Annotated in this window: 57 protein-coding genes and 1 other RNA gene (2 of these 58 only partly in view); 18 read left to right on the top strand and 40 right to left on the bottom strand. The window is 63.9% G+C overall.

Annotated features, from left to right (window positions below; all coding sequences use genetic code 11):
- Window positions 1-559: the 3' portion of an SCP2 domain-containing protein gene (locus KI611_RS21680; protein ID WP_226417724.1), read on the top strand. 14 nt of this gene lie to the left of the window's left edge; the window shows 559 of its 573 coding nt (coding positions 15-573); the start codon falls outside the window, past its left edge; its stop codon occupies window positions 557-559.
- Window positions 560-629: 70 nt separating this feature from the next.
- Here the strand turns inward: KI611_RS21680 and KI611_RS21675 are convergent, their stop codons facing one another.
- The 13 genes from KI611_RS21675 to mnmG form a co-directional block, all read right to left on the bottom strand.
- Complete coding sequence (locus tag KI611_RS21675) at window positions 630-1,055, bottom strand: F0F1 ATP synthase subunit epsilon (RefSeq protein WP_226417723.1); 426 nt, start codon at window positions 1,053-1,055, stop codon at window positions 630-632.
- 25 nt (window positions 1,056-1,080) lie between these two features.
- The gene (atpD, locus tag KI611_RS21670; protein ID WP_226417722.1) at window positions 1,081-2,484 is read right to left on the bottom strand and encodes a F0F1 ATP synthase subunit beta; all 1,404 of its coding nucleotides are present in this window, start codon (window positions 2,482-2,484) and stop codon (window positions 1,081-1,083) included.
- 37 nt (window positions 2,485-2,521) lie between these two features.
- Window positions 2,522-3,382 carry a F0F1 ATP synthase subunit gamma gene (gene atpG, locus KI611_RS21665; RefSeq protein WP_226417721.1) on the bottom strand — a complete coding sequence of 287 codons (861 nt, stop codon included), beginning with the start codon at window positions 3,380-3,382 and terminating at the stop codon, window positions 2,522-2,524.
- A 14-nt stretch (window positions 3,383-3,396) separates the two neighbouring features.
- The gene (gene atpA / locus KI611_RS21660) at window positions 3,397-4,935 is read right to left on the bottom strand and encodes a F0F1 ATP synthase subunit alpha (RefSeq protein ID WP_226417720.1); all 1,539 of its coding nucleotides are present in this window, start codon (window positions 4,933-4,935) and stop codon (window positions 3,397-3,399) included.
- 9 nt (window positions 4,936-4,944) lie between these two features.
- The gene (locus KI611_RS21655) at window positions 4,945-5,481 is read right to left on the bottom strand and encodes a F0F1 ATP synthase subunit delta (RefSeq protein WP_226417719.1); all 537 of its coding nucleotides are present in this window, start codon (window positions 5,479-5,481) and stop codon (window positions 4,945-4,947) included.
- Window positions 5,482-5,484: 3 nt separating this feature from the next.
- Window positions 5,485-5,955 (bottom strand): F0F1 ATP synthase subunit B, encoded by a 471-nt coding sequence (locus KI611_RS21650; protein ID WP_226417718.1) that lies wholly within the window; start codon window positions 5,953-5,955, stop codon window positions 5,485-5,487.
- A 37-nt stretch (window positions 5,956-5,992) separates the two neighbouring features.
- Window positions 5,993-6,256: a F0F1 ATP synthase subunit C gene (atpE, locus tag KI611_RS21645; protein ID WP_226403060.1), complete on the bottom strand. Its 264-nt coding sequence runs from the start codon at window positions 6,254-6,256 to the stop codon at window positions 5,993-5,995.
- A 69-nt stretch (window positions 6,257-6,325) separates the two neighbouring features.
- Window positions 6,326-7,126 carry a F0F1 ATP synthase subunit A gene (atpB, locus tag KI611_RS21640; protein ID WP_226417717.1) on the bottom strand — a complete coding sequence of 267 codons (801 nt, stop codon included), beginning with the start codon at window positions 7,124-7,126 and terminating at the stop codon, window positions 6,326-6,328.
- Window positions 7,127-7,142: 16 nt separating this feature from the next.
- Window positions 7,143-7,499: an ATP synthase subunit I gene (locus KI611_RS21635; protein ID WP_226417716.1), complete on the bottom strand. Its 357-nt coding sequence runs from the start codon at window positions 7,497-7,499 to the stop codon at window positions 7,143-7,145.
- A gap of 119 nt (window positions 7,500-7,618) precedes the next feature.
- Entirely contained in the window at window positions 7,619-8,473 is an 855-nt protein-coding gene (locus tag KI611_RS21630) for a ParB/RepB/Spo0J family partition protein (RefSeq protein WP_226417715.1), read from the bottom strand.
- The gene (locus KI611_RS21625) at window positions 8,470-9,231 is read right to left on the bottom strand and encodes a ParA family protein (protein ID WP_226417714.1); all 762 of its coding nucleotides are present in this window, start codon (window positions 9,229-9,231) and stop codon (window positions 8,470-8,472) included. Before KI611_RS21625 ends, KI611_RS21630 begins: the two co-directional genes overlap by 4 nt.
- The gene (gene rsmG, locus KI611_RS21620) at window positions 9,228-9,845 is read right to left on the bottom strand and encodes a 16S rRNA (guanine(527)-N(7))-methyltransferase RsmG (protein ID WP_226417713.1); all 618 of its coding nucleotides are present in this window, start codon (window positions 9,843-9,845) and stop codon (window positions 9,228-9,230) included. Before rsmG ends, KI611_RS21625 begins: the two co-directional genes overlap by 4 nt.
- A complete protein-coding gene (gene mnmG, locus KI611_RS21615; protein WP_226417712.1) occupies window positions 9,842-11,728 on the bottom strand; it encodes a tRNA uridine-5-carboxymethylaminomethyl(34) synthesis enzyme MnmG in 1,887 nt (628 codons plus the stop codon). The genes rsmG and mnmG overlap by 4 nt, the downstream gene beginning before the upstream one ends.
- 142 nt (window positions 11,729-11,870) lie before the next feature.
- On the opposite strand from mnmG, the gene KI611_RS21610 reads away from it, so the two are divergent.
- Both KI611_RS21610 and KI611_RS21605 read left to right on the top strand, forming a co-directional pair.
- Window positions 11,871-13,559 carry a response regulator gene (locus KI611_RS21610; RefSeq protein ID WP_226417711.1) on the top strand — a complete coding sequence of 563 codons (1,689 nt, stop codon included), beginning with the start codon at window positions 11,871-11,873 and terminating at the stop codon, window positions 13,557-13,559.
- Window positions 13,560-13,695: 136 nt separating this feature from the next.
- Window positions 13,696-15,774, top strand: a complete 2,079-nt coding sequence (locus tag KI611_RS21605; protein WP_226417710.1) for a DUF6600 domain-containing protein — start codon at window positions 13,696-13,698, stop codon at window positions 15,772-15,774.
- A 42-nt stretch (window positions 15,775-15,816) separates the two neighbouring features.
- On the opposite strand, the gene KI611_RS21600 is transcribed toward KI611_RS21605, so the two are convergent.
- From KI611_RS21600 to KI611_RS21580, 5 genes are all read right to left on the bottom strand, one after another.
- Window positions 15,817-16,575, bottom strand: coding sequence for an ABC transporter ATP-binding protein (locus tag KI611_RS21600; RefSeq protein WP_226417709.1), 759 nt, complete (start codon window positions 16,573-16,575; stop codon window positions 15,817-15,819).
- Window positions 16,576-16,577: 2 nt separating this feature from the next.
- The gene (locus KI611_RS21595) at window positions 16,578-18,338 is read right to left on the bottom strand and encodes an ABC transporter permease subunit (RefSeq protein ID WP_226417708.1); all 1,761 of its coding nucleotides are present in this window, start codon (window positions 18,336-18,338) and stop codon (window positions 16,578-16,580) included.
- Entirely contained in the window at window positions 18,335-19,375 is a 1,041-nt protein-coding gene (locus KI611_RS21590) for a branched-chain amino acid ABC transporter permease (protein ID WP_226417707.1), read from the bottom strand. Before KI611_RS21590 ends, KI611_RS21595 begins: the two co-directional genes overlap by 4 nt.
- Before the next feature lie 83 nt (window positions 19,376-19,458).
- The gene (locus KI611_RS21585; RefSeq protein ID WP_226417706.1) at window positions 19,459-20,598 is read right to left on the bottom strand and encodes an ABC transporter substrate-binding protein; all 1,140 of its coding nucleotides are present in this window, start codon (window positions 20,596-20,598) and stop codon (window positions 19,459-19,461) included.
- A 92-nt stretch (window positions 20,599-20,690) separates the two neighbouring features.
- Complete coding sequence (locus tag KI611_RS21580) at window positions 20,691-21,830, bottom strand: ABC transporter substrate-binding protein (protein ID WP_226417705.1); 1,140 nt, start codon at window positions 21,828-21,830, stop codon at window positions 20,691-20,693.
- 125 nt (window positions 21,831-21,955) lie between these two features.
- On the opposite strand from KI611_RS21580, the gene KI611_RS21575 reads away from it, so the two are divergent.
- On the top strand, window positions 21,956-22,552 hold the full coding sequence (locus tag KI611_RS21575; RefSeq protein WP_226417704.1) for a riboflavin synthase: 597 nt from the start codon (window positions 21,956-21,958) through the stop codon (window positions 22,550-22,552).
- Window positions 22,553-22,570: 18 nt separating this feature from the next.
- Window positions 22,571-22,895, top strand: a transfer-messenger RNA (tmRNA) gene (gene ssrA / locus KI611_RS21570).
- A gap of 13 nt (window positions 22,896-22,908) precedes the next feature.
- On the opposite strand, the gene KI611_RS21565 is transcribed toward ssrA, so the two are convergent.
- The 6 genes from KI611_RS21565 to KI611_RS21540 all read right to left on the bottom strand — a co-directional run bounded on the left by KI611_RS21565 (window position 22,909) and on the right by KI611_RS21540 (window position 30,241).
- Entirely contained in the window at window positions 22,909-23,592 is a 684-nt protein-coding gene (locus KI611_RS21565; protein ID WP_226417703.1) for an energy transducer TonB, read from the bottom strand.
- A gap of 4 nt (window positions 23,593-23,596) precedes the next feature.
- Window positions 23,597-24,061 carry a TlpA family protein disulfide reductase gene (locus tag KI611_RS21560; RefSeq protein WP_226417702.1) on the bottom strand — a complete coding sequence of 155 codons (465 nt, stop codon included), beginning with the start codon at window positions 24,059-24,061 and terminating at the stop codon, window positions 23,597-23,599.
- Entirely contained in the window at window positions 24,058-25,245 is a 1,188-nt protein-coding gene (locus tag KI611_RS21555) for a sialidase family protein (RefSeq protein ID WP_226417701.1), read from the bottom strand. The genes KI611_RS21560 and KI611_RS21555 overlap by 4 nt, the downstream gene beginning before the upstream one ends.
- Entirely contained in the window at window positions 25,239-27,275 is a 2,037-nt protein-coding gene (locus KI611_RS21550; RefSeq protein WP_226417700.1) for a TonB-dependent receptor, read from the bottom strand. Before KI611_RS21550 ends, KI611_RS21555 begins: the two co-directional genes overlap by 7 nt.
- Window positions 27,276-27,465: 190 nt before the next feature.
- On the bottom strand, window positions 27,466-28,053 hold the full coding sequence (locus KI611_RS21545; RefSeq protein ID WP_226417699.1) for a Crp/Fnr family transcriptional regulator: 588 nt from the start codon (window positions 28,051-28,053) through the stop codon (window positions 27,466-27,468).
- The gene (locus KI611_RS21540; protein ID WP_226417698.1) at window positions 28,028-30,241 is read right to left on the bottom strand and encodes a TonB-dependent receptor plug domain-containing protein; all 2,214 of its coding nucleotides are present in this window, start codon (window positions 30,239-30,241) and stop codon (window positions 28,028-28,030) included. Before KI611_RS21540 ends, KI611_RS21545 begins: the two co-directional genes overlap by 26 nt.
- 174 nt (window positions 30,242-30,415) lie before the next feature.
- On the opposite strand from KI611_RS21540, the gene KI611_RS21535 reads away from it, so the two are divergent.
- Window positions 30,416-31,003, top strand: a complete 588-nt coding sequence (locus tag KI611_RS21535; protein ID WP_226417697.1) for a tetratricopeptide repeat protein — start codon at window positions 30,416-30,418, stop codon at window positions 31,001-31,003.
- 77 nt (window positions 31,004-31,080) lie between these two features.
- On the opposite strand, the gene ptsP is transcribed toward KI611_RS21535, so the two are convergent.
- From ptsP to KI611_RS21510, 5 genes are all read right to left on the bottom strand, one after another.
- The gene (gene ptsP / locus KI611_RS21530; RefSeq protein ID WP_226417696.1) at window positions 31,081-32,823 is read right to left on the bottom strand and encodes a phosphoenolpyruvate--protein phosphotransferase; all 1,743 of its coding nucleotides are present in this window, start codon (window positions 32,821-32,823) and stop codon (window positions 31,081-31,083) included.
- A gap of 6 nt (window positions 32,824-32,829) precedes the next feature.
- Entirely contained in the window at window positions 32,830-33,099 is a 270-nt protein-coding gene (locus tag KI611_RS21525; protein WP_226417695.1) for an HPr family phosphocarrier protein, read from the bottom strand.
- Between the two features lie 2 nt (window positions 33,100-33,101).
- Window positions 33,102-33,491 carry a PTS sugar transporter subunit IIA gene (locus KI611_RS21520; protein ID WP_226417694.1) on the bottom strand — a complete coding sequence of 130 codons (390 nt, stop codon included), beginning with the start codon at window positions 33,489-33,491 and terminating at the stop codon, window positions 33,102-33,104.
- Between the two features lie 74 nt (window positions 33,492-33,565).
- Window positions 33,566-34,501 (bottom strand): DMT family transporter, encoded by a 936-nt coding sequence (locus tag KI611_RS21515; protein WP_226417693.1) that lies wholly within the window; start codon window positions 34,499-34,501, stop codon window positions 33,566-33,568.
- Window positions 34,498-34,644 (bottom strand): hypothetical protein, encoded by a 147-nt coding sequence (locus KI611_RS21510; RefSeq protein WP_226417692.1) that lies wholly within the window; start codon window positions 34,642-34,644, stop codon window positions 34,498-34,500. The genes KI611_RS21515 and KI611_RS21510 overlap by 4 nt, the downstream gene beginning before the upstream one ends.
- Before the next feature lie 55 nt (window positions 34,645-34,699).
- Between KI611_RS21510 and KI611_RS21505 the strand changes: the two genes are divergently transcribed.
- A complete protein-coding gene (locus KI611_RS21505; RefSeq protein ID WP_226417691.1) occupies window positions 34,700-35,632 on the top strand; it encodes a LysR family transcriptional regulator in 933 nt (310 codons plus the stop codon).
- Here the strand turns inward: KI611_RS21505 and KI611_RS21500 are convergent.
- The 9 genes from KI611_RS21500 to KI611_RS21460 all read right to left on the bottom strand — a co-directional run bounded on the left by KI611_RS21500 (window position 35,616) and on the right by KI611_RS21460 (window position 42,624).
- Window positions 35,616-36,182 carry a DUF3365 domain-containing protein gene (locus tag KI611_RS21500; protein WP_226417690.1) on the bottom strand — a complete coding sequence of 189 codons (567 nt, stop codon included), beginning with the start codon at window positions 36,180-36,182 and terminating at the stop codon, window positions 35,616-35,618. The two genes, KI611_RS21505 and KI611_RS21500, sit on opposite strands and share 17 nt — an antisense overlap.
- 55 nt (window positions 36,183-36,237) lie before the next feature.
- Window positions 36,238-37,152, bottom strand: coding sequence for a branched-chain amino acid transaminase (locus KI611_RS21495; RefSeq protein ID WP_226417689.1), 915 nt, complete (start codon window positions 37,150-37,152; stop codon window positions 36,238-36,240).
- Window positions 37,153-37,398: 246 nt separating this feature from the next.
- Entirely contained in the window at window positions 37,399-37,896 is a 498-nt protein-coding gene (locus KI611_RS21490) for a hypothetical protein (protein WP_226417688.1), read from the bottom strand.
- Between the two features lie 111 nt (window positions 37,897-38,007).
- Window positions 38,008-38,463: a periplasmic heavy metal sensor gene (locus tag KI611_RS21485; RefSeq protein WP_226417687.1), complete on the bottom strand. Its 456-nt coding sequence runs from the start codon at window positions 38,461-38,463 to the stop codon at window positions 38,008-38,010.
- The gene (locus KI611_RS21480) at window positions 38,460-38,924 is read right to left on the bottom strand and encodes an anti-sigma factor family protein (protein WP_226417686.1); all 465 of its coding nucleotides are present in this window, start codon (window positions 38,922-38,924) and stop codon (window positions 38,460-38,462) included. The genes KI611_RS21485 and KI611_RS21480 overlap by 4 nt, the downstream gene beginning before the upstream one ends.
- Window positions 38,917-39,498, bottom strand: coding sequence for an RNA polymerase sigma factor (locus KI611_RS21475; protein ID WP_226417685.1), 582 nt, complete (start codon window positions 39,496-39,498; stop codon window positions 38,917-38,919). Before KI611_RS21475 ends, KI611_RS21480 begins: the two co-directional genes overlap by 8 nt.
- Window positions 39,499-39,647: 149 nt before the next feature.
- On the bottom strand, window positions 39,648-40,595 hold the full coding sequence (locus KI611_RS21470; protein ID WP_226417684.1) for a hypothetical protein: 948 nt from the start codon (window positions 40,593-40,595) through the stop codon (window positions 39,648-39,650).
- 233 nt (window positions 40,596-40,828) lie between these two features.
- Window positions 40,829-41,698 carry a LysR substrate-binding domain-containing protein gene (locus KI611_RS21465; RefSeq protein WP_226417683.1) on the bottom strand — a complete coding sequence of 290 codons (870 nt, stop codon included), beginning with the start codon at window positions 41,696-41,698 and terminating at the stop codon, window positions 40,829-40,831.
- A 2-nt stretch (window positions 41,699-41,700) separates the two neighbouring features.
- The gene (locus tag KI611_RS21460; RefSeq protein WP_226417682.1) at window positions 41,701-42,624 is read right to left on the bottom strand and encodes a LysR substrate-binding domain-containing protein; all 924 of its coding nucleotides are present in this window, start codon (window positions 42,622-42,624) and stop codon (window positions 41,701-41,703) included.
- Between the two features lie 133 nt (window positions 42,625-42,757).
- Between KI611_RS21460 and KI611_RS21455 the strand changes: the two genes are divergently transcribed.
- Complete coding sequence (locus tag KI611_RS21455) at window positions 42,758-43,003, top strand: DUF2917 domain-containing protein (RefSeq protein WP_226417681.1); 246 nt, start codon at window positions 42,758-42,760, stop codon at window positions 43,001-43,003.
- Window positions 43,000-43,935 carry a serine aminopeptidase domain-containing protein gene (locus tag KI611_RS21450; protein WP_226417680.1) on the top strand — a complete coding sequence of 312 codons (936 nt, stop codon included), beginning with the start codon at window positions 43,000-43,002 and terminating at the stop codon, window positions 43,933-43,935. The genes KI611_RS21455 and KI611_RS21450 overlap by 4 nt, the downstream gene beginning before the upstream one ends.
- Before the next feature lie 13 nt (window positions 43,936-43,948).
- Here the strand turns inward: KI611_RS21450 and KI611_RS21445 are convergent, their stop codons facing one another.
- The gene (locus KI611_RS21445) at window positions 43,949-45,562 is read right to left on the bottom strand and encodes a helicase HerA-like domain-containing protein (protein WP_226417679.1); all 1,614 of its coding nucleotides are present in this window, start codon (window positions 45,560-45,562) and stop codon (window positions 43,949-43,951) included.
- Window positions 45,563-45,740: 178 nt separating this feature from the next.
- Between KI611_RS21445 and KI611_RS21440 the strand changes: the two genes are divergently transcribed.
- Genes KI611_RS21440 through ruvB form a run of 7 tightly spaced genes read left to right on the top strand, consistent with a single transcriptional unit; the run spans window position 45,741 to window position 51,078 of the window.
- Window positions 45,741-46,466, top strand: coding sequence for a YebC/PmpR family DNA-binding transcriptional regulator (locus KI611_RS21440; protein WP_226417678.1), 726 nt, complete (start codon window positions 45,741-45,743; stop codon window positions 46,464-46,466).
- Between the two features lie 27 nt (window positions 46,467-46,493).
- Window positions 46,494-46,940: a hypothetical protein gene (locus tag KI611_RS21435; protein WP_226417677.1), complete on the top strand. Its 447-nt coding sequence runs from the start codon at window positions 46,494-46,496 to the stop codon at window positions 46,938-46,940.
- A gap of 19 nt (window positions 46,941-46,959) precedes the next feature.
- Window positions 46,960-47,814: a DMT family transporter gene (locus KI611_RS21430; RefSeq protein ID WP_226417676.1), complete on the top strand. Its 855-nt coding sequence runs from the start codon at window positions 46,960-46,962 to the stop codon at window positions 47,812-47,814.
- The gene (gene ruvC, locus KI611_RS21425) at window positions 47,811-48,344 is read left to right on the top strand and encodes a crossover junction endodeoxyribonuclease RuvC (protein WP_226417675.1); all 534 of its coding nucleotides are present in this window, start codon (window positions 47,811-47,813) and stop codon (window positions 48,342-48,344) included. The genes KI611_RS21430 and ruvC overlap by 4 nt, the downstream gene beginning before the upstream one ends.
- Before the next feature lie 48 nt (window positions 48,345-48,392).
- A complete protein-coding gene (gene ruvA, locus KI611_RS21420) occupies window positions 48,393-48,971 on the top strand; it encodes a Holliday junction branch migration protein RuvA (RefSeq protein ID WP_226417674.1) in 579 nt (192 codons plus the stop codon).
- On the top strand, window positions 48,971-50,026 hold the full coding sequence (locus KI611_RS21415; RefSeq protein ID WP_226417673.1) for an AI-2E family transporter: 1,056 nt from the start codon (window positions 48,971-48,973) through the stop codon (window positions 50,024-50,026). The genes ruvA and KI611_RS21415 overlap by 1 nt, the downstream gene beginning before the upstream one ends.
- A complete protein-coding gene (ruvB, locus tag KI611_RS21410; protein WP_226417672.1) occupies window positions 50,023-51,078 on the top strand; it encodes a Holliday junction branch migration DNA helicase RuvB in 1,056 nt (351 codons plus the stop codon). Before KI611_RS21415 ends, ruvB begins: the two co-directional genes overlap by 4 nt.
- A 1-nt stretch (window position 51,079) precedes the next feature.
- Here the strand turns inward: ruvB and KI611_RS21405 are convergent, their stop codons facing one another.
- A complete protein-coding gene (locus tag KI611_RS21405) occupies window positions 51,080-52,564 on the bottom strand; it encodes a sensor domain-containing diguanylate cyclase (protein WP_226417671.1) in 1,485 nt (494 codons plus the stop codon).
- A gap of 178 nt (window positions 52,565-52,742) precedes the next feature.
- Between KI611_RS21405 and ybgC the strand changes: the two genes are divergently transcribed.
- Together ybgC and tolQ are read left to right on the top strand one after the other, a co-directional pair.
- On the top strand, window positions 52,743-53,186 hold the full coding sequence (gene ybgC / locus KI611_RS21400) for a tol-pal system-associated acyl-CoA thioesterase (protein WP_226417670.1): 444 nt from the start codon (window positions 52,743-52,745) through the stop codon (window positions 53,184-53,186).
- On the top strand, window positions 53,183-53,373 hold the start of the coding sequence (gene tolQ / locus KI611_RS21395) for a protein TolQ (protein WP_226417669.1). 487 nt of this gene lie beyond the right edge of the window; only the first 191 of its 678 coding nucleotides appear in the window; the start codon lies at window positions 53,183-53,185; its stop codon lies beyond the right edge, outside the window. Before ybgC ends, tolQ begins: the two co-directional genes overlap by 4 nt.

Below are 53,373 nucleotides of genomic sequence, written 5' to 3'. Positions count from 1 at the left end.
CAAGCTGATTTTCGCCGCCCTGAATCATCTCCTGCAAGGTGAAACCTGGGCGCAGGAGCGTTTGCGGCCGTTTGCCGGGGCCCAGGTATTGATCGAGGCCGGGCCGATTTCCTTTGATCTGGTGATCGACGAGCGGGGCTTTTTCCGTAGCTGCGGGGACCGCGCCAAGCAACCCGATGTCACGCTGACGCTGCCCGCCGATACGGCCGTCAAATTCATTGTCGATCGGCAGAATCTGTTCTCGACGGTCAAACTCTCGGGTTCTGCCGATATCGCCGAGAGTCTGGCGTTCGTTTTCCGTAACCTGCGCTGGGATGTCGAGAGCGACCTGGCCGGTCTGATTGGCGATATCCCGGCCCGTCGCCTGAGCATGCTTGGGGCGGGATTGGCCGGCCATTTTCAGGAGAGCGCCAAGCGGCTGGCGGAAAATGTCATCGAATATGCGACGGAAGATTCACTGCTGCTGGTCCCGAATCGCGATATCGACGCGTTTTGCTGCGAGGTCAATGAGTTACGCGATGGCCTAGCCCGACTCGAAAAGAAAATCGCCCGCCTCTGACCCTGGGCAGTAAATTCAGGACAAATAAAAAGGGCAGCCTAGGCTGCCCTTTTTGCTCCCGGAAGGGAAATTAGTGCGTGTGCTTGCGCAGACGCTGGATCGTTTGCAGCTGAGCGATGGCTTGAGCCAGCTCGGCTTCCGCAGTCGCGTAATCCATTTCGGCGTGCCGGTTGGCGAGAGCTTCCTCGGCATGCTTCTTGGCTTCCAGGGCCTTGGCTTCGTCCAGATCGTGAGCGCGAATCGCAGTATCAGCCAACACGGTAATCATGTCGGGTTGAACTTCGAGCATGCCACCCGATACATAAACCAGCTCAAACTCGCTTTGACCGAGCACCTTCAAACGGATGGTGCCTGGCTTGATGCGAGTCAGCAGCGGTGTATGCCGCGGCAGAATGCCGAGCTCACCGGCTTCACCAGGAAAGACGGCAAGTTCGACCACGCCCGAGAAGATCGACTCTTCGGCGCTGACGACATCACAATGAACAGAAATTGCCATGATTGGCTCCTATGCTGAAGACGCGTTATTGCAGCGTCTTGGCCTTTTCGATGACTTCCTCGATACCGCCGACCATGTAGAACGCTTGTTCCGGCAGGTGATCGTATTCGCCAGCGCAAATGCCCTTGAAGCCCTTGATCGTGTCCTTGAGGGAAACGTACTTGCCCGGCGAGCCGGTGAAGACTTCGGCAACGTGGAAAGGCTGGGACAGGAAGCGCTGAATCTTACGGGCACGGGAAACGGCCAGCTTGTCTTCCGGCGACAACTCGTCCATACCCAGAATCGCGATGATGTCGCGCAATTCCTTGTACTTCTGGAGCGTCATCTGGACGGCACGGGCTACCGCGTAGTGCTCTTCGCCGACAACTTGCGGGTCGAGCTGGCGGGACGTCGAGTCGAGCGGATCGACAGCCGGGTAGATACCCAGCGAGGCGATGTCACGCGACAGCACGACCGTCGAGTCCAAGTGCAGGAAGGTGGTTGCCGGGGACGGGTCGGTCAAGTCATCGGCAGGCACGTAAACGGCCTGGATGGAGGTGATCGAGCCAACCTTGGTCGAGGTGATACGCTCTTGCAGGCGGCCCATTTCTTCAGCCAGCGTCGGCTGATAGCCCACGGCGGAAGGCATCCGGCCGAGCAGTGCGGACACTTCGGTACCGGCCAGCGTGAAACGGTAGATGTTGTCGATGAACAGCAGGATGTCACGGCCATCGTCACGGAAACGCTCGGCCATGGTCAGACCGGTCAGCGCGACGCGCAGACGGTTGCCCGGGGGTTCGTTCATCTGACCGAACACCATCGCCACCTTGTCGAGAACGTTGGAGTCCTTCATTTCGTGGTAGAAGTCGTTACCTTCACGGGTACGCTCACCGACGCCGGCAAACACGGACAGACCCGAGTGTTGCTTGGCGATGTTGTTGATCAGCTCCATCATGTTCACGGTCTTGCCGACGCCGGCGCCACCGAATAGACCGACCTTGCCGCCCTTGGCGAACGGGCAGATCAGGTCGATAACCTTGATGCCGGTTTCCAGCAGGTCAACCGAAGAAGACAGTTCGTCGAATTTCGGTGCCAGAGCGTGAATCGGGCGAACTTCGTTGCCTTCGATCGGACCGGCTTCGTCGATCGGGCGACCCAGCACGTCCATGATGCGACCCAGCGTGCCCGGACCAACCGGTACGGAAATCGCCGCACCGGTGTTGTTGACCTTCATGCCGCGGCGCAGGCCGTCGGATGAACCCATGGCGATGGTACGGACAACGCCGTCACCCAGCTGTTGCTGAACTTCAAAGGTAAGGCCTTCTTCAGCCATACCATTTGCTTCGGCGGCATCCAGCTTGAGCGCGTCGTAGACTTTCGGCATCGCGTCGCGCGGGAAGTGGATGTCCACAACGGCGCCGATACACTGAACGATTGAACCTTGACTCATATTCAAATCCCCAAAAATAAAATGCTTCGCGTTTGCGTCAGACGGCGGCGGCGCCGCTCACGATTTCCGACAGTTCCTTGGTAATCGCAGCCTGACGGGTCTTGTTATAGACCAGCTTCAATTCACCGATAACGGTCTTCGCGTTATCCGAGGCGGACTTCATGGCGACCATCCGGGCGGACTGCTCGGAGGCCATATTTTCAGCCACTGCCTGATAAATCAAAGCTTCAACGTAACGGATCAGCAGATCGTCGATAACCGACTTGGCTTCCGGCTCATAGACATAATCCCACTTCGTCTTCGACGATCCGACTGCTTCGCCCGAAAGCGGCAGCAGTTGCTCGATCACCGGCTCCTGTTTCATCGTATTGACGAAGCGGTTGTAGCCGATGTAAAGCGCGTCGATTTCGCCCTTGATGTAGGCGTCGAGTTGGATCTTGACCGGCCCGATCAGCTTTTCCAGGTGAGGTGTGTCACCCAGGCCCGTTGCATGCGAAACGATCTTGGCGCCGGAGCGCTGCATGAAACCGAAGCCCTTGTTGCCGATGCAGGTTGCCTGAAACTTTTTGCCCTGAGCATCAAATTCCTTCATCTTGGTCACTGCCAGACGAAGGAGGTTTGAGTTCAGACCGCCGCACAAGCCCTTGTCGGATGTGATCAGAACCAGGCCAACGGTGGCCTGTTCGCGATTCACCAGGAAAGGATGCTTGTACTCGGTCAGAGCATGAGACAGGTTGCCTGCAACGCGCCGGATCTTCTCGCCGTAGGGTCGGGCAGCACGCATCCGGTCCTGCGCTTTGCGCATTTTGGATGCGGCCACCATTTCCATGGCCTTGGTGATCTTGCGCGTGTTTTCGACGCTCTTGATCTTGTTGCGAATTTCCTTGCCGCTAGCCATGGCTTTCTCCTAGATCAGACCCAGCTGCTCTTGAAAGCCTGGATACCGGCGGCGAGTGCCTTTTCGCTATCGGCGCTAAGGTCGGCGGTCGATTCCATGGTGTTCATGACATCGGCGCAGTTTGCCTTCAGGTAACCAATCATGGCCTTTTCGCATTCCAGAGCACGCTTGACTTCGACGTCGTCGAAATAACCCTTGTCTGCTGCGTACAGCGTGACGGCCATTTCGGAGATGCTCATCGGAGCGTACTGGGGCTGCTTCATCAGCTCGGTAACCAGACGGCCACGTTCCAGCTGCTTGCGGGTGGCTTCGTCGAGGTCGGAAGCAAACTGCGCGAAGGCAGCCAGTTCGCGGTACTGAGCCAGAGCCAGACGGACACCGCCGCCAAGTTTCTTGATCAGCTTGGTCTGGGCTGCGCCACCGACGCGGGACACCGAAATACCGGCGTTGATCGCAGGACGGATACCGGCGTTGAACAGGTCCGTTTCCAGGAAGATCTGGCCGTCGGTGATGGAAATCACGTTGGTCGGAACGAAGGCGGAAACGTCGCCGGCTTGCGTTTCGATAACCGGCAGTGCGGTCAACGAACCGGTCTTGCCCTTGATTTCACCATTGCTGAGCTTTTCGACCCAGGCTTCGGAAACACGAGCAGCGCGTTCCAGCAGACGTGAGTGGAGATAGAACACGTCGCCCGGGTATGCTTCACGGCCCGGCGGACGGCGCAGCAGCAGGGAAACCTGACGGTAGCCCCAGGCCTGCTTGGTCAAATCGTCATAAACGATCAGTGCATCTTGACCACGGTCGCGGAAATATTCGCCCATCGTGCAGCCGGAGTACGGTGCGATGTACTGCAGAGCGGCGGATTCGGATGCCGAGGCAGCAACGACGACGGTGTATTCCATCGCGCCGTTTTCTTCGAGCTTGCGCACGACGTTGGCGATGGTCGAAGCTTTTTGGCCGATAGCGACATAAACGCAGAAGAGGTTCTTGCCCTTCTGGTTGATGATGGCGTCGACCGCAACGGCGGTCTTGCCGGTCTGGCGGTCACCAATGATCAGTTCGCGCTGGCCACGGCCAACCGGCACCATGGCATCGACGCACTTCAGACCGGTTTGCACCGGCTGGGAAACCGACTTACGCCAAATAACGCCCGGTGCGACCTTTTCGATCTTGTCGGTCTGCTTGGCATTGATCGGACCCTTGCCGTCGATCGGCTGGCCGAGCGAGTTGACCACGCGGCCAAGCAACTCAGGACCAACGGGGACTTCCAGAATGCGACCGGTCGTCTTGACGATGTCGCCTTCGGAGATGTGTTCGTAGGGGCCAAGAACCACCGCGCCGACGGAATCACGCTCAAGGTTGAGCGCCATGCCGAAGGTGTTGCCGGGGAATTCCAGCATTTCGCCCTGCATAACGTCTTGCAGGCCGTGCACACGACAGATACCGTCAGTAACGGAAACTACCGTGCCCTGCGTGCGCACTTCCGATGCGCCTTGCAGGTTCTGGATCTTGCTCTTGATCAGTTCAGAAATTTCGGAAGGATTCAACTGCATGAAATTCTCCTAGTTGTTCAGCGCCGTAGCCATGGCGTCGAGCTTGCCGCGGACTGAAGCATCCAGCATCTGGTCGCCAACGATTACCTTGATGCCACCAATCAATGTCGGATCAACCGACACCGAGGTCTCGAGCCGGGACTTGAAGAAGGCTTCGAGTTGGGGCACCAGGGCTTTCACCTGGTTGTCATCGATCGGGAAAGCCGAAATCACCTCGGCTTGTTTGGTGCCTTCTTCGGCCTGCTTGTAGCTTGCGTACAAAGCGCCAATTTCCGGCAACAGTCCCAGACGGTCGTTTTTGGACAGCAGCTGGATGAAGTTCGCCAGCTCCGCATCTACCGCCGTACCGCAGGCAGACCGGAAGAGGTCGACCAGTTGCGAGGCCGCCACATTGGGATCTCCGATGGCCGAACGGACCTCGGGATTGCCGGCCAACAGAGCGAGCGTTGAAACCGGCTCGGCCCATTTGGCCAGATTGCCGCTTTCCTTGGCTGCCCGGAACAGGGCTTCGGCGTAAGGACGGGCGATAGTTACGGATTCAGCCATTGCTTACAGGTCCTGTTTCAGGGCGACCAGCATGTCAGCATGCGCGGACGCGTTGATTTCCTTGCGCAGGATCTTCTCGGCACCGACAACCGCCAGTTCGGCTACGCGCTCACGCAACTGCTGCTTGGCACGTTCGACTTCCTGGTCGATCTCGGCCTTGGCGCCGGCGACGACCTTGTCGGCCTCTACCTTGGCGTTGCCTTTGGCTTCTTCGACGATCTGCTGCGCACGCTTTTCGGCTTGAGCGACGAGATCCGCAGATTTCTCTTTGGCTTCACGCAGCGCATCGGCGGAACGTTTGGCGGCGAGCTCTTGTTCGTGCTTGCCACGTTCGGCCGCAGCCAGGCCATCAGCTATCTGTGCTTGACGCTCAGCCATCGCTTTTTGCAGCGGGGGCCAAACGTACTTCATCGTGATCCAGATGAAGAGTGCAAACCAGATTGCCTGGCCAATCAGTGTAGCGTTGATATTCACGCTAACCTCCTGGTTATTAGGGTTTCAGGGGCGCGGATTAGTGCGACAGCAGAGCCAGGAACGGATTTGCGAAGAGCAGGAACAGAGCGATACCAACACCGATCATGGTCACGGCGTCGAGCAGACCGGCGACGATGAACATCTTGACTTGCAGTGTGGGGATCATTTCCGGCTGGCGAGCAGCGCCTTCCAGGAAGCGGCCACCCAGGATACCAAAGCCGATGGCGGTACCCAGAGCGCCGGCGCCGATCAGGATGGCTACAGCGATAGCGGTGTTGGAGAGGACGGTTGCGAGTTCCATGTTTACTCCTCAGTAAGGTAGGTTATTGCGGGGTTAAAGTTAAAAACTACTAAAAACTGCTACTACGACTTAGTGCGATTCTGCGGCCATCGACATGTACACGATGGTCAGCATCATGAACACGAAGGCTTGCAGGGTAATGATCAGGATGTGGAACAGTTCCCAGGGCAGAGCCAGGGGGAGCTGGTACACACCGAGCAGGGCGATCAGGATGAAGACCATTTCACCGGCGTACATGTTGCCGAAGAGACGCAGGGACAGCGAGATCGGCCGGGCGATTTCTTCAACGACGCGGAACAGGAAGTTGATCGGCGCCAGCTTGAGGCCAAACGGGACCGCGAATACTTCGTGCATGAAATGGCTGAAACCCTTGACCTTCAGACCCATGAACAGCGAAATGAAGAACACGCTGATCGACATGCCGAAGGTCAGGTTGGGGTCGGTGGTCGGCACGAACTTGAAGGGCAGGTGATGGTTGCCGGTGGCTGCTTGCAGTGCGGTCGGCAGGAAGTCGACCGGAATCAAGTCCATGGCGTTCATGACGAACACCCAGACGAAAATGGTAATGGCCAGCGGGGTAACCAGGGCGCTCTTGCCGTGGAAGGTGTCGCGAACCTGTTGATCGACCAGGCCGACCACCATTTCGACGAAGTTCTGACCGCCTGACGGGATGCCAGCCGTGGCTTTGCTGGCCAGCATGGCCATCAAGCCGAAAACCACCAGACCCAGCAGGCCGGAAACCAGCAAGGTGTCCAAATGGAAAGTCCAGAAACCGGTACATACCCCATCAACTTTGGCGCTGTCTGCACAGACAGCGAGATTGGTCAGGTGGTGTTGAATATAACCAGCGGTGCCGCCTTCTGCGCTCATGTTTTCTCCAGTCAGCCTAGCGTTGCTTCAGCAGTGCCATCCAGTAGATGACGAAGGTTGATGCGTACCCAAGAAAAAGCGGCAGGACCGCGACTTCCTTGAATCCTATAAACACCAGCGCAAACCCAGCGAGAGTCAGGATGAACTTCAACCCCTCCCCACCGGCTTGCGCCCGATATGCCTTGATCGGGTCGCTTCCTGAACTCATCCGCAATGCTCTCAGAACGTATCCGAGATTCGCAATGAGTCCAATTGATCCCCCGATCAGAACAGAGACTGCCGCATTCCCATCGACAAACAGCACGGCAATGAGTGCCAATGCGATTGTCAATGCCGCTTGCCGGCTGAGTATCCAGCTTACTTGCGGGTGCAAGACATGCCTCGTCCAAAAACCTTGCGAGTGTAACGGACTCTTGTAGATGAGTCAATTTCCGCGGCGCACAAATTGAGGGTTTTCCCGCATGCCTGCTTGATTCTGAATAGAGGCATTGGTTACACGCGGAGCCGAAAAATCAGGCCATCCAACTGGTCGAGGCTGGCAAATTCGATGGTGACTTTGCCCGCCCCCTTTTTGCTGGAGCGGATGGCCACATTGGTGCCCAAGCCTTCGGAGAGTTCTTCCTGTAAACGGAGCAGATCGCGATCGACAGTTTTCTCGGCAGCCCGTTTCGGCGGGTTCAGCAGTTGCTGAACCAAGCGTTCGGTTTCGCGGACCGACAGTCCCTTCTGGATGATGCGCTGGGCGACGCCAACCTGCTGGCCGGTCGAGATGGGCAGCAGGGCACGGGCATGGCCCATGTCGATCTGGCCGTTGATCAGCATCTCCTGGACCGGTGCGGTCAGCTGCAGCAAGCGCAGCAGATTGGTGGCGGCCGGGCGTGAGCGGCCGACGGCGTCGGCGGCTTGCTGGTGGGTCAGGCCGAATTCGTCGATCAGGCGTTGCAGGCCCTGGGCTTCTTCGAGCGGATTCAGGTTCTCGCGCTGGATGTTCTCGATCAGCGCCATGGCCAGCGCCTGTTCGTCCGGGATGCTGCGGATCAGCACCGGGACTTCGTTCAGGCCGGCCAGTTGGGCGGCGCGCCAGCGGCGTTCGCCGGCGACGATTTCGTAGCGTTCGGCGCCTGGCGTGCCGTCAACGGCACGGACCAGGATCGGCTGCATGATGCCCTGTGACTTGATCGAGGTGGCAAGTTCGGCCAGCGACTCCTGATCCATATGGGTGCGCGGCTGGTATTTGCCGGGGCGCAGGCGTTCGACCGGCAGGTTGCGCTGTTCGTCGCCCTGCGGTTTGTCGCTGCCGGACAGCAGGGCGTCGAGGCCGCGGCCGAGTCCTTTCATCTTGATCATGGGGCGACCCTTTCGAGGATTTCTTTGGCGAGGGCGCTGTAAGCCTGGGCGCCCCGGGAGTTTTTGTCGAAGGCGATGACCGGCTTGCCGTAGGACGGCGCTTCGGCGAGCCGGACATTGCGCGGCACGATGGTCTTGTACACCTTGTTGCCGAAATGGCTTTCCAGCTCGTTGGAAACCTGCTGGGTCAGCGTGCTTTGCGGGTTGTACATGGTGCGCAGCAGGCCTTCGATTTCGAGGCGCGAGTTCAAGTGGGTGCGCACCTTGCGCAGCGTTTCAACAAGATCGGACAGACCTTCCAGCGCGTAGTACTCGCACTGCATCGGGATCAGCACCGAGTCGGCGGCGACCAGGCCATTGACGGTCAGCATGTTGAGGGCCGGCGGGCAGTCGATGAGGATGAAGTCGTAAGTGGCGTGGCCGGCCTGCAGGGCGTTTTTCAGACGGTATTCGCGCTCGCTCAATTCGATCAGTTCGACTTCGGCGCCGGCCAGTTCGCGGTTGGCGGGCAGCACGTCGAAGCCGAAATCGGTCCGCAGGCAGACTTCGGCCAGCGTCGCGGCGCCGATCAGCAATTGATAGACGGTGGGTAGCGCTTCCTTCTTGGTGATGCCGGCCCCGGTCGTCGCATTGCCCTGCGGATCGAGGTCGATCATCAGGACGCGCTGGCCTTCGGCGGCGAGCGAGGCGGCCAGATTGACCGCTGTCGTCGTTTTGCCGACGCCGCCTTTCTGGTTGGTAATGGCGAGTACTTTCATGACCCGGCTTTCAAAATGATCAAATGTCGTTCGGCAGCGAGCCCCGGCACGGCAAGCGGAATGATCGCTTCAACCACGATGTCGGCGGGGAGTGTCTTCAGTTCGTCGTCCGGCCGGACGCCCTTCATGGCCAGCCAGCGGCCGCCCGGGGCGAGCAGGTGGCGGGTCAGGCGGATGAACAGGGCGATTTCGGCAAAGGCCCGCGAGCTGATCTGGGCGTAATGGCCGCTCATTTCCTCGACCCGGGCATGGTGCACCGTAGCATTCTTCAGGCCCAGTTCGATCGCGGCCTGCTGCAGGAAGGTGGTTTTCTTCTGCACGGTATCGACCATGCTGACCGACAGTTCCGGGCGGGCGATGGCCAGCGGAATGCCGGGCAGACCGCCGCCGCTGCCGACATCGAGCAGCGGCCCGCTGCCGATATGTGGCAGGATGGCTAGCGAATCGAGCAGGTGGTGCGAAATCGCCTGTTCCGGGTCGCGCAGTGCGGTCAGGTTGTAGGTCTTGTTCCACTTGAGCAGTAGATCGCGAAAAGCCAGCAGTTTTTGCTGCGCTTCCGTCGGCAGGGCGATGCCCAGTTCGGCGAGGCCGGCCGCCAGCGTGATCGAACTCATGCGGCGTGGCCGAGATTGAAGCGTTTCAGATGGATCAGCAGCAGCGATATGGCGGCAGGCGTAATGCCCTGAATGCGCGAGGCCTGGCCGATGGTCTGCGGCTTGTGCTGGGCCAGCTTCTGCTTGACCTCGTTGGACAGGCCGGCGACCTTCGTGTAGTCCAGTTCGACCGGCAGGAGCGTATTCTCGTAGGAGCCGGAACGCGCCACTTCCTCGGCCTGGCGGTCGATGTAGCCCTGATACTTGGCGGAGATTTCGAGCTGCTCGATGACCATCGCGTCGCTCTCTCCTGCGCCGGCCCCCGGCAGGGTCAGCAATTCGCGGTAGGCGATTTCCGGGCGACGGAGCAGTTCGAACAGGTTGTACTCATGGTCGATGGCCTTGCCCAGCACGCGGATGGCGTCTTCGGCCGGCAGCATTTTCGGATTGACCCAGGTCGATTTGAGGCGCTCCTGCTCGGCGGCGATGGCGTCGCGCTTCTGGCTGAAGGCCGCCCAGCGCTGGTCGTCGATCAAACCGAGGGCCCGGCCCTGTTCGGTCAGGCGCAGGTCGGCATTGTCTTCGCGCAGGCTGAGGCGGTATTCGGCGCGGCTGGTGAACATCCGGTAAGGATCGGCCACGCCGCGGGTAATCAGGTCGTCGACCATGACCCCGAGGTAGGCTTCGTTGCGCTTCGGACACCAGCCGGCCTCGCCACGGCTATGAAGGACGGCGTTGATGCCGGCCAGCAGGCCCTGCGCGGCGGCCTCTTCGTAGCCGGTGGTGCCGTTGATCTGGCCGGCGAAGAACAGGCCGTGGATGGCTTTGCTCTCCAGCGTGTCCTTCAGGCCGCGCGGGTCGTAGAAGTCGTATTCGATGGCGTAGCCGGGGCGCAGGATGTGGCAGTTTTCCAGGCCGCGGATCGAGCGGACCAGGGCCAACTGAATATCGAAGGGCAGGCTGGTGGACACGCCGTTCGGATAGATCTCGTGCGTCGTCAGGCCTTCCGGTTCGAGGAAGACGTTGTGGCTGTTCTTGTCGGCGAAGCGGTGGATCTTGTCCTCGATCGACGGGCAATAGCGCGGTCCGACGCCTTCGATGACGCCGGTGTACATCGGTGAGCGGTCGAGGCCGCTGCGGATGATGTCGTGCGTCTTCTCGTTGGTCTCGGTGATCCAGCACGGCAGCTGGCGCGGGTGCTGCGTCGCGTTGCCGAGGAAGGAGAAGACCGGCAGCGGATCGTCCGAGTGCTGCTCTTCCATCACCGAGAAATCGATGGTTTTGCCGTCGAGACGCGGCGGCGTGCCGGTCTTCAGGCGGCCTTGCGGCAGATGCAGTTCCTTCAGGCGGGCGGCCAGCGAAACGGAGGGCGGATCGCCCATGCGGCCGCCGGTGTAATTCTCGAGGCCGACGTGGATCTTGCCGTTGAGGAAGGTGCCGGCGGTCAACACCACGGCATCGGCCATGAAACGGATGCCGATCTGGGTGACGGCACCGACCACCTTGTCGCCCTCGACGATCAGGTCGTCGCAAGCCTCGGCGAAGATCGTCAGGTTGGGCTGGTTCTCCAGGCGGGACCGGATCGCCTGCTTGTACAGCACGCGGTCGGCCTGGGCGCGGGTGGCGCGGACCGCTGGCCCTTTCGAGGCATTGAGGATGCGGAATTGGATGCCGGCTTCGTCGGTCGCCGCGGCCATCGCGCCGCCCAACGCATCGACCTCGCGCACCAAATGGCCCTTGCCGATGCCGCCGATCGACGGATTGCAGCTCATCGCCCCCAGCGTGTCGAGGTTGTGGGTCAGCAACAGCGTCTGCGCACCCGCCCGCGCCGCGGCCAGCGCGGCCTCGGTGCCGGCATGGCCGCCGCCGACAACGATGACGTCAAATCGGGTGGGGTAGAGCATGGTGGAGGCTTTGTTGCAGCGCAGTATCGGGAGCCGGATTTTACGTCAGGCCGCTGAAAAATCACAGGTTTTTACCGGCGCCTTGCCCTGTATGGCGAACTCAAGTAAGTTCCCGAAGATGAGCACGAGCCAAGCAAAGGGCATGAACCCTCTGGATAACGATGAGATGCTGCTGGTTTTGCAGCAGACTCTTACCAAAAAGCGGGTATTGATCGTCGACCGGCATCCGCCGGCCCGTGAGGCGCTGCGCCTGATGCTCGGCGCCCTGGGCGTAATCGCGGTGCATGGCGCCGGCAATTCGGCCGAAGTGATTCGTCAGGTCAAGGGCAACCGCTTCGACATCATCCTCTCCGATTTCGTTCTCGACGATGGGCGCGATGGCCAACAACTGCTGGAAGAGTTGCGCCATGCCCACCTGATTCCGCTGGCGACGGTCTATCTGATCATCACCAGCGAGCGCGGCTACTCCAACGTTGTGGCGTTGGCCGAACTGGCCCCCGACGATTACCTGATCAAGCCGTTTACCGCCGACCAGTTGCAGGCCCGGCTGATCAAGGCGATCTACAAGAAACACGTGCTGCGCAAGATCTACGAACAGATCGAGCGCGGCGCCCTGCATGAGGCGATCGCCGCCTGTGACCGGGTGATCCAGCAACAGCCGGTGTATATGTACGATGCCTTGCGCTTCAAGGGCGAGTTGCTGCATACGCTGGGTCGGACCAGTGAGGCGGAAGAGGTCTTCCGCCGGGTGCTCGAAGGGCGCGTCGTGCCCTGGGCCAAGATGGGTCTGGCCACGGCGCTGCGTGATCGCGGCGCGCTCGATGAAGCCGAGCAACTGGCCGAGCAGGTAACCCAGGAAGCGCCGGAATTCCTCTCGGCTTTCGATTTCCTCGCCTCGGTACACGAAGCCAAGGGGAAATTGCAGGCGGCCCAGCAGTCCCTGCAGCGGGCGGCCGATGCGTCGCCGCACAATACCGTGCGCCAGCGTCTGGTCGGCGACGTGGCGGCCCGGAACAAGGATCTGGCGGCGGCCGAGAAAGCCTACGGCAAGGTCATCGAGCGCAACAAGGGGTCCAGCCTGCGCACCGTCGATGATTTCGCCAATTTGTCGCGGGTGCTGGTCGAGCGCGGCAATGTCGAGGGATCGCGCAAGATTGCCAGCGAAATGAAGCGCGAATGGCGTGGCGAAAAGCAGGCGGAAATGGCGGCGCTGGTGACCGAAAGCCTGTGCCTCGATTTCGAGGGCGCGACCGAGAAGGCCAAGCAACTGGTCGACCAGGCACTGGCCTTGCAGCAACAGATCCAGGTTGAAGGCGAGGCGAAAGGCCGGCACGTTTCGCAACGTCTGGCCATCGATCTGGCGCACGCCTGTTACGCCACCGGCAAACAGGACGAGGCCGGAAAAATCATGCGCCAGGTTGCCGCGGAAAATCATGAAGATCCGCACCTGATCGACCACATCACCCAGGTCTTCGAGAAAACCGGCCAGCCCGATGCGGGCAAGGCCTTGCTCGATCAGGTCGGCAAGGAAATCATCGAGCTCAACAACAAGGGGGTGCTGGCCGCCCGCAACGGCGATCTGGAAGGCGCCGTACAGTTGTTGATCCAGGCCGCCGAGCAGGTGCCCAATCTGCAGTTTCTGGTCAATGCCGCCAAGGCCATCTACACGCTGATGGACAGCAAGGGCTGGGATGCCGAACTGGCGGCCCGGGCGCTGGACTACCTGATGCGCGCCCAGCGCAAGGACCGCAAGAGCCCGAAAGTCGCTTCGGCGCGCGAACTCTACGTCACCGTCGCCAAGAAACACGGAATCGCGACCGACCCCCTCTGAGCCGGCGCCTGACCGGGCGGCAACATTTCGAAACGTCTTGCTACGGCAAAGGGCTGCATCCTTTTGCCCGCTGCTGCGTTAATCGGACATCGGTCGGCTGTCCTGTGGCCGCCGAACGGTTTTACGGGAGTCAACGATGAACAATCTCTTACGCCTTGCCGGTGCCGCACTGAGCCTGGTGCTCGCCTTGTCTTCCGGGGCGGCGCTGGCCGATCCGCCGGCCCGGGTCGGCCGCCTCGCCTACCTCGAAAACGGTGTTGATCTGGCGGTCAACCGCGACGAGCAAGGCGCTCCGGCGACCCTCAACTGGCCGATCAGCAGCGGCGCCATTCTCGACACCGATCGCCGCGGTCGGGCCGAGGTCTGGGTCGCGTCCTCGGCCTTCCGGCTGGCCGGCAACAGTCGCGTCGAATTCGTTCTGGTCGACGACCGGCAGGTGACCCTCGATGTGACGGAAGGCAGTCTGGCCGTCAGCATCCTCGATCGCGATCAGGTAAACGACGTGACAGTGCACACGCCGGACGGCAGCATTCGCTTCGTCACCCCCGGGCGCTACCGGATTGACGTGCTGGACGATCGTAGCGAGTTGAGCGTGCAGGCCGGGCAGGCCAATATCGATTATCGCGGGCGGCTGACGCCGGTCGCCGCCGGACAGCGGGCCAGTCTGGCCGGGGCCGGCCAGGTCCGGCTCGAGGCTGATCTTGATCCCGACGCTTTCGACAATTGGGTTGCCGAGCGCGAGAACGCGACGATGGCCCGGGTCGCACGGCGCCATGTTGCGCCGCAGATGACCGGCTATCAGGATCTCGACGCCTATGGCGACTGGCAGCCGGCGGCGGAGTACGGCAGTGTCTGGTATCCGCGTTCCGTCGCCGCCGACTGGGCGCCCTATCGTTTCGGCCGCTGGGCCTGGGTGGCGCCCTGGGGCTGGACCTGGATCGATCAGTCGCCATGGGGTTTTGCGCCGTTTCACTACGGGCGCTGGGTGATTATCGGCGGCCGTTGGGGCTGGGTGCCGGGCAGCCATGTCGCCCGCCCGGTCTATGCGCCGGCGCTGGTCGGCTGGATCGGCAATCCCGGCTGGAACGTCAGTTTCAGTTTCGGCTCGGCCCCGGCCGTCGGCTGGTTTCCGCTTGCCCCGCGCGAAGTCTATGTCCCGGCTTACCTCTACAGCCCGACCTATATCCGGCAGATCAACATCAACCACGTCCGCGAGGTGAGCCGCATCGAACGCGCCGAACGTTCGGGGGCGCACGAAACCTTTGTTCATCGCGCGCTGCCGCGGGCGGTGACGGTTGTCCCGGCCAATTTGATGCGCGAAGGACGGTCGATTGGCGCCAACGAAATTCGCCGTCCCGAACGTAACGATCTCAGCCGTGCTCCGCAGGCCAAGGCTGCGCCCAGTGCCGAATGGTTGAAGCCCGCCCCGGCCGCCGTCCGGCCACGTCCCGACGAGCGTCGCGAATCGCCGAACTGGCGCGGCGAACGCCGCGATGCCGAGCGGCAGGTTGCCCCGATCAACAACGAACGCCCGATGCGCCGGGAAAATGCGCCAGTACCGGCTCGGCCGCCGGAAACGCCGAACCCGGCCCCGGCTGTTCGAGCACCGCTGCCGCAGGTCGCCCCGCCATCGGCCTCGGAGCAAGCCCGCGAGCCGCGACGCGAGATGCGCGATGCGCCACGGATGGAGCGTGGCGTGCCAAGGGAAAATGCATCGCCGGCCGTTCGTCCGCCGGAAATGCCGAGCGCCCCACCGGCCGTTCGGGCGCCACTGCCGCAGGTCGCCCCGCCGCCGGCCTCGGAGCAGCCTCGCGAGCCGCGGCGCGAAATGCGCGATGCGCCGCGCATGGAGCGGGGCGTACCAAGGGAAAATGTGCCGCCGGTCGTCCGTCTGCCGGAAATGCCGAGCGCCCCACCGGCCGTGCGGGCGCCGCTACCGCAGGTCGCCCCGCCATCGGTTTCAGAGCAACCCCGCGAAATGCGCCGCGAGATGCGCGACGCGCCACGCATGGAACGTGTAGCGCCGCGGGAAAGTGCGCCAGCGATGGTCCGTCCGCCGGAAATGCCGGCGCCGGCCCCGGTGGTGCGCATGCCACCGCCCGCTCCGGTCGCTCCCCAGGCGGCGCCGGTGCCGCCGCCGCAGGAGCAGCGCGGCAACCGTGAGCGTGAGAAGCCCCGGCGTGGCGAGCGCGACGACGAACGCGGGCCGCGTTAATCCGTCGGCTGGCAGCCGGGCAGCGACCCGGCTGACCGCGTCCTAGTGCTTGTGGCCGAGGCCGAGGTAGGACTCGATGACGCGCGGGTCGGCGGCGAGCTCCTGGCTTGGGCCGGCCAACGAGACTTCGCCGGTTTCCAGCACGTAGCCGTAATCGGAGATCTGTAGCGCGGCGCGGGCGTTCTGCTCGATCAGCAGGATGGCGACGCCGGTTTCCTTGAGTGCCGCGATGATGCGAAAGATTTCCTTGATGATCAGCGGCGCCAGGCCGAGGCTCGGTTCGTCGAGCATCAGCAGCTTCGGCTTGGCCATCAGGGCGCGGCCCATCGCCAGCATCTGGCGTTCGCCGCCGGACAGCGTGCCGGCCAGCTGGTCGCGGCGCTCTTCGAGGCGCGGGAACAGCTCGAAAACTTCGTCCATGGTGTCCATCTGGTCGCGGTGGCCGCTGCGGTAGCGGTCGAAGGCGCCGAGCAGCAGGTTGTCTTCGACGCTCATTTCGGCGAACAGCTCGCGCTTTTCCGGGACCAGCGTCATGCCATGGCCGACCAGAGCTTCCACCTCGTCCTCCGGGCGGCGCGGGTGCCCCATGTAGATGATCTCGCCTTGCGCCGGCAGCAGGCCCATCAGGGCGGTCAGCAAGGTGGTCTTGCCGGCCCCGTTCGGGCCGATCACGCTGACGATTTCGCCGCGCCGGATGGTCAGGCTGATGCCGTGCAGCGCCTCGACCTTGCCGTAGGAAACGCGCAGATCCTTGACGTCGAGAATCACTTCGTGGTCGTGCAGGTGGCTATGTTTGCTCATGATCACTCGACTCCGCCGAGGTAGGCTTCGAGAACCCGTGGATCGCGCTGGACTTCCTCGGGTTGTCCTTCGGCGATCTTCTTGCCGAATTCCATGACGACGACGCGGTCGGCCAGGCCCATGACAAAATCCATGTCGTGTTCGACCAGTAGGATGCCCATGCCTTCGCTGCGCAGTCGGCGCAACAGGTCGGCGAGGGCCACCTTTTCACGGTAACGCAGGCCGGCGGCCGGTTCGTCGAGCAGCAACAGGACTGGTTCGGAGCACAGCGCCCGGGCAATTTCGACAATGCGCTGCTGGCCGAGGGCCAGGCTGCCGGCCGGCTCGAACATGTGTTCGGCAAGGCCGACCCGTTCGATCTGGCGAGCCGCTTCGGCGAGCAGGCGGTTTTCTTCGTGGCGATCGAGGCGCAGGGCGGCCGCCAGGACGCCTTTGCTGCCGCGCAGATGGCCGCCGATGGCGACGTTTTCGAGCACCGTCATCTGGCCGAGCAGGCGAACGTGCTGGAAAGTCCGGCTCATGCCGAGCCGGGCGATGTCGCGCGAGATCATCGCGGCGATCGGCTTGCCCTGGAAGGCAATGCTGCCTTCGCTGGCCGGGCTGACGCCGGAAACGCAGTTGAACATGGTGCTCTTGCCGGCGCCGTTCGGGCCGATCAGGGCCATGATTTCACCGGCCTTGACGGTCAGCGACAGCTGGTCGTTGGCGACCAGGCCGCCGAAGCGCTTGCTGACATTCTCGGCGGAAAGCAGCAGGCGACCGCTTTCCGTTGCCGGCCGTTTCGCCAGAGCGGCGGCCTGCGGCACCCGCCGGCTTTCCTTGCGTTCCGGCAACAGCTTGAGGATGACCGGCCACAGCCCGTCGCGCGCTTTCTGCAGGATCAGGATCATCGCGATGCCGAAGACGATGATTTCGAAATTGCCGCTCTGGCCGAGAATCTGCGGCAGCCAGTCCTGCAGCCATTGCTTGAGGATGGTGATCAGCCCGGCCCCGAGGACGGCACCCCAGACGTAGCCGGCCCCGCCGACGACGGCCATGAACAGGTACTCGATACCCTGGTTGAGGGCGAATGGCGTCGGGCTGACGAAACGCTGCAGGTGGGCGTACAGCCAGCCGGAAGCGCTGGCCAGCAGCGCGGCGATCAGGAAGATGACGATCTTGGTGCGTGGCGTGTTGATGCCCATCGCCTCGGCCATCACCGCGCCGCCCTTGAGGGCGCGGATGGCCCGGCCGACGCGCGAATCGAGCAGATTGCTCAGGCTGAGGATGGCGAGCAGGACGACCAGCCAGATCAGATAGTAGAACTCGCGCCCGGATTTCAATTCCCAGCCGAACAGCGAAATGTTGGGAATGCCGGTGATGCCGGTGTGGCCGCCGAGAAATTCGACATTGCCGAACAGGTAATAGAGGCTGATGCCCCAGGCGATGGTACCGAGGGGCAGGTAATGGCCGCCCATGCGCAGCGTGATGAAGCCGATGAAGAGCGCCACCGAAGCGGTCAGGGCCAGGCCGATGAGCAGCGTCAGCCAGGGCGACAGGCCGTAAACCGTGGTCAGCCAGGCCGTCGTGTAGGCGCCGAGGCCGACAAAGGCGGCCTGGCCGAACGAAGTCAGGCCGCCGACGCCGGTCAGCAGCACCAGGCCGACGGCGACGATGGTGTACAGGCCGATGTAGTTGAGCAGGGTGACGGTGAATTCGGGCAGCACCAGCGGGCCGACGACCAGCGCGGCAATGAACAGGGCGAGGGGAAGATGACGCTTCATTCTTCTTCCTCCTCGATGTGGCGCGAGGTCAGCGAGCGCCAGAGCAGCACCGGGATGATCAGCGTGAACACGATGACTTCCTTGAAGGCACTGGCGTAGAAGGACGAATAGGATTCAAGCAGGCCGACCAGAATGGCGCCGAGGGCGGCGATCGGATAGGAGGCGAGGCCGCCGATGATGGCGCCGACGAAGCCCTTGAGGCCGATCAGGAAGCCGGAATCGTAATAAATGGTGGTCAGCGGCGCGATCAGGATGCCGGAAACGGCGCCGATCGCCGCCGCCAGCGTAAAGCACAGTTTGCCGGCGAGGATCGGCGGGATGCCCATCAGGCGGGCGCCGGTCCGGTTCATCGCGGTGGCGCGCAGGGCCTTGCCGTAGATGGTGCGTTCGAAGAAGAAATAGAGGGCGATGATCAGCACGGTCGAGGCCACCACAACCAGGATGGTTTGGCCTTGCAGTGGCGCCCCGCCGAGTTCGAAGCTGAGGTCGGTGAAGGCCGGGGTGCGCGAGCCTTCGGCCCCGAAGAAGAGCAGGCCGAGGCCGGTCAGGGCGAGGTGCAGGGCGATCGAGACGATGAGCAGGACGAGTACCGGGGCGTTGGCCAGTGGCTGGAAGGCGATGCGGTAGAGCATCGGCCCCATCGGCACGACCAGCAGGATGGAGATGACGACCTGAACGGCGAGCGGCAACTGGGTCGGCGGCACGGCGAAAAGACCGGCGGCGGCGAGCAGTGGGCCGCCGATATTGAAGATCAGCAGCGGCGGTAGCTTGGCGTAGCGGCCTTCACGCACCAGGCGGATGCCGTCGAGCACGGCCACCGTGGTGCCCAGGCCGAGCAGCAGCCAGATGGTTCCCGGCACCTGGCCGGCCTGCAGCGAGGCCAGGGTCAGCGCGCCGAAGGCGACGAACTCGCCCTGCGGGATGAAGATCACGCGGGTGACCGCGAAAACCAGCACCAGAGCGAGGGCCAGCAAGGCATAGACGGCACCATTGGTGATGCCGTCCTGGCCGAGAAGAAGGAAGATTTGGAGATCCATAGTTACCCAAAACGGCAACTGGCCCGCAACCGTGCCTGGGCACGGCAGGGGCCAGCTGTTATGCCGGCACGCCGACGGCTAGATTATTTGACGAGCTTCCAGGTGTTGTTTTCGATGGTTGCCATAACGCGGGCGCGCTGATCGAAACCCTGGTGGTCGTTTGCGGTGATGTTGAAAACGCCGTGCGCGCCGGCCAGATTCTTGGTCCCTTCGAGCGCATCGCGCAGAGCGCGGCGGAATTCGACGGTGCCCGGCTTGCCGGCCTTCAAGGCCTGCGGAATGGCATTCTGCAGCAGCACGCCGGCATCCCAGGCGTGGCCGCCGAAGGAGCTGACGCTGCCCTTGCCGTGGGCGGCTTCGTACTTGCCGACATATTCCAGCGCCGATTTCTTGACCGGATTGTCGTTCGGCAGTTGCGCCGCAACCATCATCGGACCGACCGGCAGGAAGGCGCCTTCGACATCCTTGCCACCGACGCGCAGGAAGTCGTTGTTGGCGACGCCGTGCGTCTGGTAGACCAGGCCCTTGTAGCCCTTTTCCTTCAGCGATTTCTGCGGCAGCGCGGCCGGCGTGCCGGCACTGCCGACCAGCACGGCATCCGGCTTGGCGGCGATGATCTTCAGCGTCTGGCCGGTCACCGAAGTGTCGTTGCGCTGGTAGCGTTCGCTGGCGACGATCTTCAGCTTGCGGGCTTCGGCGATCTTGGCGAACTCCTTGTACCAGCCTTCGCCGTAGGCATCGGCAAAGCCGATGAAGGCGACGGTCTGGACGTTGCGGTCGGTCATGTGCTGGACGATGGCGGTCGCCATGTGGGCATCGTTCTGAGCCGTCTTGAAGACCCAGCGCCGCTTGGCATCCACCGGCTCGACGACGATGGCGGAACCGGCCATCGAAATCAGCGGTGTTTCGTTATCGACGGCGACATCCATCATGGCCAGGGAGTTCGGCGTGGTGGTCGAACCGATCATCACGTCGACCTTGTTTTCGCTGATCAGCTTCTTGATGTTCTTGGTCGCTGCCGTCGGGTCGGTGGCATCGTCGAGCACGATGTAATTGATCTTCTGGCCGCCGATGCTGGTCGGCAGCAGGGCGATGGTGTTCTTTTCCGGAATGCCGAGCGAAGCGGCCGGGCCGGTGGCCGAAACCGAAACCCCGACATTGACGTCGGCCAGGGCGGCGGTGGACAAAGCAGCGAGAACGGCGACAGTCAGTTTCTTTAGCATGGTCTTATTCCGAAAGGAGTAACGCGAAATTTTAGCACGCCGTGTCTGGCCGGCATTGGCCGGACGCAGCGTGCCAGCTGTTGCCGGGTGATTCAGCGGGCCAGTTTCCAGGCGCCCTGCTGCACGGTGACCATGACCCGGGCCCGCTGATCGAGGCCGAGGTGGTCGCTGGCGCTCATGTTGAAGACGCCGTGGGCACCGGCGACATTCTTCGTCGCTTCCAGCGCATCGCGCAGCGCCAGACGGAATTCACGGCTGCCCGGTTGCGCTGTCTTCAGGGCCTGCGGCGCGGCGGCGGCCAACAGCTGGCCGGCATCCCAGGCGTAGCCGCCGAAGGCATTGACGCTGCCCTTGCCGTGGGCGGCTTCGTAGCGGGTGACGTATTCGGTCGCCGATTTCTTCACCGGATTGTCGGCCGGCAACTGCCCGGCGACCAGTACCGGGCCGGTTGGCAGCACGGTGCCTTCGCAATCCTTGCCGCAGACGCGCAGGAAGTCGTTGTTGGCGACGCCGTGCGTCTGGTAAATGATGCCCTTGTAGCCCTTTTCCTTCAGCGATTTCTGCGGCAGCGCGGCCGGCGTGCCGGCGCCGCCGATCAGTACGGCATCCGGCTTGGCGGAAAGGATCTTGAGGATCTGGCCGGTTACCGTGGTATCGGTGCGATTGAAGCGCTCGTTGCCGACCAGCGCGATCTTGCGCACTTCGGCCAGCTTGGAGAACTCGTTCCACCAACCTTCGCCGTAGGCGTCGGAAAAACCGATGTAGGCCACGGTTTTGACGTTGTTGTTGGTCATGTGCTCGATGATCGCGGTCGACATCTGGGCATCGTTCTGCGGTGTCTTGAAGACCCATTTACGCTTGTCGTCCATCGGCTCGACGATGCGCGCCGAGGCGGCCAGGGCGATCATCGGCGTCTCGCCCTCGGCGGCAACGCCGACCATGGCCAGCGAATTGGGTGTCGTCGTCGAGCCGATGATCAGGTCGACCTTGTTTTCGCTGATCAGCTTCTTGGTGTTCTTGACCGCCGTGGTGGTGTCGGATGCGTCGTCGAGCACGAGGTAATTGACCTTCTGCCCGGCGATGCTTTTCGGCAACAGGTCGATGGTGTTCTTTTCCGGTATGCCGAGCGAGGCGGCCGGGCCGGTGGCCGACAGCGTGACGCCGACGTTGATGTCGGCCAGCGCAGTGGCGGCGATGGTTGAGAGCAGTGCGGCGAGTAGCGTTTTGTTCAACTTTGTCTCCCTTTGATGAATCGATTACGCAAAGGTGAAACCCTATTGGCAACGAGCCATTCTGGCAAGTCGTCCGGTCAAGCGGCCGTGCTAAAGTTTGCCCCTTTACGCAAACGGGTTCTGCCATGTTCTCTGGGATCATCGCGGCGGTTGGCCGCATCACTCACCTCACCGCCCGCGAAGTCGGCTTCCGTCTGCATGTCGAGGCCGGCACGCTTGGCCTCGACGATGTCGCGCTGGGCGACTCGATCGCCCACAACGGGGTCTGCCTGACCGTGGTGGCCAAGGACGCCAACCAATTCATGGTCGATGTCTCGCCCGAAACGCTGTCGTGCACCGTCGGTCTCGACGCGCCCGGCCCGGTCAATCTGGAAAAGGCGTTGCGTCTGGCCGATCGGCTGGGCGGCCATCTGGTTTCCGGCCACGTCGATGGAGTCGGCGAAGTGCTGCGTTTCGAGCCGGTCGGTGACAACCGGATGCTGGAAATCCTCGCCCCGAAGGAAATCGCCCGCTACATCGCGCGCAAGGGATCGGTCACCGTCAATGGCGTCAGCCTGACCACCAACGAGGTCAGCGGCCAGGTGTTTACCATCAACCTGATCCCGCACACGCTGGAAAATACGACGCTGAACAATCTCCAGCCGGGCAGCCGGGTGAATCTCGAAGTCGATCTGATCGCCCGCTACTGCGAGCGCCTGCTCAGTGCCGAACGGGAACTCTGAGGCGATTGAAAAATTGCTCCGGGGTCGGCTCTTGTAAATCGCCCCCCCCGCCCCCATAATTCGAAGCATGGTTGTAATTCCGGCAATCTGGAGGCGTTCTGGACAGGGGTTCGATTCCCCTCACCTCCACCTAAGGGCATTCCGGTGTCTTTAGATGGGGGTGTACTGGCTTCGACAGGGCGGGCAAAGGTGCGCAGGCAACTCGTCAGGCGATCGACGTTAATGAAGCAAATTCTCAAACGCCAACGATGAGCGTTTCGCTGTAGCTGCATAAGCTTTCAGCCGGGGCTGCTGGAGCCTTGTTACCAAAGATAGCCGGCGGGGACTTCGGTCCCCGTCGTCACGTCCGGCCTGCCTCAACCATCCAGCCGAAAGACAATGGGAATGATCACCGAGGCTTCGATCGCCTCGTCGCCCCGTTTCGCCGGAATGAAGCGCCAGCGCGCGACAACCTGTTTGGCGGCTTCGTCGAGCCGCTCGAAATTGCTGCTTTTTTCAAAATCGATCGTCGCCGGCTGACCATCCCGGCTGACCCGCACCCTGAGCAACACCTTGCCTTCCTCGCCGAGGCGCCGGGAGAGTGGCGGGTATTTCGGTTCGGGATTGTGCAGATAGGCGGCGTCGAAACGGGCCGGGGTGACCGTGACCGGTGCCGCGCTGGCCGTCGGGGCAGCGGCCGGGGGAGCCGGCGGGGCGGCGCTCGGGGCCGGTACCGAAAAGGTCGGGGATGGCACGGCCTGCTCGGCGCGCATGGCGAGTAACGGACGCGGGGTCGGCTGCGGCCGCTCACGCTGCCGGCTGACCGTTGGCTGGGCAACCGGAACTGGCTTCTGGGCGGGCGTTGGGGCCTGCTGCGGCGGCGCCGGCTCGAGCAGGCGAACTGCGATGGTGGCGGGTGGCGGAATTTCCAGCTGGTCGATGGCGAGCTTCAGCGGATAGAACAGGATCAGCCCGTGCAGCAGCGCGGCCGCGAGGAAAAAATGGCCGCTCCGCCGCCATTCGGGTGGGCCTGATTCGAGGGAAAGGCGATTGCTGACCATAGCGTTATTTTACGTGTTCGCCGACCCAGTGTTCGAGTTGCTCAACCGGGATGACTCCGGAGCTGGCAGTGCGCTGGTGGTTGCGGTCGAAAAAATAGGTGCGCGGCAGTTCGCCGAACCAGCGGCGGTCGATCTGGTAGCGCAGCTTTTCCGGCTGCGGGTCGGCGAAAACCCATTGCGCCTGCTTGCCGAGACCGTAGCCGAGGGCGAGCTTTTCCAGTTGCGCGGCCTCGTCCGGGGTGTCGGTGGCGAGCAGGACGATGTTCAGGCGCGGATGTCGGCGGGCTAGTTTGGCCAAGGTCTTCAGTTCGCCCGGGCAATGGATGCAGGTGGCGGACCAAAGGGCCAGGATGAACGGCTTTCCGGCCTGTTCGGCCTGGATTTGTTGCAGGCTGCCCGGCACGAAGGGCCGGATCTCGGCATGGCTGCTTGCCGAAAACAGCAGGAGGAGCAGGGCGAGCGTTTTCATGTGCCGAGGCGGACGATCTTCAGGCCGTTGTCGGCGGTATTCCAGATCAGCCAGATTGCGCCGCGGCCGTTGATCAGCAGCGGGTCGTCGGCGGCGCCGGCGGTGGCGGCGAGGCGCATCGGCTTGCTCCAGGTCTGGCCGCGGTCGGCGGAATGGATGGCGACGATGCGGTTTTCGCGCCCGTCGAATTCGCGCCAGACCAGATCGATGCCGCTGCCGGCCGTGGCGACGGCCGGATGGCCGGCTTGGGCATCGAGGTCGCCAAAGGACAGCGGAACGCTCATCCGCTCGCCGTCGATGCGCCGGTAATGCAGGCCGGGCGATTTGGCGGCGCCGGTGAACCAGGCGATGTGCCGGCCGCCCTGCTCATCGACGGCCAAGCTGCCGCCGTGATGCGGGCAGGCGTCAATGGCCCAGCCGTCGGTCGAGGCGCGCTGCAAGGGTTCGCCGAGGCGGGCGATGGCGAAATCGCGTTCGTTGCGGCCGAAAATGTGCCGCCAGAAGGCCAGCGGCGTGCCATCGCGGTCGGCGGCCAGGCCGATCCGGCAGCATTCGCAGGAATGGTCGGCGAGCTTGCGGTTGGCGGCAAAACTGCGTCCGCCGTCGGTCGACTGGGCGGTGTAGATCGCGGCGCCGCGGTAGGCCGGCTGGCCGTCGCCGTCGCGCTTGTCGATCCAGGCCATGGTGACGCCGTGCTCGTTGGCGAGCATGGCATTGAAGCGGTGGGTGATGGCTTGCCGATTGTCGTTGATGGTCAGCGGCTCGGCGAAGGTCGCGCCGCCATCGGCCGAGGCGGCAAAGCGGATGTGGCCGGCGAAGGCTTGCGGCAGAGGCTGGGTCCAGCTCAGATAGACCCGCTGATCGACCACGGCGATCGCCGGGCGGGCTTCGCCATCGGCGGAAATCAGCTCCGGCTCGCGGTTGACCGTAACCGCCGGCGAAAAATGCTGGCCGGCGTCATCCGAATGGCTGACCTGCAATTGTTTGCCGACCGTGCGCGCCAGCCACAGCCGGCCATTGGCATCGAAAGTGGCGGCCACTGCCAGGCGCGGGGCGCTCTCCAGGCGCTCCTGCCACATCCGGGAAAAATCCGGTTTGCCTGCCGCATGGCCGGCCGGTTCATGGGCGGCGGCCCTGGTGGCGATCAGGCAGCCGGCCAGCAGCGTGACAATGGCGCCTACCATTTGGCCTGGACCCCGACGGTGAGGGTGCGCGGCAGGCCGGGGGCGAAGGTCTCGAACCCCGAGGTGACGCTGGTACTTTCGGCGTAGCGCTTGTCGGCCAGGTTATGGACGTTGGCGAAGAGGTTCATGTCGCGGGCCAGCGGATACTGGCCGCGCAGGTTCAGCAGATCGTGTCCCGGGTACTTGGCGGTGTTGGCCTGATCCGACCACCAGCTGCCGAAATGCATCCATTCCAGTTGGGCCAGGCCGCTTTTCGCCTCGCCGTAGCTCAGGCGGGTGTTGGCGACGACGCGCGGGGCGATTTCCATTTCCCTGCCGCTGTAGTCGGTGCTGCCGATTTTCCATGTCTCGTAGGTGTGCTTGGCGTAGGAGAAGGCGCTGTCGAACCGCCACAAGGAGGCCAGCTGGGCGCCGAGGCCGACTTCGACGCCGCGGTGCAGGGTCTTGCCGGCGTTGGTCGCGGTCGTGACATTGCTGAGCGGATCCTTGTAACTGAGGATGTCGTCCTTCTTGGTCATGTGATAGGCCGAAATCTCGTAATTTACCGTACTGCCGAGCTTGCCGCGCAAGCCGATTTCGTAGCTGTCGACCTTGATCGGCTTGAGTTGCTGGGCGGCGTCGGCGGCAGCCCGCGCCAGGCTCGCCGAGGTGGCCGCGGCGGGCCGGAAGAGCTGGCCTTCGGACGGGGTACGGAAGGCGTGGTTGTAGGCGACAAAGCCGTTCAGTGAGTCGGTGAAGGCATAGGTCGCCCCGAGCTTCGGGCTGAGATGCTGGAAATCGATGTTGGTATCGCCGACCTGACCGTAGTAACGGCCGCCGGCGAGGACCGGCGCGCTCGCCATGCGATTGCTGTACTGGTAGCTGACCGCGTCGTAACGCAGGCCGGCGGTGACCCGAAGCTTCTGCAGCGGTGAAATCTCGCCATGCACATAGGGCGAAATGCCGCGATAGGTGACGTCGTAATCGTAGACCCGGGCGCCGATGCGGTAAGCGGTATAGATCGCCCTATAACCGCTGCCTGCCTGGGTGGTGGTGATGGCGTCTTCGACGCGGCTGCCCGGGCTGTTGTCGATATCGACGCCGACGATCAGGCGCGTGCGCAGCGGAGCGAAATCCTGGCGGTATTTGATCTGGGCGCCGAGCGACTGGTTTTCGCTGGTGTAGCGCGTCGGGTCGTAGGCCAGCGACCAGTTGGCCAGCAAATCCATCGAGTTGTAGCGGTAATAGGGGGTGATGCTCAACAGCGAATCGCCGGATTCCTTCTCGTAGGCGGTCGACAGGCGAACGGCCTGGACCTTGCGCAGCGAGATCGGCGTGTAGTTGGTGCGCGGGTTGTTTTCGTAGTCGTTTTTGGAAATGGCCGAACTGCCGGCGGTTTCCTGGTCGATGTTGGAAAAGGTGGCGACTGTTTTCAGCACGGCATCGTTGCCGATCGCGCTATCCCAGCGCAGCGTGCCGCTCTGCCGGTCGTAGGCGGTGCTGTCGCGCCAGCCGTCGGTATGGCTGAGATTGAGATCGGCGCGGAAGGCGTGGTCGCCGAAGGCATTGCCGCCGGTGATCATCGCCCGTTTCCAGCCGTAGGAGCCGGCCTCGAGGGAGCCGTCGATTTCCGGCCCGGTCGGCGGCCGGCGGGTCAGTACGTTGATCACGCCGCCGATTGCGTCGGAGCCGTAGAGCGCACTGCCCGGCCCCTTGTTGATCTCGATGCCGCCGGCCATCGGCAGATTCACCTCGTACAAGGCATTGTGATTGAAGAAGCCGGTGGACCGGGTCGGGATGCCGTCCTCCAGATAGAGGTACACCGGGCTGGTGGTCAGCGGCTGGCGGATCGCCGTCTGGTGGCCTTCGCCGCCGGTCACATTGACCCAGACGCCGGGCACCTGGCTCATGATTTCCGACGGGTGGGTCGGGCGCACTTCGCGCAGGGTCTTGTCCTTGATCACCCCGATGCTCGCCGGGGTTTCGGCAACCAGTTGTCCTTCGCGGGTGGCGGTCACGGTGACCTCGCCGAGCGCCTGATCGGCGGCCATGCTAGTGGCGGGGAAAAAAACTGCGCAAAGAGCGATCGCCAACGGTGAAGGTGCCACTTGCTTCATCATGAAATCCTAATTGATTTGTGTCAAAAATACTTAATAAACATATATTTAGGATTGGATGATACGGGCCGTTGCCGGCGCCCGGGGTGCGGCAAATTGTCGCGCCCCGGCGGTTTATGTCGAATCAATAGGCCAGGCTGGCCGGATTGAGCTGAAAACCCCGGGTTGCATGGACCCCTTCGATCTTCACCGGGGCCAGCAGCTGCGAGCGTTCGAGGGTTTTGATGATGCGCGAGATGGTTTCAAAGCGCAGATCGGTGATGTCGGCAATATCCTGCCGGGACGGCAGGACGACTCGCCCGGCGCCATCGGCCAGCAGGCGGATCAGGCCGATGACCCGGTCGGTGGCCTGGCCGCCGCGCAGGGCGACGATATCGGCGGCCCGCCGTTGTGCCGTGGCGAGCGATGCGAGCAGCGACTCGCCAGCCTTGGCGGACTCTCCCTCTGGCCAGGGGGCCAGTTCGCACTGGGTGAGCGCCGTGGCGCTGAAGGTGTAGGCGCCGAAGAGCAGGGTTTCGCAGCCGATAATGTCGCCGGCGATGGCCAGGCTGGCAAAGCTCGCGCCTCGCGGGCCGGGCATGTCGAGCCTGACCACGCCGCTGCGCAGGCGCCACGCCAGGCCGTCGTTACCGGCCTGGCAAATCGCCTCGCCGATTCCCGCCGACCTGGCGAAGGCTGCCTGGCGCCTAGAACTTGATATTGATGCCGGCATAGAGCGAGCGTCCCATGCCGGGAACGGTGATGCCGTAGGGAGCGCCGGCGCCGTTCAGCGACATGGTTCGGCCCTGGCCGGTGTAGGCGCCGCCGAGCGGCAGCGCGTATTGCTTGTCCAGCGCATTTTCCAGGCCGATATCGAAGCGGAGGTTCTTCCACTCGTAGCTGCTGCGCAGGTTGAGCAGGCCGTAGCCGGCCGTCTTCATCTCGTTGCGGACTGCCGAGACGTCGTCCTTGGCGCTGACCAGCACCTCCTCGATGGTGTTGGTCCAGTTGCCGAGGCGATGGTCGAGAGCCAGGCGGGCATTGAGCGGCATGATGTTGTAGAGATTGTTGCCGGTACTGCGGTTCTTGCCGTGCGTATAGCCGATGACGCCGCGCGCCGTGAAGCCGCCAAGCCCATCGATCCTGCCGAGCGCTGCAAAGCCGGAGAGGTCGAGGCCGTACAGGCGGGCATCCTGGTTGGCCAGGGTCAGGTAGTTGAACTGGCCGGCGACCCAGGTTTTGCCGATGGCCTGGGTGGCATCGATGTAGTTGTCGACCAGGCTGTAATAGGGCGTCAGCTTGACGCCCCAGTTGGTCCGGGCGGCATCGTGCCAGTCGGCACTGACGCTGACGGTGTGCGCCACTTCCGGTTTGAGGTCGACGTTGCCGACATAGCCGTTGCCGTCGTTGACCCAGTTGTTCATGGTCATCCCCATGCCGTTGCCCGACCACGTATAGCGTTCGTAGAGACTCGGCGAGCGGGTCTTGCGGGAATAGCCGCCCTCATAGGTCTGGCTGGCATCCGGCGTGTAGCGCGCGAGCAGCGTCAGGTCCAGGTTGTGATCGGTGCGCGAGCGGTCCCGATTGTTGAAGGTATTGGCGTTGTAGGGGGGCGTACTGGTGTCGTAGGTCGTCTTGTAGCCGGCGACCCGACCGGCGTCCATGGTGACCTGGCTGCCGCGTACGCCGATCAGCGTCATCCATTGCGGCGTCCAGCGGCCTTCCCATTCGCCAAAGAGGTCGAAGCGGTCGCGCTGGCCGTTGTTGATATTGACGAAGGTGTTCGGGGACATGCCGCCGGTGCCGACCGGCGGCCACCAGTCGTCCAGGCGGTAGCGCTGGTATTCGCTGCCGACCCGCAGCAGGTCGCGCTCGGAAAGGTTGATCTCGGCCTTGACCAGGGCCCCCGTATTCTTGCCCTCGGTATTCATCGGCATGCCCAGGGTGTAGAAATATTTGTCCTCGGCAAAATCCATCTTGTGCCGGGTTCGTTCGTGATAGACGCGCGATTCAAGCGTGCCCCAGGCATATTGTCCGGTATAGCCGAGATTGACCTGGGTGCTCTTGTTGTCGGTCATGTCCATGTGCTGGTTCGGGAATCCCTGGTAAGGGATGTGCTGGTAGCCGAGTTTCAGATCGAACAGGTGGTTGTCGAGCCGGTAAGCGACGCCCAGCTGTTGGTTTTGGGTCTTGTAGGCCGTCGAGGCCACCTCGTCGCCGGCAATCCAGCGCGATCCTTTGCTCGTGCCGGTCGCCAGAACGCCCGGCTTGAACTCCTTGGCCGACTTGTAGTTGTCGGATTGGGCGGTCGAGGCGCTGTAGCGGATGCTGAGATTTTCCGTGGCAATGGTGGCCGAGGCATTGACGCCCCAGGCATCGCCGTTCGAGCGATAGAAACTGCCCAGCTCGCCGCCGGTCAGCAGTCCCTCGCCGGCCTTGGCGAAGCGCGGGGCTGGCGAATTGACGATGATCGCCCCGCCGATGCTGTCGCCGCCGACGCTGACCGGAGTGATGCCGGCGTATACCTTGAGGCTGTCGACATTGCTCGGATCGATGTAGGACAGCGCCGGGTTCATGTGATTGGCGCAGGCCGAGATCAGATCCATGCCATCGACCTTGATGCGCAGACGGTCATCGGCCAGGCCGTGGATCGCCGGCAGTCCGGAAACGCCGCCGGCGCCATGGATGCTGACGCCGGGAATGTCCTTCAGCAGGCTGGCCGTATCGCTCGTCGCCGGCCGCTGCGGCGCAATTTGCCGGTTGTTGATGGCGTCGGCCGTGGGTAGTTCGCGGATCTTGCTCGCGCTGACGACGACATCGTCGAGAACCGTCGCGCTCTGCGCCGCGGCGCTTTGCCAGACGGCAGTTGTCGAAAAGGCGACAGCCATTGCGGCGGTCAGCGGACGAATACGGTTCCCCATGAAGTTCTCCCTGAATTATTGGTATTTAAGCGGGGTCAGATTGTCCGGGAGTAAGGGCAGGGCGGGAATGCGGCAAATTGTCGCGCGGCAATTTGCCTAGTTCCAAAGGGCGGGGTCGCGGTCTAGCATGTTTCCTCCCAATTCCACCGCTGCAACGTTCAGGAAGTTCGCCCAATGACCTCGCTCCTTGCCCGTTTTTGTCTCGCTGTCGTTTGTTCCCTGACCTGTCTCGCCGCCCATGCGGGAAATGTCGACGCCGATCTGCGGCAGGCGGCAAAACTGCACAAGGGGGGCGAGACGGTGCCCGCGGTGGCGATCTGGAAAGCCTGGGCCGAACAGGGAAATGTCGATGCCGCCTATAACCTGGCGGTGATTCACCAGCACGGCGACGGCGTGCCGACCGACTATGCCGAGGCCTTGCGCTGGTACCGCGTGGCCGCCGAGCGGGGCGACAAGGCATCGCAGTTCCAGATCGGCCTGATGTACCAGGTCGGTCAGGGCGTTGCCGCCGATCAGGAGGAAGCGCATCGCTGGTTCACGATGAATCGCCGGCATCATCTGCACCATGAGCACCAACCGCAGATGGTCGCCTGGCGCCAGCAGGCGCTCGCCCTGATCGAAGAGCGCGACCGTCGGGAGCAGGTGGCGGCAGCGCGGAACGGTTCGGCCCAGGTGCTGGCCGATCTCAAACGGCGAGCCGGGATCAGCGACGAGCGGCCGACGGCGACGGTTGCCTTGGCTAGCCAGACCAGCCTGCGCTGAGTTTTTCCGCGGCCCGGCTACGGCCGGGCCAATACCCGGCGAGGCCGGGAGCCAGCCCCGCCGGGGCTGGCCTTGAATCAGGCGTTCAGTTTTTCCAGCGCTTCGCGCAGCTTGCCCGGTTCTTCGAGGCGCAGCATGCGCCGGACGTTGGGGGCGAGTTCGCTGACATCGGCCTTCAGGACACGGTTCTTCACCTTGAGGATCTGCGACGGGTGCATCGAGAAGATGCGCAGACCCATGCCGAGGAAGAGTCGGGTCAGCTTCGGATCGCCGGCCATTTCACCGCAGACCGAAACCGGGATGCCGACCTTTTCGGCGCTCGCCATGGTGTGCGCCAGCAGCATCAGGACGGCCGGGTGCAGCGGGTCGTAGAGTGCGGCGACCTGCTCGTCGGAGCGATCGATGGCCAGCGTGTACTGGATCAGGTCGTTGGTGCCGATCGACAGGAAATTCAGCCGGCGCAGGAAGAGGCCGATGGCCAGCGCGGCCGCCGGAATTTCGATCATGCCGCCGACCTCGATGTTTTCGTCGAAGCTGATCTTCTCGCCGCGCAGGCTCGATTTCGCCTGTTCCAGCGCGGCCAGCGTCTGGTCGATTTCGTGGGCGTGGGCGAGCATCGGAATCAGTAACTTGATCGGCCCGTGTTTCGAGGCGCGCAGGATGGCGCGCAACTGGGTCTGGAACATCTGCGGTTCGGCCAGCGATAGCCGGATGGCGCGGCGGCCGAGCGCCGGGTTGGTCTTGACCCGGTCGCCGAAACTGGAGTCCGGGCGCAGATCCTTGTCGTTGCCGAGGTCGAAGGTGCGGATGGTGACCGGCCGGCCGGCCATGCCCTTGACCACTTTGCGGTAGGCCTCGTACTGCTCCTGTTCGTCGGGCATGTCGCCGCGGTCGAGGAAGAGGAACTCGGTGCGGAACAGGCCGATGCCTTCGGCGCCGCCCTCCAGGGCTTCCGGGATGTCGCCGGGCAGTTCGATGTTGGCGTACAAGTGCACTTCAACGCCGTCGATCGTCTGCGATTTTGCCGTCTTCAAGCGCTTCAGCTTCGATTCTTCCAGCTCGATCTGGTTCTTGCGCAGCTGGTATTCCTCGAGCACGCGCGGGTCCGGATTGACGATGACGACGCCCCGCTGGCCGTCGACGATCAGCTGTTCGCCATCGCGAATCAGCGAGCGGGCATTCTCCATCCCGACTACCGACGGGATCGCCATGCTGCGGGCGAGAATCGCCGTGTGCGAGGTGGCGCCGCCGACGTCGGTGATGAAGGAGGCGAAGCGGTGTTCCTTGAAGGTGATGACGTCGGCCGGCGACAGGTCGTGGGCGACGACGATCAGCGTTTCTTCCTTGAGGCCCTTGCCGGCTTTCATCACGGCGCGGCTGGGGTGGCCGAGCAGCTCCTTGATGACGCGCTCGACGACCTGACGGACATCGAGCTTGCGTTCGCGCAGGTAGGGGTCGTCGAATTGTTCGAACTGGCGGACCAGGTGTTCCATCTGCTGGACCAGCGCCCATTCGGCATTGCAGCGTCGTTCGCGGATGATCTCGCGCGGCTTGTCCACCAGTTCCGGATCTTCGAGGAACATGGTGTGGATGTCGATGAAGGCGGCAAGCTCGGCCGGCGCATGCTCGGTCGTGCCCTTCATCGCCTCCAGTTCATCCTTGACCGCCTTGACGGCGGCCTCGAAGCGGGCGATTTCCTTGTCGACCATGCGCGGTGCGACGGTCAGGTGCGAAACCTCGAGCGTCGCGTGCGACATCAGCAAGGCCCGCCCGATGGCGATGCCGCCGGAGACGCCGAGACCGTGCAGGGCGAAGCTCATGGTGGTTTACTCCCCTTCGCCGAAGTAGTCGGCAATCAAGGCGAGCAGCGCATCCATCGCCTCCGCTTCGTCGGCCCCGTCGGTTTCGATGCTGACCGTGGCGCCCTTGCCGGCCGCCAGCATCATCACGCCCATGATGCTCTTGGCGTTGATGCGGCGGGCGCCCTTGGACATCCAGATTTCGGATTTGTATTTTCCGGCGAGCTGGGTCAGCTTGGCGGAGGCCCGCGCATGCAGGCCCAGTTTGTTGATGATTTCAGTGTCTCTGGTCAGCATGGTCAATGTTCCAGCATGTTGAAAATGCCGTCGCGGGCGCCATCCCTGGCTCGCTGCAGCAGGATTTCCATACCCTTTTCGCGATACGTCAGGGCGCGTACGAGCATCGGCAGATTGACGCCGGTGAGGCCTTCGATATGGCCGGGTTCGAGCAGTTTGAGGGCGAGATTGGCCGGGCTGGCGCCGAAGATGTCGGTGAGGACCAGCGCCCCTTTGCCGTTATCGACCTGGGCCAGCATCTGGCGGGCGAGCGGCAACAGGTCGAGCGGGTCGTCCTGCGGTGCCACGCCAAGCTGCATCAGCTGTGCCGGGCGCTTGTTCAGCACATGGCAGGCGTTCTGCACCAGCGCCTCGCCGTAGCTGCCATGGGTGATTAATAGGATTCCGATCATGCGCCGGATTCTAACCCGAAGCCGCCGGCGATATCGTGGTGCGCGGCCGATGATCCGGCCGCCGGCCCTACCGTTTAGCGCCGGACGACGAGCAGGACGCCGAGGATGACGAAAGCCGAGCCGCCGAGCTGCCAGACGGAAACGCTTTCATCGAGCAACAGCCAGCCGAGCAGGATGGTGGCGAGCGGACCGATCATGCCGACCATCGAGGCGCGGCCGGCGCCGATCGCCTTGATCGCGGCCGATTGCATGAATACCGGAATGACCGTCGAGATCAGCGCCATGCCGGCGGCCAGCGCATAGATCGGCCAGGGCTGGCGAAAGACTTCGTCCCACGGCCGGGCCACCAGGTAATGCAGAAAGGTCGCGGCGGTGGCGACGGCCATGGCCAGCGCGGTGAACCGGCCGCTACCGAGACGGGCGATCAGCTGCCCGCCGCCTGACAGATAGACGGCGTAGGACAGGCTCGAGGCGAAAACCAGGGCCGCCCCCGTCCACACCGTGCGGGTATCGGCCGCCAGGTTGAGGTCGTGGGCGAAAGCGGCGGCAATCCCGGCGTAGGTCAGAACCAGCGCGAGAATTTCGCGCCCGGTCAGCCGTTTGGCAAAAAACACCACGCCGAGCAGCACGGTCAGGGTCGGGTAGGTAAACAGGATCAGCCGCTCAAGGCCGGCCGAAATGAACATCAGGCCCCAGAAGTCGAAAAGGCTGGCGCCGTAGTAGCCGGCCAGCCCGACGACGATCAGTGCCGCCCACTGGCGGCCGCTCAGCGCGCCCGCGCTCTTCGTTTGCAGCGCCGCAATGCCGAAGGCCGGGGCGGCAAAAGCCATGCGCAGGGCGAGCAGGGTAATGGCATCGACATGGGTCAGGCCGTCGACCGCCGGCGGAACCAGGTAGGCCAGCTTGACGAAGATGGCCTTGGCCGAGAAACCGAAGGCCGCGCCGATGGCGAGCCAGAAGCCGAGGCGGTAGTTACGGTTTTCGGTCGTCGTCAGGGGCGAGCGGTTCATGGGTTCAAAACTATCTTGATGAAAATGACTTTGGGTTCGGCTGGCAGCGTTCGATTTTGCGAAACGTTTTCCGGTTGAGGCTGGTTGCCGATCAACCGCTGCCATCCGTCGGCAAGGCCGAGTGCTGATGCCTTGGCTGCCATTGAATACGCCGCCGGAAGGCTTGGCAATTGGTATTATTGAAAGCCAGCATTCGTTATGGACGAAACCATGGTCTACGATCTTCCCGATTTGCGGCTGGTCGCGGCGATCGCCGACAGCGGCAGCCTGACCCGCGGCGCGGCGCAGATCCATCTGGCGCCATCTTCGGCTAGCCATCGTTTGAGCCAGCTGGAAGCGGCGCTCGGCGTGGCGTTGTTCGTCCGCCATGCCCGCGGCCTGACCCCGACGACGGCCGGCGAATCGCTGCTGCGCCATGCCCGGCAGGTGTTCGCCCAGCTCGAACAGATGCACGCCGACCTCGCTCCTTACGCCAGCGGCGTGGTCAGCCAGGTCACGGTGTTCGCCAACACCAATGCGATCAACTGTTTTCTGCCGGAAGATCTCGGCGATTTCCTGCGCGACCATCCGCGCATCCGGGTCAGTCTTGAGGAGCAGCCGAGTCCGGCGATCATCCAGGCAGTGGCGGCCGGCCAGGTGGAAATCGGCGTGGTCGCCGCCGAACCCGGGCTGGCCGGGCTGGAAACCCATCCCTACCGGCGCGACCGGCTGGTCCTCATCGTTCCGGCCGGGCATCCGCTGGCCGGGCGCGACGCGGTGGCTTTTGCCGAAGTGCTGGCCGAACCCTTCGTCGGCCTGCATGCCGGCAGCGCCATTCACACCTTCATGATGAATGCCGCCGCCCAGCTTGGCGGGCGGCTCGATGTGCGGATCCAGGTGCGCAGCTTCAATGCGGTGTGCCGAATGGTCGCGGCCGGCGTCGGGATCGGCATGGTGCCGCACTCGGCCGTTCCCGCGGGCGACTTGAGCGCCCGGCCGGCCAGCCTGCGGACGGTGCAGATCACCGACGCCTGGGCGCCGCGCGACCTGCAGCTATGCGTTCGTTCACGGGCCGCGCTCGGCCCGGCGGCGGCCGCCCTGTTCGACCATCTGGCGAGCAAGGGCGGCGGCGAAATTACAACGGACGCTTGACCGTCAGGGCGCCGCGAATCTGGCCCTTGGCATGGCCGGTGGCCTGGTCGTGCGGGTAGCTTGCCGCCAGCTTGGCCGGCAGGCCGGCTTCCATGCCGTCGACCGGGCCGTGGCACTTGAGGCAGACGTCGGCGACCGGCAGCGCTTTCATGTAACGGAAGACCGGCTTGCCGTCGATGTGCACGATCTCGCTCTTTTCGAGTGTCTCCGGCTTCTCGCCGTTGGCGGCGCGGATATTGAAATCGGCCAGTTGGCGCACCTCCCACGAGTCCGGCGTGGCGCGTTCGGCATTGCGCGTCTTCAGGCTGACGCGGCGAATGTCCCAGCCGGTTTCCTGGCGCTTGGCCTTGATCAGTTGCGGTGCCGTCTCCTTGCAGACCGGGATGGCCCCCGCCACGCCCTGCGCGGCGACTGCTTCCTGCATGGCGCTGACGACCTTGGGAATGACCGGCAGCACGGCCTTTTTGGTCTCGGCGGTGAGGGTGCCGAGATCCTGGGCGAGAGCCGGCAGGGCGGCGAGCAGCAGCGTAACGGAGAGGATTCTTTTCATGGCGGACTCCAATGTAAATTAGAAAACCCTGATATTACGCTGCTTGCCCGTCACCTCAAACCGCCGTCAGCCATCTCCGGCCGGCCGGCTGTTCGCCTCGCACGCTGGCGAAATAGCTCTCCTGGAGCTGGCGGGTCAGCGGCCCGGGGCGGCCGTTGCCGACGCGCCGCCGGTCCACTTCGATGACCGGGGTGATTTCGGCGGCCGTGCCGGTCAGGAAAACCTCATCGGCGCAATACAGCTCGTCGCGCGTGATGCGCTTGCTGCGCACCGCCAATCCGGCCTCGGCGGCCAGCGTGCACACCGTGCGCCGGGTGATGCCGTCGAGCGCCGACGTGGTTTCCGGCTGGAGCACCTCGCCGTTGCAGACGAGAAAGATGTTTTCGCTGCTGCCTTCGGCGACATAGCCCTCGGTATCGAGCAGGATCGCCTCGTCGTAACCGTCGCGTTTCGCCTCGCGGATGGCGAGGATGGAGTTGGCGTAGGTCGAGATCGCCTTGGCCCGGCACATCTGGACATTCGGGTGATGCCGCGCATAGGACGAAACCCGGACGCGTATCCCCTCCTCCAGCGCCTGGCCGCCGAGATAGGCGCCCCACGGCCAGGCGGCGATCATCACATGGCTGGCCGCGCCGGCCGGGTCGACGCCCACCTTCTCGGCGCCGAGAAAGACCAGCGGCCGGATGTAGGCGCTGCTCAGGCCGTTGCGGCTGACCGCTTCGCGGCAAGCCTGGCGCAGCGTGGCGCGGTCGAAAGGCAGATCGATGGCGAGAATGTGGGCCGAAGCCTCGAGCCGCTGCAAATGCTCGTCGAGCCGGAAGATCGCCGGGCCGTCGGCCGTTGCGTAGGCCCGCAGGCCCTCGAAGCAGCCGTAGCCGTAATGCAGGGTATGGGTCAGCACGTGCACCGTGGCGTCGCGCCAGGGCAGCCACTGGCCGTCGAGCCAGATGAAACCGTCGCGGTCTTGCATGATGTTCTCCTCGAAATCCTGAAATCGACCGCCATGGCGGTCGGCGGAGCGCGCCAGGGGGTGGGCGCGCCAGCGGTGTCCGTGGCAGCCGGTGCCGGGTGGGCGGGCGTCAGGCGGAGGGAGGCGGTACGAAGAGAATGCCGGTGGCTGGCTACGGTTTCAAACGAATTGACGGCTGATCAAGTGAATCGTATTCATGTTTGGCGACCGTACGGGCTGGACCCAAGCGGTCGCCACTGGCGTGGTTCAGTGGGCGATCGGCGTGAACTGCGGATCGTCGAAATAGGCGGCATATTTTTCCAGCGCCCCGAGCACTTTCAGCGCTCCATCGCGGCGCTTGGCTTTCTGGGGCTTGCCGGCCATCTGCTCGGCGCCGGCCAGCAGATCGGCGACGACCAGGTGCAATTGGGCGTCGGCCGCGGGCGCCAGCTGGCAGTGACTGAGGATGTTGCCGACTTCGCTGTCGACCGTCTTTGCCAGGCTGCCGTAGCCAGCGGCTGGCAGGCGCTTGTCGTGAATCTCGGGAAGTGCCGCCGCGACGGCCCGGCGAATGTTGGCCATCGCCTGCCGTAGCGCTTCGTCGGTTTGCCATTTTCGGCCGGCGTTGAGCTGCAGGCTGGCCGGCCCGCCATGCTCGGCGTGCGTGGCGTGCGTGTCGGCCGGCGCGGCATGGCTGGGGCCGGCCAGCGCCAGGCCGGCGGCAACAAGGAGGGCGCTCAGTGGGGGCAAGGTTGGCAGTTTCATGGCTTGATTTCCGTTCAGGTCGGGGAGGTCGGCCGTCGCGCCCAATGCGGCGACGTGGCGACCTCCCCGACTTGAACGAATGGCTGGCCGAAATGTTCCCGCCCCCGCCGCCTAATTGCGGTGCAGTTGCTCGATCGTCGACGCGCCGACCGGCTGTCCCTGCAGCAAGCTGGCCAGTCGTGCGCGTTGTGCCGGCTGCAGCAGTTCGCGTTCGCGCAGCAGTTGTCCGATCACCAGCTTCTGCTGTTCGTCCTGCAGGCGCGCGATGGCTGTGCGTTCGGCATCGATCAATTGGTGGTCGGGCGACTCGGCGAAGATGGCGCCGATCATCCGGTCGCGATGCCTCCGCAGCTGGCCGGCGCCGCTGGCCAGCTGTCTGAGGAAGTCGGCTTCCGATTCGTGCCAGCGGTGCAGCTGTTCGGCGCTCAACTGCAGGTGCCGCGGCAGGCTTTCGCCGGCCGGCGGCGCGTTGTCCGGCGCCAGGCTGCGGTAGGCCAGGGCCGCCAGGACGCCGAGATTGATCAGCAGGGAGAGTGCGAGGGCGAGGCGCAGATGGGTCGGTTTCATTGGGTGCTTTCCTTCCGGTAGCAGGATTCGAGGCCGATGCACAGGCTGCCCGGCGGCATGATGTCGAAGACGCGCAACGCGGCCATGCGCGGCACCTCGGCGGCGCGGCCGGCGACCAGCGCCGAGCCCATGAAAACGCCGGCGGCGATCGAGGCGGCGGCCCCGATGGCGAGCGGCCACTGGCTGAACCAGCGGCGTTCGGGCCGGGCGGCGGCAGAACGCGGCGCAGCGGCGAGGCGGCCTTCGATCACGCCGGCCAGATCGAAGCCGAGGCTGGCCATGGGCAGCGCCTTGAAGCCGGCGGAAAGCGCCTGCAGCTCGGCGAATCGCGCGGCGCACAGCGGGCAGGCGGCGAGATGGGCGGCGACGCGCTGCTCCGCGTGATGATCAAGTTCGCCATCGAGATAGGCCGACAGCGTGGGCAGGTCCGGCGTGTGTTTGGGGGCGGTGTGCTCAGTCATCGCGGAGTTCTCCGGTAAGGCCTTGATAGCCGGCGATGGCCGCGCTGCGGGCGCGGGCCAGCCGGGATTTGACGGTGCCTTCGGCAATGCCGAGGGTGGCGGCAATTTCGCTGTACGACATCTCTTCCAGTTCGCGCAGCAGCAGAATCTCGCGCTGCTCGACCGGCAGTTGCTGCAGGGTGCGGCCGAGCAGTTCGACGCTCTGCCGGTCGGCCAGGCGCTGGTCGGGCTGCGGCGCGGCGTCGGGAAAGGCCGGCTCCGCTTCGCCGCCGGGGCATTCGGCAAAGGAGACGAACTCGATGCAGGCGCGGCGGCGCAGCAGGTCGAGCGTCGTGTTGTGGGCAATGCGGAACAGCCAGCTGCGGAACGACGCCTCCGGTCGCCAGCGGGCCAGGGCCTGATGGGCTTTCAGGAAGCTCTCCTGGGTCAGGTCGAGGGCTTCGTCACGGTTGCCGGTCAGGCGCAGGATGAAGCGGAACAGCCGATCCTGGTAGTGGCGGACCAGTGCCGTGAAGGCGCGCTGATCGCCCGCCTGGGCGCGGGCGATCAGTCCGCTTTCCGCTTCATCCACCATGCCGGCCATCCGCTCCTTGTCTGCTGTGCTGTTCTAACGAACGGGCCGCGAGAAAGTTCCCTGGCCCGGCGAAAGAACGGCGGCGCCGGGTCTTCAAGATGGGTTGGCAACTGCCGTGGCGGAGCATCCGGTTCCGGCAATTATCGGGGCTAACTCCGCCCGGCCGACGAGGCATGGATGGCGTTGTAGCTGGCCAGCGCCTTGGCCACCTGCCCCGTTGGGCGGGCGACGTCGCCGAGGCCGAACTCGGCCTGCAGCGCTGCTTTGTGGTCGTCGATGTAATCGATGACGCGGGTCAGGTTGTCCAGCCGGTTGGGAATGAAATTGCCCGGCGAATTGAGCAGTTCGGCCGACTTGGCGAAATTGGCGCTGAATTCGTCGATCGTGCTGATCACCCCCGTCTTGTTGCTGGCCATCACTGCATTGAGCCGCTTGCTGTCGAGGCTCGCCAGATTGGTGACGGGATCGATGGTCAGGCCAAGATCGCCCATGCCGTGCAGGCCATCCTTGGCGCCATTGAAGAAGTTTTCGACGCTCTGTTCGAGTTCCCATTGCGACACCGTGGCGGCCTGCGTGCCGGCGAGCAGACCGCCGGCTTCCAGATCGTCGTCGAAGCGGTTGATCCAGCCGTTGTAGGCATCCGCAAAAGCCTGCAGGCGCTGCTCGATCTCGGCATTCCCGGTTGTGCTGTCGATGGTGGCGAGGTTTGCCGCTTCCTGCTGCAGCGTCGTCAGGTAGGACTTCATGTCGCTCATTTCCGACAGCTCGGCCTTGTAGGTCACATCCTTGGTGTTGATCGCCGTCATCATCCGGTAGGCCGATTCGGGATCGAACAGCAGCGTGTTGCGACCGCTGGCCGACAGCCCGTTGCTGGCGGAGCCATTGCCGAGCAGCGCGGCCAGGTCCGAGGCGCCGGGCGCACCAGCGCCGCTGGCCGCGGAAGACATCAGCGTGCTCATGGTCTGCGACATGAAATCGGCCAGGCAGGATTGCAGGGACGCCAGAAAGTCGCCGCCAGCGGCCTGCGCTGCCGTCGTCCTGGCGCCCGCGGGCAGGGAAGAATTGAAACTCGTGCTGCTGATTAGATTGACTGACATGCTGCCTCCGACAGGGGAACAAGCCGGCTGGCTTTCCTGTTGTATGTGCATGATGACAAGCAACAAATACGCCTGTTGCCCGCCGGCGCTAACCGCCGCTTGGCGCCGGTCGGCCGGATGGCCGGCCCGGCAAGGTCTCGGCCAAAGTGCCGGATGCTGCGCCGCCAGGGCGGCGCTGGCGCCACGGCAATTGTCGCCCGCTCGGCGGCAAAGTCTTCCGGCCGGTCTGCCGGCTAAACGAGATCGTGCGCGTTGCGCACCAGCCAGCGAACGAAGGCCATCACCGCCGGCCGTTCCTGGATCGCCGGCGGGGCGACGACATAGAAGCTGCGGTCGGCGCAGTCCTCGGCGAAGGGGCGGACCAGGCGGCCTTCGGCAACATAAGGCATGGCCAGCGACGCCGCCATCAGTGCGACGCCGTGGCCGGCGACGGCGGCTTCGAGCATCAGCAGGGCGTCCTCGTAGAGCGGGCCGGTGGACGGTTCCGGGTGGCTGATGCCGGCGGCGGCGAACCAGCGCTGCCAGGACAGCAGCGGGTGGCGCAGCAGGCGGCTCCGCGCGAGATCCTGTGGCTGGTGCAGGCCGGCCGCGAGGGTCGGGCTGCACACCGGGAAGACGCGTTCCTCGAACAGCTTCCAGGCAAGCAGGCCGGGCCATTCCTCTTCGCCGTAGCGCAGCCCGATGTCGGCTTCGCCGGCCAGCAGCGGGGCGAGACCGGTGGCGGTGGCGAGAGCGAATTCGAGGTCGGGATGGGTTTCCTGATAGGCCGTGACACGACTGACCAGCCACTTGCTGGCGATCGCCGGCGCGGCTGAAATGCGCAGCCGTTCGCGCTGCGGGGCGCGCAGTACGCCGCTCGCTTCATCAAGGCGCAACAGGGCCTCGCGGACCACCGCCAGATAGCGGCGGCCGGTGGCGGTCAGGATGATCGCTCGGTGGCGCCGTTCGAACAGTGCCTGGCCGACGTGTTCCTCGAGCAGACGGATGCGGTGGCTGATCGCCGAAGGCGTCAGATGCAGCGCCTCGGCGGCGGCCAGAAAACTGCCGAGCCGGGCGGCGGCTTCGAAGGCCGGCAGGGTGTGGAGCGGCGGCAGGTCGCGCATGGTCATTGCTGCCCGGCGGGGCGGCCGGTCTGCCGCAACAGCCAGTCGGTGAAGGCGGCGACCGCCGGTTGTCCGGCCCGGGCGCCGCGCAGCAGGTAGTAGGCGCGTTGCGGTACCGGCCGGGCGGGAGCCAGCGCGAGCAGCCGGCCATCGGCGAGCTGCTCGCGGATCAGCGGTTCGCGGCCGAGGGCGATGCCCTGGCCGGCCTGCGCCGCGGCGATGCACTGGTCGTAATGATTGAACTGCAGGCGGCCCCTGGCCTGTCCGGCGTCGAGACCGAGCGGCTTGAGCCAGGCGTTCCAGTCGAACCACGGATGGGCCGTCGCATCGGTGAAGGCGAGCAGCGTCAGTTGCCCGAGCGTCGCGCCGTCCAGGCCGCCGGTGGGCGGCAGCAGCGGGCGCAAGGCCGGGCCGATGACCGGCAGCAGGGCTTCGTCGAACAGCTTGGCGCTGCCGTCCGGCGCATCGCCCGGCGCGCAATAGCGGATGGCCAGATCGACGTCGTCGACGACGAGATCGACGGCGCGGTTTTCGGCGGAAAGGCGCACGTCGATTTCCGGGTGTTCCTCCTGGAACAGCGACAGGCGGGGCACCAGCCACAATGCGGCGAAACCGATCGAGGTCGACACGGTCAACCCGGGGCGGCGGGGCGCGGCGATCTGCTCGACCGCCTCGGCGAGGCCGGCGAAGGCGGCGCGGGCGGCGCGGTAAAGGATTTCGCCCTGGGGCGTCAGAGCGAGTTGCCGGGTACTGCGCCGGAACAGCGGCGCGCCGAGCTGCGCCTCCAGCGCCTGGACTTGCCGGCTGATCGCCGACTGGCTGAGGAACAGCGCTTCGCCCGCCTTGGTGAAGCTGGAATGGCGGGCCGCGGCGACAAAGCCCTTGAGGTGGTCGAGTGAAGGCAGGCGGCGCAGGTCGAGGCTCATGTCTTTATGCGATCAATGCATGCAATGAATGTCGATATTTCGTTTGTTCCGCACTGTATCGATGAATACAGTGATGGTGTCGCGCCGGAAATCATTTCGGTATGTATAAACCTCATGAAGTGAGGATAGGAAAATGTCGCCGATCCTGCAAGCTGTCAATGAAACGCCGCTCCACGTGCTGTTGCGGCGACGCGAAACCCTGCTCGTCCAGGGCTGTGGCGAGTTGTGTTGCGAAGATGGCGAGGTCTGGCTGACCGAGGCCGGCAGCAATCGGGACTGTATCCTGAGTCCGGGTGACCGCTGGCCCTTGCAACAAGGCCTCGAGGTCGCGCTGTCGAGCCTGGCCGGCGCCCGGCTGAGCCTGGCGTCCGTGCCATGAATGCCCGTCATCCCGAGCGGGTGGCACCGCCGCAGGCGCTGGAACTGACGGCCGCCGATGGCTACCGTCTGGCCGCCCATCTCTGGCCGGCGGTCGGGCCGGTCGAGGCGGTCGTCGTGATCAATCCGGCGACTGCCGTCAAGGCCGACTACTACCACCGTTACGCCGCCTTCCTCAGCGAACACGGCATGGCCGTGCTGACCTACGACTATCGCGGCATCGGTGCCTCGCGCCAGGGCAGCCTGCGTCGCTGGAAGCGGATCACCAAGCTCGACTGGGGGCGCTACGACTGCGATGCGGCGCTCCGCCAGGCCAAACGGCTGTTTCCGGAGTGCCCGATTTTCCTGGTCGGTCACAGCATCGGTGGCCTGCTGCTCGGCCTGGCCCCTTCGGCCGGCCTGGTCGACCGGGCGCTGACGGTCGCCGCACAATACGCCTACTGGCGCGATTACGGTCCGGGCAAAGGCTGGATGTGGCTGCGCTGGCACCTGCTGATGCCGTTATTGACCGCCGCCTGCGGTTATTTCCCGGCCCGCCGTCTGGGTTGGCACGAGGATTTGCCGGCCGGCGCCGCCTACGAGTGGGCGCGTCGCCCGGCCTCGCTGGAGCAGGCCTATCGCGGCCGGGGCGCCAAGGGCGACGACCCGTTGCGGTACTTCCCGGAAATGCGTGGCGATCTGCTCGCCATCGGCCTGCACGACGATTCTTTCGGTACGCCGGCCGCAGTCGGTCGTCTGCTCGCCTATTACCGCAATGCGCTGCGCCACCACGTGCGCATTGCGCCGGACAGCATCGGCAGTCCGGCGATCGGCCATTTCGCCTTCTTCAACAGCCGCTTTCGCGACACGCTGTGGCAGGAATCGGTCGACTGGCTGCGCCATGGGCGGCTGTCGCGCCAGCCGCTCGAAACGCTGCCGCCCGAGGGCGGCTGAGCGGCAGCGCCGTTCAGCGCCGGCCGCCGAGTATCGAGCCGAGCACGCCGCGCAGGATCTGCTGGCCAACCGAGCGGCCGACGGTGCCGGCCATGCCGCGCACCGCACTCTTCGCGGCGGCTTCGAGAATGCCTTCGCGATGGCCGCCGCGCGGGCCGGTAGTGCCGCCGAGCATGCCGCCGATGGTGTCGAGGATGCCGCCACCCGAGCTTTCCTGCGGCGCCGGGGCGCTCTGCTGCGGCGCGGGCGTCGGGCGCGGCTGGGCGCTGTGGTTGCCCCAGTCGTTGGCATCCGGTGCGGCGCGGCCGGCCGGCGGGGCGGGGATGGCGCCGGGCGCCGCCTGGGTCGCCGCCGGTTTGCCGCGCAGCGTTTCGTAAGCCGAGGCGCGGTCGATGGTCTGACCGTAGGTGGCGAGGAAGGGCGAGGCCTGGATCATCGCCTGGCGCTCTTCGCCGCTCAGCGGGCCGAGGCGGGAGGCGGGCGGGAAGATCACGCTGCGCTCGACGATGGCCGGCCGGCCTTTTTCATCGAGGAAGGAAACCAGTGCCTCGCCGACACCGAGTTCGGTGATCACCGTTGCCGCATCGAATTTCGGATTGGCACGCATGGTCTGCGCCGCCGCCTGGACGGCCTTCTGGTCGCGCGGCGTGAAGGCGCGCAGGGCGTGCTGGACGCGGTTGCCGAGCTGGCCGAGGATCTTTTCCGGGACATCCAAGGGGTTCTGGGTGACGAAGAAAACGCCGACCCCCTTCGAGCGGATCAGCCGGACGACCTGCTCGACCTTGTCGGTCAGCGCCTGCGGCGCATCGGTAAACAGCAGGTGGGCCTCGTCGAAGAAGAAGACCAGCTTCGGCTTGTCGAGGTCGCCGGCTTCCGGCAGTTGCTCGAACAGTTCGGCAAGCAGCCAGAGCAGGAAGGTGGAATAGAGCGCCGGGGCGTGGATCAGCTTGTCGGCGGCCAGGATGTTGATGACGCCGCGGCCGTTCCCGTCGACTTTCATCAGGTCGTGGATGTCGAGCATCGGTTCGCCGAAGAACTGGTCGCCGCCCTGCTCTTCCAGTGTCAGCAGGCCGCGCTGGATGGCGCCGATCGAGGCCGAGGAGACGTTGCCGTATTCGGTGGTGAAGGTCTTGGCGTTATCGCCGACGTGCTGGATCATCGCCCGCAGATCCTTCAGGTCGAGCAGCAGCAGCCCCTGGTCGTCGGCGATCTTGAAGACCAGTTGCAGCACGCCGGTTTGCGTGTCGTTCAGGTTGAGCAGCCGGGCGAGCAGCAACGGTCCCATATCCGAGATCGTCGCCCGCACCGGTACGCCGCCCTGGCCGAAGACATCCCAGAAGGCAACCGGGTTGGCGTAGGGCACGAAGCCTTCCAGGCCAAGCTCGGTGATGCGCTGTTGCAGCTTGGGACTGAGGACGCCGGCCGCCCCGGCGCCGGACAGGTCGCCCTTGACGTCGGCCATGAAGACCGGCACGCCGGCATAGGAGAGGCGCTCGGCCATCGATTGCAGGGTCACCGTCTTGCCGGTGCCGGTGGCGCCGGTGATCAGGCCGTGGCGGTTGGCCATCTGCGGCAGCAGGGCGGGATAGCCATCTTCGGATTTGGCAAGATAGAGGGGTTCGCTCATGGTCTCGGGCTCGATCAATGAAATGGGTGGGGCCGGAAAAATCGGGCAAACCTCATTTTTAACCGGTTTGTCCGTTCCGGCCAAGCGGCATTCGGTCGGAAGCTTTTCCGCTATATAGACGGGTCGAGTAAAATCCGGGCTTTCGACATTCAGATATCTCTCCCGAAAGGTAATCGCTATGGCCGGACATAGTAAATGGGCCAATATCCAGCACCGTAAAGGCCGTCAGGACGAAAAGCGCGGCGCCGCGTTCTCCAAGATCGCCAAGGAAATCACCGTCGCCGCCAAGATGGGCGGCGGCGACATTAACTTCAATCCCCGCCTGCGCGTCGCGGTGGACAAGGCCAAGGGCGTCAACATGCCCAAGGACAAGATCGACACCGCCGTCAAGAAGGGTACCGGCGAGCTCGAAGGCGTCGATTACGTCGAGATCCGCTACGAAGGCTACGGCATCGGCGGCGCGGCGATCATGGTCGATTGCCTGACCGACAACAAGGTGCGTACCGTGGCCGAAGTCCGCCACGCGTTCTCCAAGTTCGGCGGCAACATGGGTTCCGACGGTTGCGTCGCCTTCCAGTTCAAGCATTGCGGCCAGATGATCTTCGCCCCGGGCACCGACGAAGCGGCGCTGATGGATGCTGCGATCGAAGCCGGTGCCGACGACGTCAACACCAATGAAGATGGCTCGATCGAGGTGCTGACGCCGCCCAACGAGTTCATCGCCGTCAAGGACGCGTTGGAAGCCGCCGGTTTCAAACCGGAATTCGGCGAAGTGACGATGAAGCCGGAAGCCGAGAACGAGTTCACCGGCGAAGACGCCGTCCGGATGCAGAAACTGCTCGACGTGCTGGAAAACCTCGACGACGTGCAGGAAATCTACACCACCGCCGTGATGGACGAATAAGCGCCCGCTGCGCAGTCAGGAATTCCCGTGAATCAAACCCGTGCCTTGTTTGCCCTGTTGCTTGCTTCACTGAGCCTGACTGCGTCGGCGGTGACGCTGGTCTGCCCCGATTTGTCCGGGGCGGCCCAGGTCAATGCCTGTCCGCTGGAAGAAGAACTGAAATATACCTACAACGGTTTTTGCAGCGATACGGCCAAGGCCTACGCCAACCAGACCGATTCCTGCATCCGTTATGAGGACTACCGGGCGATGAAGAACGTCGCCCTGTGGGAATCGCAGGGCGGCGTTTTCGACGGCTACGTGTCGTGCGATTTGCCGGCCGCCCAGGTCAAGGCGCTCAAGCCGACGGCGATGCAGGTCGAGAGGCAGGGCAAGCTGACCAAGCTGGTCTGCAGCTATGCCAACGGGGTGAACTTCACCTATCGGACCAAGGGCACCTGCAAGGTCGATGACGCGCAGGCGGCTTGCGACTGATGCTTGAGGCGCGTCGCTGATGCAACGCCTCTACCCCTTCCTCTTCGTTTTTCTGTGGAGTACCGGCTTCATCGGGGCCAAGTACGGCTTGCCCTATGCCGAGCCGCTGTCCTTTCTGCTCAGCCGCTACATTCTGGTCATCGCGCTGATGACCGCGGTGGTCCTGGCCAGCCGCGCGCCCTGGCCGAAGGAGCCGCGCCAGTGGCTGCACATCGGCGTTTCCGGTTTGCTGGTCCATGCGGTCTATCTCGGCGGCGTCTTTGTCGCCATCAAGCACGGCCTGCCGGCCGGCGTCACGGCGCTGGTGGTCGGCATGCAACCGCTGCTGACGGCGCTCGGCGCCGGCTGGCTGCTCGGCGAAAAAGTCAGCGGCCGGCAATGGGGCGGCTTGGCGCTCGGCTTCGTCGGCGTCGCCCTGGTCGTTTCCGGCAAATTCGGCGAAGCGGCGGCGCTTGGCCCGATGCTCGTTCCAGCCCTGCTCGCGCTGCTCGGCATCACCGTCGGTACCTTGTACCAGAAGCGTTTTTGCGCCCAGTTCGACTTGCGTACCGGCTCGCTGATCCAGTTCGTGCCGAGCGCCCTGGTGACGGCGCTGGCCGTTGCCTTGTTCGAGGATTTTCGCATCGAGTGGACCGGCGATTTCGTCTTTGCCCTCGGCTGGCTCGTCCTGGTCCTGTCGATCGGCGCGATCAGCCTGCTCAACCTGCTGATCCGCAGCGGCAGCGCGGTCAATGTCGCCAGCCTGTTCTACCTGACGCCCTTGAGTACCGCGCTGATTGCCTTCGTGATTTTCGCCGAGAAACTCAGCGTGACCGCCGCCATCGGTATGTTGGTCGCGGTCAGCGGCGTTTATCTGGTGGCCCGGGCGAAATGAGCGCGCCGCGCATCCTCGGCATCGACCCCGGTCTGCGCATTACCGGCTTCGGCGTCATCGAGAAACACGGCAACCAGCTGGTCTATGTCGCTAGCGGCTGCATCAAGTCGAACGACAAGGAGTCGCTGCCGGAACGCATCAAGACCTTGTTCGCCGGGATCAGCGAGGTGATCGCCACCTATCAACCGAATCAGGCAGCGGTCGAGAAGGTGTTTGTGAACGTCAATCCGCAATCGACGCTGTTGCTGGGCCAGGCGCGCGGTGCGGCGCTCAGTGCCTTGGTCCATGCCGATCTGTCGGTGGCCGAATACACTGCGCTGCAGGTCAAGCAGGCGGTGGTCGGCCACGGCAAGGCGGCCAAGGAGCAGGTCCAGGACATGGTTGTCCGCCTGCTCAAACTGCCCGGCGCACCGACCGCCGACGCCGCCGACGCGCTGGCTTGCGCCATTGCCCATGCGCATGGCGGACAGGGTTTGGGGGCGCTGGCGACGGCCGGGTATCGCGTTCGCGGCGGCCGGCTGATAGGATGACGACCTGTGTGAAATTACAGTACCCCGCCCAAACAGAATCGAGCTGACATGATAGGAAGACTGACCGGCGTCCTCGCCGAAAAAAATCCCCCGCAGATCGTGCTCGACGTGAATGGCGTCGGTTACGAACTCGACGTGCCGATGAGCACCTTCTACAACCTGCCGGCCAGCGGCGAGAAAACGACGCTGCTCACCCATTTCGCGGTGCGCGAGGACGGCCATTATCTGTACGGTTTCCTCAGCGAAGCCGAGCGCTTCGCCTTCCGCCAGTTGCTGAAAGTTTCCGGCATCGGCGCGCGGACGGCGCTGTCGGTGCTCTCCGGCTTGTCGGTCGGCGATCTGGCGGCGGCCGTCGCGCAACAGGAACTCGGCCGATTGATCAAGGTGCCGGGCATCGGCAAGAAGACCGCCGAGCGGCTGTTGCTCGAACTGAAGGGCAAGCTGGCCGAAACCACCGGCATCTCGTTGAGAACGGCGGTGGACGATGCCAAGCAAGACATTTCCAACGCCCTGCTCGCTCTCGGCTACAACGAGAAGGAAGCCGCTTCGGCGATGAAGCAGTTGCCGGCCGATATCGGCACCTCGGATGGCATCCGCCAGGCCCTCAAACTGTTGTCCAAGGTCTGATGTTTTCCGAAGAGAACCCCAAACGACTGGCGCAGGTGGCGCTGGTGGCGCTGCTCATCATCGGCTGCATTGCCGTGCTGTTGCCCTTCATCGGCGCCGTGCTGTTCGCTTTCGTGGTCTGGGCCTGCACCTGGCCGCTCTATTCGGAGAAGCTGCTGCCCCGTCTCGGCGGCCGCGACACCATCGGCGCTTCCCTGATGACCTTGCTGCTGGTGCTGGTCATGCTGCTGCCGATGGTTTTCCTGGCCGGTTCGCTGGCCAATGGCGCCGACAAGCTGATCGATTTCGCCAAGCCTTACGTCGACCAGGGTTTGCCGCTCGATCCGCCGGCCTGGCTGAGCGGCCTGCCCTTCTTCGGGGTCGAGATCGATAATTTCTGGCACCAGGTGGCCAGCAATCGCGACGAACTGAACGCGCTGCTCAAGCAGTTCATCGCGCCGCTTCGCCAATTCGCGCTGGCGCTGGGCGGCATTGCCGCCAACGGTTTGCTGCAACTGGCGCTGGTGCTGTTCGTCATCTTCTTTCTCTATCGCGACGGGGCGAAGGTCAGCCATGCGCTCTATGTCGGCGCCCGCAAGCTGGGCGGCGATCTCGGCGAGGAAATCCTCGACAAGACCCGCGGCACGGTGGTCGGCGTCATGTTCGGCATCGTCGGCACGGCGGCGGCGCAAGGCGCCGTGGCGATGATCGGCTTCCTGATCGCCGGCGTGCCGGGCGCGATACTGCTTGGCTTCGCGACGTTTTTCCTGTCGATGATCCCGATCGGGCCGCCGCTGATCTGGGGCGGCGCGGCCGCCTGGTTGTACGGTCAGGACCAGAACGGCTGGGCCATTTTCATGGCGCTTTACGGTCTCTTGATCATCAGCAGCATCGACAACTTCGTCAAACCGATCCTGATTGCCCGGGGCAGCGGCATTTCCATCCTGCTGATCGCCCTGGGCGTGCTGGGCGGCGTGCTGGTTTTTGGCTTCATCGGCATTTTTCTCGGGCCGGTGCTGCTCGCCCTTGGTCACATGCTGCTCAGCCGCTGGACGCGTGAGGAAGATCCCGCATGATCGAAACCGACAAACTGGTTACTGAGCGCATCATCGCGCCGCAGGCGAAATCGGTGCAGGAAGAAGCGCTCGAACGCGCCCTGCGCCCCAAGCGGTTGGCCGATTACACCGGTCAGGTGAAGATCCGCGAACAACTGGAAATCTTCATCCAGGCCGCCCGCAACCGCGGCGATTCGCTCGATCACGTGTTGCTGTTCGGGCCGCCCGGTCTGGGCAAGACGACGCTGGCCCACATCGTCGCCTACGAAATGGGCGTCAATCTGCGCCAGACATCCGGCCCGGTCCTGGAGCGCGCCGGCGACCTGGCCGCCATCCTGACCAATCTCGAACCGCACGACGTGCTGTTCATCGACGAAATCCACCGTCTAAGCCCGGTGGTCGAGGAAATCCTCTACCCGGCGCTGGAAGATTTCCAGATCGACATCATGATCGGCGAAGGGCCGGCCGCCCGTTCGGTCAAGCTCGATCTGCCGCCATTCACGCTGGTCGGCGCGACGACCCGTGCCGGCATGCTGACCAACCCGCTGCGCGACCGCTTCGGCATCGTCGCCCGGCTGGAGTTCTACAACGCCGAGGAATTGCAGCAGATCGTCAGCCGTTCGGCGACGCTGCTCAATGCGCCGCTCGATTCGGCCGGGGCGCTGGAAATCGCCAAGCGCTCGCGCGGCACGCCGCGCATCGCCAACCGCCTGCTGCGCCGGGTCCGCGACTACGCCGAGGTCAAGGCCGACGGCAACATCACCCGGAGCGTCGCCGATGCCGCGCTGGCCATGCTCGACGTCGATTCGGCCGGCCTCGACCTGATGGACCGCAAGCTGCTCTCGGCGGTCATCGACAAGTTCGGCGGCGGCCCGGTCGGCGTCGACAATCTGGCCGCGGCGATCGGCGAAGCGCGCGACACCATCGAGGACGTCCTCGAGCCTTATCTGATTCAGCAGGGCTACCTGCAGCGGACCTTGCGCGGCCGCATCGCCACGCCGGCCGTCTATCGCCACCTCGGGCTGGCCGAGCCGGCCAGTGCGGTGGTCCGCGACCTGCTCGCCGAAGGCTGAGTCAGGCCTCGGCTGACGATCCGTCGGCGCCGGCCGGCGGCGTCAGGCAAACCTGGTTACGCCCCCTGCCCTTGGCCGCATAGAGCGCCGCGTCGGCCCGATTCACCGTCTGATCCGGCGATTCGCTCCCGTCATACTGGCTGACGCCGATGCTGACCGTCACCCCGATCGACCCGTCAGTGGCGCACGGATGGGCCGCCTCGACCGCCTGCCGGAGCTTTTCGGCGACGACCTCGCCTTCCTCGATGGCACAGCCCTGAAGCACCAGCAGGAATTCCTCGCCGCCCCAGCGCACGGCAAAATCGGCTTCCCGCATCGCCGCCTTGAGCACCCCGGCAATGCCGACCAGCACCTGATCGCCAGTGCGGTGGCCATAGCGGTCGTTGATGCTCTTGAAGTAGTCGATATCGGCCAGCAGGAAGGTGATTGGTCGCGGCGTGCGGCGATAGGCGGCCATCAGCTTGTCGACCAGGATGCCGAAGGCATGGCGGTTGAGCAGGCCGGTCAGTTCGTCGGTCGATGCCATTTCCTCGATGCGCGACTGGTAGCGGTGCAGCGTCAGGTAGGTCAGGAAGATGACGATCACCGTGACGATGAAACTGATCCCGAGGTTGGCATAAAAGGTCTGACGAATGCCGGCCAGCGCGACATCCTCGTTTTGCTCGACGAACAGGTACCACTTCAATTCGGGCACGTAATTGACGTTGAGAATGTGGTTGTCGCCGTTCGCCTCGAATTGATACAAGCCCGAGTGCTCCTGCAGGATGCGGTCGACCAGCGCCCCGAGTCCGGGACGGCTGCGCAGATCGGTCGGCTGGCCGGCCTGGTTACCGAAAACGATGCGGCCAGTGGCGTCGGCAAAGTAGATGGTGCGGTGGAAGCGCTGTTGGTATTCGTCGATCAGGCGGCGTACCGCATCGACGGTCAGGCCGATGCCGGTGGCGCCGATATAGTTGCCGGAGAAGTCATGGACCCGGTAGTTGATGAAAATGGTCATCGCGTCGCGATTGGCCAGATCGAGATCGACATTGATCTCGTAGTCCTCTTTCATGTCGCGCACCCGGTAGTACCAGGCATCGCGCGGCTCGGCTTCGCTCACCCGCTTGAGGATGCCGGTGCCGGTGTAGTAATTCCCGCTTTTCTGCGCCACGAAGAAACTGCTGAAGGCGCCATGCCGATCCTTGACCTCGGCCAGGTAGCGGGCCATCTCGTCGACATTGCGCTCGCCGTTGAGCACCCAGTCGCGCAGAAACGTGTCGTGGGCCATGGTCGACGAGATCAGCACCGGCCGGACCAGATCCTTCTGGATTTCGGAATAGATATTGCTGGAGGTCAGCGGCAGATCCTGGCCGATGATGGCTGAACGGATTGCCTGTTTGGAAACAAAGTATCCGAACAGTGTCGTGGCAAAAAAACCGCAGCTCAGCAGCAAGCTCAGCAACAGGATCAAGCGGTAGCGGTCGACGAGAGTGGCGGGTCTGATCATCCGCCATATTATGTGGGAAGCTTGCCCGGAGCGCTATCTCGGTTGCCCGCTAGCCGGATCGGGTAGTCATCCGATTCCGCTGCGCGGCGTTACTTCGGGATCGGCCCCCGCTTTCTTGCTGGTGCTGGATATGCATTACCCATAGTACGGAAACACCTTGTTACAAAACTATGCTGCAATGCAAGGTAAAATCACCAAGATGAAATACGAGCCGAAGCCCAACGCGTTTTCTATCCCCGTTCGCGTCTATTACGAGGATACCGACGCCGGCGGTGTGGTCTATTACGCCAATTACCTGAAATTCTTCGAGCGCTGCCGGACCGAGTGGATGCGTTTTGCCGGCCACGACCAGTCGCAACTGGCCAGCGAAGCCGGCATCGGCTTCGTGGCGCGCAAGGCCAGTTGCGAATACCTGAAGCCGGCCCGCCTCGACGACGAACTGATCGTCGGCCTCGAAGTGGAAAAACTGACCCGTGTCCGCGTTGTCTTTCGCCAGCATGTGCGCCGTGGCGCCGATGAACTGGTCACCGGCACCGTCGAAATTGCCTGCGTCAACATGGCGACCATGACGCCTTCCGCCATCCCCGATTTCCTGCACCGCAAACTGGAAGCTCTTAAATGAACGTCACCCAGGATCTTTCCATCCTCCACCTGATTCTCGAAGCCAGCGCCGTCGTCCAGGCCGTGATGGCCTTGCTGGCCGGCGTTTCCTTCATGTCCTGGTACTACATTTTCATGAAGTGGTTTGCCGTGCGCCTGGCCCGCACCAAGACCGAAAATTTCGAGCGCGATTTCTGGTCCGGTGGCGA

The sequence above is a fragment of the Dechloromonas denitrificans genome (assembly GCF_020510685.1).
In the GTDB taxonomy this organism is placed as follows: Bacteria; Pseudomonadota; Gammaproteobacteria; order Burkholderiales; family Rhodocyclaceae; genus Azonexus; species Azonexus denitrificans_A.
The sequence above is the reverse complement of the archived record's forward strand: the minus strand, read 5'-3'. Positions and strand labels throughout refer to the sequence as shown.

What these genes read in the sequence shown, in the direction of transcription:
- KI611_RS21675 (WP_226417723.1), bottom strand. Translation starts at nt 1,055, where the DNA reads ATGGCAATTTCTGTTCATTGTGATGTCGTCAGCGCCGAAGAGTCGATC.
- atpD (WP_226417722.1), bottom strand. Translation starts at nt 2,484, where the DNA reads ATGAGTCAAGGTTCAATCGTTCAGTGTATCGGCGCCGTTGTGGACATC.
- atpG (WP_226417721.1), bottom strand. Translation starts at nt 3,382, where the DNA reads ATGGCTAGCGGCAAGGAAATTCGCAACAAGATCAAGAGCGTCGAAAAC.
- atpA (WP_226417720.1), bottom strand. Translation starts at nt 4,935, where the DNA reads ATGCAGTTGAATCCTTCCGAAATTTCTGAACTGATCAAGAGCAAGATC.
- KI611_RS21655 (WP_226417719.1), bottom strand. Translation starts at nt 5,481, where the DNA reads ATGGCTGAATCCGTAACTATCGCCCGTCCTTACGCCGAAGCCCTGTTC.
- atpE (WP_226403060.1), bottom strand. Translation starts at nt 6,256, where the DNA reads ATGGAACTCGCAACCGTCCTCTCCAACACCGCTATCGCTGTAGCCATC.
- atpB (WP_226417717.1), bottom strand. Translation starts at nt 7,126, where the DNA reads ATGAGCGCAGAAGGCGGCACCGCTGGTTATATTCAACACCACCTGACC.
- KI611_RS21630 (WP_226417715.1), bottom strand. Translation starts at nt 8,473, where the DNA reads ATGATCAAGATGAAAGGACTCGGCCGCGGCCTCGACGCCCTGCTGTCC.
- KI611_RS21625 (WP_226417714.1), bottom strand. Translation starts at nt 9,231, where the DNA reads ATGAAAGTACTCGCCATTACCAACCAGAAAGGCGGCGTCGGCAAAACG.
- rsmG (WP_226417713.1), bottom strand. Translation starts at nt 9,845, where the DNA reads ATGAGTTCGATCACGCTGGCGGCCGGCCTCGCCGAACTGGGCATCGCC.
- mnmG (WP_226417712.1), bottom strand. Translation starts at nt 11,728, where the DNA reads ATGCTCTACCCCACCCGATTTGACGTCATCGTTGTCGGCGGCGGCCAT.
- KI611_RS21610 (WP_226417711.1), top strand. Translation starts at nt 11,871, where the DNA reads ATGAACCCTCTGGATAACGATGAGATGCTGCTGGTTTTGCAGCAGACT.
- KI611_RS21605 (WP_226417710.1), top strand. Translation starts at nt 13,696, where the DNA reads ATGAACAATCTCTTACGCCTTGCCGGTGCCGCACTGAGCCTGGTGCTC.
- KI611_RS21600 (WP_226417709.1), bottom strand. Translation starts at nt 16,575, where the DNA reads ATGAGCAAACATAGCCACCTGCACGACCACGAAGTGATTCTCGACGTC.
- KI611_RS21595 (WP_226417708.1), bottom strand. Translation starts at nt 18,338, where the DNA reads ATGAAGCGTCATCTTCCCCTCGCCCTGTTCATTGCCGCGCTGGTCGTC.
- KI611_RS21590 (WP_226417707.1), bottom strand. Translation starts at nt 19,375, where the DNA reads ATGGATCTCCAAATCTTCCTTCTTCTCGGCCAGGACGGCATCACCAAT.
- KI611_RS21585 (WP_226417706.1), bottom strand. Translation starts at nt 20,598, where the DNA reads ATGCTAAAGAAACTGACTGTCGCCGTTCTCGCTGCTTTGTCCACCGCC.
- KI611_RS21575 (WP_226417704.1), top strand. Translation starts at nt 21,956, where the DNA reads ATGTTCTCTGGGATCATCGCGGCGGTTGGCCGCATCACTCACCTCACC.
- KI611_RS21565 (WP_226417703.1), bottom strand. Translation starts at nt 23,592, where the DNA reads ATGGTCAGCAATCGCCTTTCCCTCGAATCAGGCCCACCCGAATGGCGG.
- KI611_RS21560 (WP_226417702.1), bottom strand. Translation starts at nt 24,061, where the DNA reads ATGAAAACGCTCGCCCTGCTCCTCCTGCTGTTTTCGGCAAGCAGCCAT.
- KI611_RS21555 (WP_226417701.1), bottom strand. Translation starts at nt 25,245, where the DNA reads ATGGTAGGCGCCATTGTCACGCTGCTGGCCGGCTGCCTGATCGCCACC.
- KI611_RS21550 (WP_226417700.1), bottom strand. Translation starts at nt 27,275, where the DNA reads ATGGCCGCCGATCAGGCGCTCGGCGAGGTCACCGTGACCGCCACCCGC.
- KI611_RS21545 (WP_226417699.1), bottom strand. Translation starts at nt 28,053, where the DNA reads ATGCCGGCATCAATATCAAGTTCTAGGCGCCAGGCAGCCTTCGCCAGG.
- KI611_RS21540 (WP_226417698.1), bottom strand. Translation starts at nt 30,241, where the DNA reads ATGGGGAACCGTATTCGTCCGCTGACCGCCGCAATGGCTGTCGCCTTT.
- KI611_RS21535 (WP_226417697.1), top strand. Translation starts at nt 30,416, where the DNA reads ATGACCTCGCTCCTTGCCCGTTTTTGTCTCGCTGTCGTTTGTTCCCTG.
- ptsP (WP_226417696.1), bottom strand. Translation starts at nt 32,823, where the DNA reads ATGAGCTTCGCCCTGCACGGTCTCGGCGTCTCCGGCGGCATCGCCATC.
- KI611_RS21525 (WP_226417695.1), bottom strand. Translation starts at nt 33,099, where the DNA reads ATGCTGACCAGAGACACTGAAATCATCAACAAACTGGGCCTGCATGCG.
- KI611_RS21520 (WP_226417694.1), bottom strand. Translation starts at nt 33,491, where the DNA reads ATGATCGGAATCCTATTAATCACCCATGGCAGCTACGGCGAGGCGCTG.
- KI611_RS21515 (WP_226417693.1), bottom strand. Translation starts at nt 34,501, where the DNA reads ATGAACCGCTCGCCCCTGACGACGACCGAAAACCGTAACTACCGCCTC.
- KI611_RS21510 (WP_226417692.1), bottom strand. Translation starts at nt 34,644, where the DNA reads ATGGCAGCCAAGGCATCAGCACTCGGCCTTGCCGACGGATGGCAGCGG.
- KI611_RS21505 (WP_226417691.1), top strand. Translation starts at nt 34,700, where the DNA reads ATGGACGAAACCATGGTCTACGATCTTCCCGATTTGCGGCTGGTCGCG.
- KI611_RS21500 (WP_226417690.1), bottom strand. Translation starts at nt 36,182, where the DNA reads ATGAAAAGAATCCTCTCCGTTACGCTGCTGCTCGCCGCCCTGCCGGCT.
- KI611_RS21495 (WP_226417689.1), bottom strand. Translation starts at nt 37,152, where the DNA reads ATGCAAGACCGCGACGGTTTCATCTGGCTCGACGGCCAGTGGCTGCCC.
- KI611_RS21490 (WP_226417688.1), bottom strand. Translation starts at nt 37,896, where the DNA reads ATGAAACTGCCAACCTTGCCCCCACTGAGCGCCCTCCTTGTTGCCGCC.
- KI611_RS21485 (WP_226417687.1), bottom strand. Translation starts at nt 38,463, where the DNA reads ATGAAACCGACCCATCTGCGCCTCGCCCTCGCACTCTCCCTGCTGATC.
- KI611_RS21480 (WP_226417686.1), bottom strand. Translation starts at nt 38,924, where the DNA reads ATGACTGAGCACACCGCCCCCAAACACACGCCGGACCTGCCCACGCTG.
- KI611_RS21475 (WP_226417685.1), bottom strand. Translation starts at nt 39,498, where the DNA reads ATGGTGGATGAAGCGGAAAGCGGACTGATCGCCCGCGCCCAGGCGGGC.
- KI611_RS21470 (WP_226417684.1), bottom strand. Translation starts at nt 40,595, where the DNA reads ATGTCAGTCAATCTAATCAGCAGCACGAGTTTCAATTCTTCCCTGCCC.
- KI611_RS21465 (WP_226417683.1), bottom strand. Translation starts at nt 41,698, where the DNA reads ATGCGCGACCTGCCGCCGCTCCACACCCTGCCGGCCTTCGAAGCCGCC.
- KI611_RS21460 (WP_226417682.1), bottom strand. Translation starts at nt 42,624, where the DNA reads ATGAGCCTCGACCTGCGCCGCCTGCCTTCACTCGACCACCTCAAGGGC.
- KI611_RS21455 (WP_226417681.1), top strand. Translation starts at nt 42,758, where the DNA reads ATGTCGCCGATCCTGCAAGCTGTCAATGAAACGCCGCTCCACGTGCTG.
- KI611_RS21450 (WP_226417680.1), top strand. Translation starts at nt 43,000, where the DNA reads ATGAATGCCCGTCATCCCGAGCGGGTGGCACCGCCGCAGGCGCTGGAA.
- KI611_RS21445 (WP_226417679.1), bottom strand. Translation starts at nt 45,562, where the DNA reads ATGAGCGAACCCCTCTATCTTGCCAAATCCGAAGATGGCTATCCCGCC.
- KI611_RS21440 (WP_226417678.1), top strand. Translation starts at nt 45,741, where the DNA reads ATGGCCGGACATAGTAAATGGGCCAATATCCAGCACCGTAAAGGCCGT.
- KI611_RS21430 (WP_226417676.1), top strand. Translation starts at nt 46,960, where the DNA reads ATGCAACGCCTCTACCCCTTCCTCTTCGTTTTTCTGTGGAGTACCGGC.
- ruvC (WP_226417675.1), top strand. Translation starts at nt 47,811, where the DNA reads ATGAGCGCGCCGCGCATCCTCGGCATCGACCCCGGTCTGCGCATTACC.
- ruvA (WP_226417674.1), top strand. Translation starts at nt 48,393, where the DNA reads ATGATAGGAAGACTGACCGGCGTCCTCGCCGAAAAAAATCCCCCGCAG.
- KI611_RS21415 (WP_226417673.1), top strand. Translation starts at nt 48,971, where the DNA reads ATGTTTTCCGAAGAGAACCCCAAACGACTGGCGCAGGTGGCGCTGGTG.
- ruvB (WP_226417672.1), top strand. Translation starts at nt 50,023, where the DNA reads ATGATCGAAACCGACAAACTGGTTACTGAGCGCATCATCGCGCCGCAG.
- KI611_RS21405 (WP_226417671.1), bottom strand. Translation starts at nt 52,564, where the DNA reads ATGATCAGACCCGCCACTCTCGTCGACCGCTACCGCTTGATCCTGTTG.
- ybgC (WP_226417670.1), top strand. Translation starts at nt 52,743, where the DNA reads ATGCAAGGTAAAATCACCAAGATGAAATACGAGCCGAAGCCCAACGCG.